The 57,671-nt window shown below is 39.6% G+C and carries 50 protein-coding genes (1 of these 50 only partly in view); 16 read left to right on the top strand and 34 right to left on the bottom strand.

Translation table 11 applies throughout. The features are described from left to right. Nucleotides 1–199 precede the first annotated feature (199 nt). The 9 genes from ACH30E_RS03690 to ACH30E_RS03650 form a co-directional block, all read right to left on the bottom strand. Complete coding sequence (locus ACH30E_RS03690) at nt 200–619, bottom strand: hypothetical protein (RefSeq protein WP_490823679.1); 420 nt, start codon at nt 617–619, stop codon at nt 200–202. Nucleotides 620–924: 305 nt separating this feature from the next. Continuing rightward, the gene (locus ACH30E_RS03685; RefSeq protein WP_490823678.1) at nt 925–1,416 is read right to left on the bottom strand and encodes a hypothetical protein; all 492 of its coding nucleotides are present in this window, start codon (nt 1,414–1,416) and stop codon (nt 925–927) included. A gap of 375 nt (nt 1,417–1,791) precedes the next feature. Then, nucleotides 1,792–2,208: a hypothetical protein gene (locus tag ACH30E_RS03680; RefSeq protein WP_490823677.1), complete on the bottom strand. Its 417-nt coding sequence runs from the start codon at nt 2,206–2,208 to the stop codon at nt 1,792–1,794. 445 nt (nt 2,209–2,653) lie between these two features. Continuing rightward, the gene (locus tag ACH30E_RS03675) at nt 2,654–3,340 is read right to left on the bottom strand and encodes a hypothetical protein (RefSeq protein WP_490823676.1); all 687 of its coding nucleotides are present in this window, start codon (nt 3,338–3,340) and stop codon (nt 2,654–2,656) included. 230 nt (nt 3,341–3,570) lie between these two features. Further along, on the bottom strand, nt 3,571–4,149 hold the full coding sequence (locus ACH30E_RS03670) for a transposase (RefSeq protein ID WP_490823675.1): 579 nt from the start codon (nt 4,147–4,149) through the stop codon (nt 3,571–3,573). Nucleotides 4,150–4,477: 328 nt separating this feature from the next. Further along, nucleotides 4,478–4,873, bottom strand: a complete 396-nt coding sequence (locus ACH30E_RS03665) for a hypothetical protein (protein ID WP_490823674.1) — start codon at nt 4,871–4,873, stop codon at nt 4,478–4,480. A gap of 6 nt (nt 4,874–4,879) precedes the next feature. Beyond that, the gene (locus tag ACH30E_RS03660; protein WP_490823673.1) at nt 4,880–9,145 is read right to left on the bottom strand and encodes a DUF6443 domain-containing protein; all 4,266 of its coding nucleotides are present in this window, start codon (nt 9,143–9,145) and stop codon (nt 4,880–4,882) included. 23 nt (nt 9,146–9,168) lie between these two features. Then, nucleotides 9,169–12,288 (bottom strand): RHS repeat domain-containing protein, encoded by a 3,120-nt coding sequence (locus ACH30E_RS03655; RefSeq protein ID WP_490823672.1) that lies wholly within the window; start codon nt 12,286–12,288, stop codon nt 9,169–9,171. A 30-nt stretch (nt 12,289–12,318) separates the two neighbouring features. Next, a complete protein-coding gene (locus ACH30E_RS03650; RefSeq protein ID WP_490823671.1) occupies nt 12,319–13,713 on the bottom strand; it encodes a hypothetical protein in 1,395 nt (464 codons plus the stop codon). Between the two features lie 195 nt (nt 13,714–13,908). Here ACH30E_RS03650 and ACH30E_RS03645 point away from each other — a divergent pair, with 195 nt between their 5' ends. Beyond that, the gene (locus tag ACH30E_RS03645; RefSeq protein WP_490823670.1) at nt 13,909–14,589 is read left to right on the top strand and encodes a response regulator; all 681 of its coding nucleotides are present in this window, start codon (nt 13,909–13,911) and stop codon (nt 14,587–14,589) included. Between the two features lie 84 nt (nt 14,590–14,673). Here ACH30E_RS03645 and ACH30E_RS03640 read toward each other — a convergent pair whose 3' ends face one another. The 4 genes from ACH30E_RS03640 to ACH30E_RS03625 form a co-directional block, all read right to left on the bottom strand. Next, a complete protein-coding gene (locus ACH30E_RS03640; RefSeq protein ID WP_294988350.1) occupies nt 14,674–17,526 on the bottom strand; it encodes an outer membrane beta-barrel protein in 2,853 nt (950 codons plus the stop codon). 471 nt (nt 17,527–17,997) lie between these two features. After that, nucleotides 17,998–21,762, bottom strand: coding sequence for a DEAD/DEAH box helicase (locus tag ACH30E_RS03635; RefSeq protein WP_490823669.1), 3,765 nt, complete (start codon nt 21,760–21,762; stop codon nt 17,998–18,000). Nucleotides 21,763–22,203: 441 nt separating this feature from the next. After that, complete coding sequence (locus ACH30E_RS03630; RefSeq protein ID WP_294988356.1) at nt 22,204–22,926, bottom strand: 2-phosphosulfolactate phosphatase; 723 nt, start codon at nt 22,924–22,926, stop codon at nt 22,204–22,206. Nucleotides 22,927–23,270: 344 nt separating this feature from the next. Further along, nucleotides 23,271–23,615, bottom strand: coding sequence for a single-stranded DNA-binding protein (locus tag ACH30E_RS03625; protein WP_294988358.1), 345 nt, complete (start codon nt 23,613–23,615; stop codon nt 23,271–23,273). Nucleotides 23,616–23,838: 223 nt separating this feature from the next. On the opposite strand from ACH30E_RS03625, the gene ACH30E_RS03620 reads away from it, so the two are divergent. Then, nucleotides 23,839–24,258 carry a hypothetical protein gene (locus ACH30E_RS03620; RefSeq protein WP_490838978.1) on the top strand — a complete coding sequence of 140 codons (420 nt, stop codon included), beginning with the start codon at nt 23,839–23,841 and terminating at the stop codon, nt 24,256–24,258. Here the strand turns inward: ACH30E_RS03620 and ACH30E_RS03615 are convergent. From ACH30E_RS03615 to ACH30E_RS03585, 7 genes are all read right to left on the bottom strand, one after another. Then, on the bottom strand, nt 24,227–24,574 hold the full coding sequence (locus ACH30E_RS03615; RefSeq protein ID WP_294988365.1) for a septal ring lytic transglycosylase RlpA family protein: 348 nt from the start codon (nt 24,572–24,574) through the stop codon (nt 24,227–24,229). The two genes, ACH30E_RS03620 and ACH30E_RS03615, sit on opposite strands and share 32 nt — an antisense overlap. Before the next feature lie 177 nt (nt 24,575–24,751). Continuing rightward, entirely contained in the window at nt 24,752–25,837 is a 1,086-nt protein-coding gene (gcvT, locus tag ACH30E_RS03610) for a glycine cleavage system aminomethyltransferase GcvT (RefSeq protein ID WP_294988367.1), read from the bottom strand. Between the two features lie 202 nt (nt 25,838–26,039). Continuing rightward, entirely contained in the window at nt 26,040–26,864 is an 825-nt protein-coding gene (locus ACH30E_RS03605) for a hypothetical protein (protein WP_294988369.1), read from the bottom strand. Nucleotides 26,865–26,956: 92 nt separating this feature from the next. Then, a complete protein-coding gene (locus tag ACH30E_RS03600; RefSeq protein WP_294988371.1) occupies nt 26,957–27,352 on the bottom strand; it encodes a hypothetical protein in 396 nt (131 codons plus the stop codon). A gap of 189 nt (nt 27,353–27,541) precedes the next feature. Continuing rightward, nucleotides 27,542–29,755 carry a PspC domain-containing protein gene (locus ACH30E_RS03595; RefSeq protein ID WP_294988373.1) on the bottom strand — a complete coding sequence of 738 codons (2,214 nt, stop codon included), beginning with the start codon at nt 29,753–29,755 and terminating at the stop codon, nt 27,542–27,544. 20 nt (nt 29,756–29,775) lie between these two features. Beyond that, the gene (locus ACH30E_RS03590; RefSeq protein ID WP_294988375.1) at nt 29,776–30,141 is read right to left on the bottom strand and encodes a PadR family transcriptional regulator; all 366 of its coding nucleotides are present in this window, start codon (nt 30,139–30,141) and stop codon (nt 29,776–29,778) included. 83 nt (nt 30,142–30,224) lie between these two features. After that, nucleotides 30,225–30,416, bottom strand: coding sequence for a hypothetical protein (locus ACH30E_RS03585; protein ID WP_294988377.1), 192 nt, complete (start codon nt 30,414–30,416; stop codon nt 30,225–30,227). A 352-nt stretch (nt 30,417–30,768) separates the two neighbouring features. Here ACH30E_RS03585 and ACH30E_RS03580 point away from each other — a divergent pair, with 352 nt between their 5' ends. The 3 genes from ACH30E_RS03580 (at nt 30,769) to ACH30E_RS03570 (ending at nt 32,436) form a co-directional block, all read left to right on the top strand. Next, nucleotides 30,769–31,104, top strand: coding sequence for an ArsR/SmtB family transcription factor (locus ACH30E_RS03580; protein WP_294988379.1), 336 nt, complete (start codon nt 30,769–30,771; stop codon nt 31,102–31,104). 79 nt (nt 31,105–31,183) lie between these two features. Beyond that, complete coding sequence (locus tag ACH30E_RS03575) at nt 31,184–32,032, top strand: arsenite methyltransferase (RefSeq protein WP_294988381.1); 849 nt, start codon at nt 31,184–31,186, stop codon at nt 32,030–32,032. An 11-nt stretch (nt 32,033–32,043) separates the two neighbouring features. After that, a complete protein-coding gene (locus ACH30E_RS03570) occupies nt 32,044–32,436 on the top strand; it encodes an arsenate reductase ArsC (protein WP_490823667.1) in 393 nt (130 codons plus the stop codon). Nucleotides 32,437–32,581: 145 nt separating this feature from the next. On the opposite strand, the gene ACH30E_RS03565 is transcribed toward ACH30E_RS03570, so the two are convergent. The 4 genes from ACH30E_RS03565 to ACH30E_RS03550 all read right to left on the bottom strand — a co-directional run bounded on the left by ACH30E_RS03565 (nt 32,582) and on the right by ACH30E_RS03550 (nt 36,912). Continuing rightward, nucleotides 32,582–32,944 carry a phage holin family protein gene (locus tag ACH30E_RS03565; protein WP_294988386.1) on the bottom strand — a complete coding sequence of 121 codons (363 nt, stop codon included), beginning with the start codon at nt 32,942–32,944 and terminating at the stop codon, nt 32,582–32,584. Between the two features lie 90 nt (nt 32,945–33,034). Continuing rightward, entirely contained in the window at nt 33,035–34,315 is a 1,281-nt protein-coding gene (locus ACH30E_RS03560; protein ID WP_490823666.1) for a M16 family metallopeptidase, read from the bottom strand. A 48-nt stretch (nt 34,316–34,363) separates the two neighbouring features. Beyond that, entirely contained in the window at nt 34,364–35,599 is a 1,236-nt protein-coding gene (locus ACH30E_RS03555; RefSeq protein WP_294988392.1) for a M16 family metallopeptidase, read from the bottom strand. Nucleotides 35,600–35,706: 107 nt separating this feature from the next. After that, nucleotides 35,707–36,912: an aspartyl protease family protein gene (locus tag ACH30E_RS03550; protein WP_294988395.1), complete on the bottom strand. Its 1,206-nt coding sequence runs from the start codon at nt 36,910–36,912 to the stop codon at nt 35,707–35,709. 328 nt (nt 36,913–37,240) lie between these two features. On the opposite strand from ACH30E_RS03550, the gene mqnC reads away from it, so the two are divergent. The 6 genes from mqnC to ACH30E_RS03520 all read left to right on the top strand — a co-directional run bounded on the left by mqnC (nt 37,241) and on the right by ACH30E_RS03520 (nt 43,702). Next, entirely contained in the window at nt 37,241–38,365 is a 1,125-nt protein-coding gene (mqnC, locus tag ACH30E_RS03545; RefSeq protein WP_490823665.1) for a cyclic dehypoxanthinyl futalosine synthase, read from the top strand. A 502-nt stretch (nt 38,366–38,867) separates the two neighbouring features. Next, complete coding sequence (locus ACH30E_RS03540; RefSeq protein WP_294988401.1) at nt 38,868–39,359, top strand: RNA polymerase sigma factor; 492 nt, start codon at nt 38,868–38,870, stop codon at nt 39,357–39,359. Nucleotides 39,360–39,376: 17 nt separating this feature from the next. Then, nucleotides 39,377–40,522, top strand: coding sequence for an anti-sigma factor family protein (locus ACH30E_RS03535; RefSeq protein WP_490823664.1), 1,146 nt, complete (start codon nt 39,377–39,379; stop codon nt 40,520–40,522). 19 nt (nt 40,523–40,541) lie between these two features. Next, nucleotides 40,542–41,426, top strand: coding sequence for an outer membrane beta-barrel protein (locus ACH30E_RS03530; RefSeq protein WP_294988407.1), 885 nt, complete (start codon nt 40,542–40,544; stop codon nt 41,424–41,426). Nucleotides 41,427–41,902: 476 nt separating this feature from the next. Next, nucleotides 41,903–42,445: a L,D-transpeptidase family protein gene (locus ACH30E_RS03525; protein WP_294988410.1), complete on the top strand. Its 543-nt coding sequence runs from the start codon at nt 41,903–41,905 to the stop codon at nt 42,443–42,445. Nucleotides 42,446–42,568: 123 nt separating this feature from the next. Next, on the top strand, nt 42,569–43,702 hold the full coding sequence (locus ACH30E_RS03520; RefSeq protein ID WP_490823663.1) for a hypothetical protein: 1,134 nt from the start codon (nt 42,569–42,571) through the stop codon (nt 43,700–43,702). A 10-nt stretch (nt 43,703–43,712) separates the two neighbouring features. On the opposite strand, the gene ACH30E_RS03515 is transcribed toward ACH30E_RS03520, so the two are convergent. Then, nucleotides 43,713–44,657 (bottom strand): alpha/beta hydrolase, encoded by a 945-nt coding sequence (locus ACH30E_RS03515; RefSeq protein WP_294988416.1) that lies wholly within the window; start codon nt 44,655–44,657, stop codon nt 43,713–43,715. 17 nt (nt 44,658–44,674) lie between these two features. Beyond that, on the bottom strand, nt 44,675–45,946 hold the full coding sequence (gene serS, locus ACH30E_RS03510) for a serine--tRNA ligase (protein WP_490823662.1): 1,272 nt from the start codon (nt 45,944–45,946) through the stop codon (nt 44,675–44,677). Between the two features lie 72 nt (nt 45,947–46,018). Between serS and ACH30E_RS03505 the strand changes: the two genes are divergently transcribed. From ACH30E_RS03505 to ACH30E_RS03485, 5 genes are all read left to right on the top strand, one after another. Then, on the top strand, nt 46,019–46,372 hold the full coding sequence (locus tag ACH30E_RS03505) for a hypothetical protein (protein WP_294988422.1): 354 nt from the start codon (nt 46,019–46,021) through the stop codon (nt 46,370–46,372). 196 nt (nt 46,373–46,568) lie between these two features. Further along, nucleotides 46,569–46,946 (top strand): glycine cleavage system protein GcvH, encoded by a 378-nt coding sequence (gcvH, locus tag ACH30E_RS03500; protein ID WP_294988425.1) that lies wholly within the window; start codon nt 46,569–46,571, stop codon nt 46,944–46,946. 74 nt (nt 46,947–47,020) lie between these two features. Then, a complete protein-coding gene (locus tag ACH30E_RS03495; protein WP_490823661.1) occupies nt 47,021–47,569 on the top strand; it encodes an RNA polymerase sigma factor in 549 nt (182 codons plus the stop codon). Further along, nucleotides 47,566–48,366: an anti-sigma factor gene (locus tag ACH30E_RS03490; RefSeq protein WP_490823660.1), complete on the top strand. Its 801-nt coding sequence runs from the start codon at nt 47,566–47,568 to the stop codon at nt 48,364–48,366. The genes ACH30E_RS03495 and ACH30E_RS03490 overlap by 4 nt, the downstream gene beginning before the upstream one ends. A 90-nt stretch (nt 48,367–48,456) precedes the next feature. Continuing rightward, nucleotides 48,457–48,849, top strand: coding sequence for a VanZ family protein (locus ACH30E_RS03485; protein WP_294988434.1), 393 nt, complete (start codon nt 48,457–48,459; stop codon nt 48,847–48,849). A gap of 283 nt (nt 48,850–49,132) precedes the next feature. Here ACH30E_RS03485 and ACH30E_RS03480 read toward each other — a convergent pair whose 3' ends face one another. The 8 genes from ACH30E_RS03480 to ACH30E_RS03445 all read right to left on the bottom strand — a co-directional run. Beyond that, nucleotides 49,133–49,831 carry a sulfite exporter TauE/SafE family protein gene (locus ACH30E_RS03480; protein WP_490823659.1) on the bottom strand — a complete coding sequence of 233 codons (699 nt, stop codon included), beginning with the start codon at nt 49,829–49,831 and terminating at the stop codon, nt 49,133–49,135. Beyond that, nucleotides 49,828–50,268 carry a FixH family protein gene (locus ACH30E_RS03475; protein ID WP_490823658.1) on the bottom strand — a complete coding sequence of 147 codons (441 nt, stop codon included), beginning with the start codon at nt 50,266–50,268 and terminating at the stop codon, nt 49,828–49,830. The genes ACH30E_RS03480 and ACH30E_RS03475 overlap by 4 nt, the downstream gene beginning before the upstream one ends. Nucleotides 50,269–50,293: 25 nt before the next feature. Continuing rightward, complete coding sequence (gene ccoG, locus ACH30E_RS03470) at nt 50,294–51,706, bottom strand: cytochrome c oxidase accessory protein CcoG (RefSeq protein WP_490823657.1); 1,413 nt, start codon at nt 51,704–51,706, stop codon at nt 50,294–50,296. 4 nt (nt 51,707–51,710) lie between these two features. Then, nucleotides 51,711–52,874: a cbb3-type cytochrome c oxidase N-terminal domain-containing protein gene (locus tag ACH30E_RS03465; RefSeq protein WP_490823656.1), complete on the bottom strand. Its 1,164-nt coding sequence runs from the start codon at nt 52,872–52,874 to the stop codon at nt 51,711–51,713. Nucleotides 52,875–52,899: 25 nt separating this feature from the next. Continuing rightward, a complete protein-coding gene (locus ACH30E_RS03460; protein ID WP_294988449.1) occupies nt 52,900–53,061 on the bottom strand; it encodes a CcoQ/FixQ family Cbb3-type cytochrome c oxidase assembly chaperone in 162 nt (53 codons plus the stop codon). 11 nt (nt 53,062–53,072) lie between these two features. After that, on the bottom strand, nt 53,073–55,202 hold the full coding sequence (ccoN, locus tag ACH30E_RS03455) for a cytochrome-c oxidase, cbb3-type subunit I (RefSeq protein WP_490823655.1): 2,130 nt from the start codon (nt 55,200–55,202) through the stop codon (nt 53,073–53,075). A 34-nt stretch (nt 55,203–55,236) separates the two neighbouring features. Then, entirely contained in the window at nt 55,237–55,389 is a 153-nt protein-coding gene (gene ccoS, locus ACH30E_RS03450; RefSeq protein WP_294988455.1) for a cbb3-type cytochrome oxidase assembly protein CcoS, read from the bottom strand. A 92-nt stretch (nt 55,390–55,481) separates the two neighbouring features. Next, a protein-coding gene (locus tag ACH30E_RS03445) for a heavy metal translocating P-type ATPase (protein WP_294988458.1) crosses the window boundary here: on the bottom strand, nt 55,482–57,671 show its 3' portion. Its footprint extends 207 nt past the window's final position; only the last 2,190 of its 2,397 coding nucleotides appear in the window; its start codon lies beyond the right edge, outside the window; the stop codon is at nt 55,482–55,484.

Genomic DNA, 57,671 nt, shown 5'->3' with positions numbered 1-57,671 from the left:
AGTAAGTTTAAAAGTAAATGGTACACGCTGGCTGTGTAACACGCAGCGTCCTTCGTGCCTCAGAGACACTGCGATGAACTTCGCTGGATTAAGTAGACGCTGAGGAGAAAAAAAAAGCCACTCTGTTTTGTGGAGCGGTTTCGGATTGTATTTGAACCATTTTATTAAGGAAAAATGTGAATGTTGCAAGTGTGCAATTTCATTCATGATAGCATAGCCCTCTGATATTTGAAGTCATATACAAGTCGTAGATGTTTTTTTTTGGCTCAACACAAATATTCGTTGCTTCGTCAAAAGCATAACACTGAATATCAAGAGAATTGGTCGGAGCAACTTTTACACCATTTATTACAGGGGCGTTTTCTTTTCTGGAGTATAATTTTAGGTTATAGTAATTATTAATAATTATTTTTTGGGTACACTTCAGACCTTCAGATGTTTTCGCAGTTACTATCTTGTACATACTGTCTTTTCTTGAAGCATATACTATATACCAATTATTAATAGAATCAATTGATTTTATCATATATCTGTTTTGTATCCCAGAAAGACTACTCTTAAAAGTTGTACAATAACAGAAAATAGAAACAGTTCCTAAAATAGTCATCAGAATTTTCATTATCATAATTTTTGGATTACAACTTTATTTCCAGATTTATCAAGTACATGCCACTCTACTCTAGTTATACCTGATGGATAAGCACCAAGAGGGGTCATATTTAAAACTCTACCAGCCGCATTATACAAAGTTTCAAAAACTGGACCAGACTGATTAGTTGCTTTTGAATGCGCCGTAGAATATACCGAACCTTTCTGATTTGAAACTGGCGATAAAATTCCACTTTGTTGAGAAATCAAGACAAACTTCGCTGGATTAAGTACACGCTGAGGGGAAAAAAAGATTTTTGTTAGATTAAATTAATGCTAAAAATCAGGATATGCAAAATCATAACTTCCAGTTCGCATTCTGTAGACAATACTATCGGGAGGAATTACGCTGCCTATTTCTGCCATTCGATTTTTTCCCTTAAGTTCCCCAACAAATTGCTGACTTTCATTAATTTTCCATACCCACCAATTATTAGAAGTTTTGAGTTCAGATGAGTCCCCACTGCTCCTAAAAAGGATGTTTGTGTAATCACCTATTTCAGAAACATTGTATTCCCTTTTCCAAAAATTCATTTTTAGACCTAGCTTTGTAACACAATGAGCGTAAAATTCAACATCCCCCTTTATGACTTCCAAAAAGTCTGGATTAGAATCTACAGAATAGACATGCTTAAATACTCTAATTACATCACTATTTAATTGAGTTAGATCAAATGCTATTAATTGAAAATACTTTTTTCCCTTCGGTCCAATTTCTACCGAAAAAATATCCCCAATTTTAGTAGAATATTTTGTTTTTGTTATCATTTTATTCCGAATTGCCCCCATTTTGATGGAGAGATTGAATTAATTCTATTTAATAGCTTTCCGCCGTATTTTTATTCCCCGCAAGGTCTACATTATGGCAGATTTCCCGCAGATGTCTCTCGAAGAGGACTCTGCGGCCACTTACACATAGGAAAGTTAATCATTAATTTTAAGGCTCAACTATTCTGTAACACATTAGTAAGTTTAAGAGTAAATGGTACACGCTGGCTGTGTAACGAGCGTTCTCCAAAGAGTCCCATGGACTTCGTACCTCAGAGACACTGCGATGAACTTCGTTGGATTAAGTACACGCTGAGGAGAAAAAAAACCACTCCGTTTTGTAGAGTGGTTTATAAATCTTACTGAGCAATGATTCTACTTTGGCTTGAACTTAACGTTGTAGTCATCAATGGGCACAATACTTAATGGACCGCAGGGCACATCAACATATGAATCAAATTGAGCTTCAGTTAATTGTCCTTTTTTTACCATATCATCATACTTATCAATTGATAATAAATCTAAATTAGTCCACTTGATATTGAAGTCAGAAATTGAGGGAAGTATGGGTTTGCTTCCATAAGTGTACAAGTTCAACGTATCGTTTGAGTATGCATAATAAATTGTCTGAAGCCCTCTCCCAAAACTTATATCTTTGGAAGAATCAAAACCGGCACAGACATTTTCATCTTTACTAATAAAAGTAAGTTCTGCATCCCTTGCCCATACAAGATTATAACAGTACACTTTTTGATCGCCCTTTTGCGCAATAAGTATCCGACTATATCGCATGCCTGATTCTGTATTTTCACAGCTAAAAAAAAGTAGAATTGAGTAAATTCTTATTATCTGTTTCATCATATTTATTTTGTATACTTATTGTTTATAATAACGAGATGGGTCAAAAATCGTTAATTCTCCTACTGCAAACCCTCGAATAATCATTCTCCCAGAGTAAGGTTTTTTTATTCCCCGCAAGGTCTACATTATGGCAGATTTCCCGCAGATGTCTCTCGAAGAGGACTCTGCGGCCACTTACACATAGGAAAGTTAATCATTAATTTTAAGGCTCAACTATTCTGTAACACATTAGTAAGTTTAAGAGTAAATGGTACACGCTGGCTGTGTAACACTCAGCGTCTTCCACAGGAGTCCCATGGACTTCGTACCTCAGAGACACTGCGATGAACTTCGCTGGATTAAATACACGCTGAGGAGAAAAAAAGAGACTTTTCTATTAATATAGTCTTCTAATAACACTAAATCCACTATCTGTATTCTGTTTATAAAAATCAATGCGCTTGTCTTTGATTTCAATAAAGCTATTTTTCTGTTTATCAAGAGAATTGAAAATAAGAGAAAAAGCATTAACAGAACTATCATTGGGAGCTCGCTCAATTTGTAGAAAATCAATCACCCCATTATTATCATAATCTCCAAAGCTACCTCCTGAAGCAAAATAAGAATGCAGGGGGTAGTATGTGTAATTTGAAGTATCTGTAATATCGAAAAGATTACAGTAATAATAACTTGAAGCGCTCCCACTTCCATGTCTAACTCCATTCAAGGCTAAATATTTCTTGTTTTTTAAAGAGTATTTATATATCTCAATAGATCCATAATCAATGTCACACGCTAGATTATTATCATTCTTCCCATTAAAAGACGCCACTTTCCCATATAACGTTAAATATGCACAATTAACATTATCCTGTTTTGGGTAAAAATGTATTGGAATACCATGAGATGAAAAGTCATAATAAGTTATTTTTTGTCCGTTAACTATTTCATTTTTTTCAACCCAATCAGAATTAAGTTTTTGACATCCTACCAAAGGATTTTTGTAAAAGTATTTAATGATGATATCACTTTGGCCAAAACCAGTATTAGCTATAAAACAACATAGCAAAAAAATATATTTCATAGATATTTATTTTAGTACTTTCTACCCCCTCCCTTAACAAAATCCGGATGAATTCGCATAAATACTGTATGCCCATGTGCTGCTGTCGTCTGCCTTCTATAATAACTGCCATTTTCTTTCTTCTCCGCAGCTTATTCATACTCGAGGGTTCTTCGCGGAGTCTCTGAGGCACGAAGGACTCCGCGTGCTACACTTTTGTGGGCCTACAAATACAAGGAATCTTCCTATGTTCATCTTAAATCTATGTCCTGCAACTCCATATAGGTAATTACTGGATATAACCCTTGTTTGCCTGTATAATAATATCTTGCTGAACTATGTTCATAATCTTCCGGTAATCTTATCCCTGGCATCCTTGCTTTACATGGATTGTTATGAATATAGTCAACTTTCTGTTTCATAAATGCAATTGAGTAACATTCTTTTCTGTCAAATGATGGCTCAAATACTTCATGTTGTTTATTCTTTAATCTATCTGTCTTATTTACCCAACCTGATAGTTGTTCCAGTATATCTTGTCTGCCTAACAGTGTAAGTCTTTTCACCAGCTCATACGCCATAAATCGTTTACCATTTCCTATAATTGTATTTATCAGTTGCGTAGTTCTTGAAAAAGCAATTACAGCGTGTACATGATTGGGCATAATCACATATCCAACTATATGATGATTGCAGGATTTTAAATAATTAAACCATTTATATACCGCATCATAACCATTCGTCATTTCAAATAACGGTAACCATCTCGCACAGGTAAATGTTATAAAGTACACACCATTTACTTCTCTGATTTGTTTACGTACTGCCATGAATCAAAAATACAATAACACAATACGAACACTAAGGAGTGCAGCAGGTTCAGTAATTAAGTACAATATGCATGATTACTTTGTTTTGATCTAACACCCAAGACGTGTAACACGCAGCGTCCTTCGTGCCTCAGAGACACTGCGACGAACCTCGCTTGATTAAGAACACCCTGAGGAGAAAAAACACCATATGGGTGTTTTGCCCTGTTTAGGTACTGTTGTTATTGTGCTGATGTATTGAGTATGACCTTGTTTATACTCGAGGGTTCTTCGCGGAGTCTCTGCGATGAACTTTGTTGGATTAAGTACACGCTGAGGAGAAAAAATTTTAATCAAATAATTTTTGCAATGAAATGGACTGCCATTTTAATGAATCAAAAGTATTTTTTTGAATTATCATTTGCCGTATATCTTGTTTCTCAAGATCACTTCGCCAGTTCATAAGGCCGGAAGTCGTATCAAGGTCTACTATTATGCCTTTGCGAATCTTAATTGTATCCCCCCAGTATATCGCTATTGGAAAATCTAATATAGGCCTAATTGATACAAATGTTTTCGGATCTTCCGCCAAGGATATTTTTATATAACTTCTATTTGATGGGGAATAGCTTTCTATCCAAGTAAAGAGCAACTCTTTCTTTCCATCGGGCGATTTTACCATTCGCTTTTTATTACACCCAAAAAATATCACAGCTATTATTATAATTATTATTGTTTTTTTCATACTCTATTATTGATATTGTCTATATCCTGCCCTTTGCAAGTCCTCGGATACTTTATCGTCCTTAAATATTGGGCTGAACCTGACTCCTGAAGCAGGTGTCCCTTTTGTAGCTGCACCCATAATTGCCAGATCTACCCAATTAATGGCTGACTTTATCCAAAATCCTATCCCTTTATTATTTGAATTACTTTGGTATGCTCCAAAGCCAGAGATCATAATACTTTCAGGTGCACCAACCATTTTCATAGCTCTTCCTGCGAAATAGTTACCTTGATCTCTTCTTGTCATAATGGTGTTATCATCCGCATACGAAGCCTGATAAACATAATCAAGTTGTTCTGCTTGTGTAGTAGCAGGGTCATTCCAGGCTTTTCCTGTTGCTTGTTGAAATCCATCAGACTTTAAATCATAGTCTCCCATATTACCAGCATTTGCCATATAATGTTCAAATGCTGCAGCCTTGCCATTATTATTAATATATTTTCCAAATTTTTTAGTACTTGCGGAAATAGCTTCACCAGCTTGCTTACTAAAATGAATTTGCCCTATCCACTCACCTGTTTCGGGAGCAACAAATGAATTAATAGATACAGTATTGCCAATGCGAACTCCCTCTGATTTATATTGTTTCATCTTTCTGCTATCGAAATTCTTTTTCGATACCCCTGTAACTTTATAAACTCCGAGATCCCCATCAGTAAGATCCCCTCCAACTACAGTTCCATTTTCATTAACAACTGTAGAAAACATTCCATCTGGGTCTATGAATCTAATAGGATTATCATTAGCATATGTATATGGACTCCACCGTCTAAGCATATCACTCATAGGATCAACGGCATGCCACCTCCCAATCTGCGGATCATACATCCTCGCCCCATAATCAAACCACTCTAACCCATTACCGTTGCTAAACTCTTTGTTCTGTAGTTCCTTGCCATTAAACCGATACTTATTCTCCAATCTGCCAGATGCCTGGCCACTAATTCCATCTATCGTTAAACCAAATGGATAAGTATGGTTCACTTCCAGTATTGGCCCCGACTGCGTAATCACTGTAAAGTTCTCAAAAAATACATCTTCTTCATCTAAATTATTGCTAAATATGTACACATAGCCGCTGCGGTCAATTTTCCAGTCTTTTTTAACATGTTTGGTCAGTTTGCTTTCTTCACCAACCTGCGAGTAACCGCTATATTCAGGTTTGCCTATAAGCGTTGTATCGTCTTTATAGGGTTGTAGCTTTTCATCCAGTAATACCCAGTTTAAAAAAGCTTTGGGTTTGCCGGTATTGGCAGTTTTATCCTGGTCCTTTAAAAATGAACTCAGGGCAGGCAACAGGCTTTCTGTTGAAAACGCAGAAAGCGCACTCGCTTTACCCCCTTCAAGGATATTACCCGTTGCAAGTTTCGCTATTTCTGATAAGGCAATCGTTTTATCCTTTCCTCCCTTGTTCTTACGCTCATACCAGCTTTCTATTGAAAAAGATAATTTATCGCCCTTTGTAACTTTTAACAGTATCGCCGGACCTGTCTTTTTCTCTCCTCCTTTTAATTTACTCGCATACAGGTCTTTTGCTTTTCTGGTGGGGTGTGAAGATGGCTTTTGCGCGCGGGTTTCTTTTACATTATAGAAATATTTTGTTTCCTGCTCCTCATTTTCCGGTTCGCTGGTAACCATACTATATACCGTTGCAGGCTGCTCTTCCGATAATGTTACACGAACACTTCCCAAATGGTCTTTAAGGTAATAATCGTAGATATAAGAACCATCTGGTTTACGGCGTATCCGACCTTCTTCATGTGGTATCTGTCTTAACTCCCCTGCATCACTGTATTCTAAACCATTGATATAATAAAAGTTGGTTACCGTGCTTCCTTCCGTCACAGTCTTCTTCTGTTTTACACCAAGTGCATCATAAGAATAATTTATGGTTCCATTTCCGGTTCCCGTCATCGTAACCTGCCGCGGCAGGTTCAGAAAATTGTAGTCAATAGCAGAAATAGATTTATTGGCATCTGAAATCATATTGCCATTATCATCATAAGCATAATCCGTATTATAATTCTGTGCCGGTTCCTTGAAATCACCCAGTGTAGATGAAGGAGTATAATTAGCATCTCGAACATAATTCAGGCGGTTACTATTGGTGATATAACCATATTCAAGGTCATCTATATTTGAGCCCGCTTTATGGATTAGTTTTTTGATATTACCATTTGCATCATAAGCCGTGGTAGGTGTTGAACCATCACCCATCTGCGAACTGTAATCGGTTGAACCTCCTGTAAAATCAGCTTTCATTAATCGATTGGCAGGATCGTAGGAATAGCCATAATTGTACTGTGTATAATTATAACCATCACGCCAACTGATGCCTCCTATATTTCCATTTACCTGGTTCTGGGTAAACCCATAATCATAGGAAATATTTATCCCAAAATAATTACTGCCACCCGAGTACACATAGGCTTTGTTGATGGCTTTCAACCAACCCCTTATGGAGTACTCATAAGTAAGCGTTTCCAGCGGAGAGGTATGTAAGGCTTTGGTATAAAGCTGCCCGGTTTCATTGTAGGTATTTGTGGCGATGGTAACTTCTGTGCCACTGTTTACCTGCTTTTTAATGGTGAGCAGTCTTCCCGCATGGTCATAAGTATTTCTTGTCCAGAATACAACACTGCCCGGGTAAAAGCCAGAGCCTGTATTGTGATTGAATTTGGATACCAGCAGCTTGCCATCAAAACTATACTGGTTGGTGGTGATATCGATACCACCGGTCTGGTTGAGTGAATGCAACTGAATTAAACGACCAAATTCATCGTAAAAGCTCGCGGTATACAAATAAGCGCCTGTTTCAAGCATACGCACTTTTGTGCCGGTTGCCATACCTGTTGCGGTAGCATTGGCACTGATGCTTCTTGGATAGGGAGCAGTATTGTCTGATGGCGTGAGAAAACCAGATGAAGTTTCACTTGAATTAAAAGACGATGGCATGCCTGTGCTACCCACCCAGCTATAATTGTCGTAATAAGTTTCGGTCAGTAAGATATATGTGCCACTGAGAGATGGGTATGTACTGCTCGAAGCTGCCTGCCCCTGGTGATAGGAAGCCGTGGAACTATTGGTCCACAAATAAGTGGCAGATGGTCGGTTAAGTGCGTCATAAGTTGTTACCAGCCATTGCCCAGTTGTATTGCGCATATTACCATCTCTGGTCATGATTAGCCTGTCGCGACCATCATACACCATTTCAACAGCTTCTGCATCCGGCACTTTTTTAAGTATCATGCGGTTACGGCCATCATACTCATAATAAAAACACTGCCCATTCACAATAGCACTATAGCTCGAAAGATCAATAGAACCCGCTGTAATGCCCACATCTTCTACACCCTGTGGCTGTAACACAAAACGCAGGTTATTGCGGTCATCATAAATATAATAAGTACAAAGCCAGTCGGTATGTGAGCCAATACTGGCGGCAGAACCCTGCTTAATTTCTACTTTCTTCAATACCACCTTGTTGTGCTTATCTTTATAAGTCACTACCCTTTTACCATTTTCATCGGTTGTAACCAGTCTGAATAAAGTACCCGAGGTATAATAAGCTGTACTAACCGGTTTGGATCCTGAGGAAAGTGCAATGGTCCAGAGTCTTACTTCACTTGAACCATTTGATTCATAAGCACTGCTTGTTCCAACATTACTGCCGGCCCAGCTATTTCCGGCCGGCATTTCTTTCAATGACCTATTCAGTGGAGAAGACTCAATATCTGATTTACCATAATAAACACTTTCCCCGCTATAGGTTCCCGACATAAAACTTGCCTGTTCTGAAAAAGCACTTAATTTAAAATATCCGTCCGTGGCAGAACCTGAAGTATAGGGTAAATAATGATATACCTGTCTGCCATACGCATCATACAGATAAGGCTGCACCATATCTTTTGCTCCCGGACTCATTTGCTTGTCCACTGACTGAAGCAGCCTGCCCAATCCATCGATATACTGAGTATTTTGCTTTGCTTCGGTATAACCAGCCGAACTTACACTACTGTATGAACTGTAAGGACGGGTTGCATCCCAGCTTCGAACAAGATTAGCCAGTCTGCCACTTGTATAAGCAGAAGGTGCACTTACAGGCGATACAGAAGGTTGTGTAGAACTATTCGGCTGCACCTGTGCTTGCACTGATGCAAGTATAACTGAGGTCATAAAAAAAGCAATTGCTGATTTTTGAACCTGTTTATGTATGATGGATAAAAGCATATAATATTCTTTATACTGATCAGTTAGTTAGTAGTTGGGTTTACTTTATACTTATAGTCGAATGCCTTCACTATGTTTTTATCCCAGTCACGTATACTCTGCAAACGACCAAGTGCGTCGTATTCATAATAGGTGATCTGGTTGTTGGCATTTGTTTTACTGGTAGCACCTGTAAGGGGGTTATAGGTTACCGTAGACATTTGTGCTGTGGAAGGATAGAGCCTGAGTTCGTCAATTGTGCCAGAGCCACTAATGGTAAGACTCGATGTGCCTGAAACCGTTGTTGCATATAATGTCCAACCATTTTTATTAGCCAATGCTGTTCCACCAAGACTAACCGAGCCACTTGAATTTTTTAGCCAGTAACTAATCGTATAGGTAATTCCTGCATTAAGTGCGGTATTTGTAATATTCCCCGTAGACAGGTAATAGCTATTATTCCCTGTTGCTCCTTCCGATGTATTTATCGTTCCGGAATATGTCCAATTACCTTTTCCACTCGATTCAAAGCTTGAATAGGCTATGGCAGATACAGGCGCATTCACCACTTCTGCTGAAGGATAATTGCCATTCTCATTCCACAGGTAGCTGGTGGTAATATTATTCCTGCCCTGTATCTCTGCAATATTTCCTTTGTTGTCGTAACTCAACACCTGCAATTCAGTATCCCAGGCTGTTGATTGAGGGTCATAACGTTCCTGTGTAGATAAATCGAGTGTAGTACTATTGAATAGTGCGTGTACATTTTTGAACCATCCGATTACCGTACTGTTGGTTGTATTGGTTTGCTTTATTTCCAATGGTACAGCCACCATATTTTTGGTGATCATCTGATCTGGGATAGACTGTCCCACAAAATCATGCGCAAATTTTCTTTCGGTAGTAATACTGTTCCCTTTGCTGTCTGTTTGCACACTTCTGGTTGATGTAAAAATGCTGGCATTATCATAGTAATGATTGGTTACTGTGGCAACAGACCCACTGGCATCATAATCGGTAACCGTGGTTTTTTTCAGGTCACTACGGCCATAAGTCATATAATAGGCCCTCGCCCCATACATTTTTTCGCTAAACGTATTTACATCATCCCAATAGTATAATCCGGCAATCAGGTTACGGCTGTTGCCATCGGAAATGGAGGGTGTGTAATAATAATTATCGTATTCATTTTCTACTTTCTTCAGCAACACATTGGATGCTGAATAGTAGGAAGTGGTGAGTGGTAAGCCCTGCGACCAGTCGAGGTCTTGTTTTTGCACATAAGGGAAATCGTTATCCGGCCCATTATAAGCAGGTGTATTGGTGAACTCATGAATAACATAGCCGTTTGAAACAGAACTGATGGTATTGTCGACTACCACCCTGCTGTAAATAATGGGACTACCATTAAAATAAGATAGCGACTGTGTGGGTTGTGAAGTTTGATTCAGGTAATCTTCATAAGTCCAGGACCATGCCAGGTAACACCTGTTCCAATAATAAACATGGCTTGGAATTACACGTACCACTCCTGAAGAAGCAGAAGAAGAAGTGGTATATGTATAATTGGAAACTTTAGCAACTGCTGCAACAGAATCGTAGTCGGTAATTGTTTTTATGCGCAAGCCCCCAACCGACATATAGGTGGAAGAATAGGATTCATAGCCATAATTCAGTTCGTAGTCGAAACTGGTATAACCACCTGTTGGATAGTTTAGCTTTTCCAGGGTCCATGCTTTTGCATAGGTAAGGGAGGGTGTTTTATTACCCCCATAGGTATTTTGAGAGATAGCCGGTACATAAATTGAGCCATTCAGGGTGCCGTTATAACCCTGCCCATTGTAGAAACCCCACCAATCCTGTGCTTTTGAATTGCGAACAGGTAGTTTGGTTGAATTGTATTCAAATGTATAGGGAGGAAGCGAAAGTGAACCTGAACTTTCCTGTACAGAAACCAGTTTAAGTCTTTTGTAAAAATCATTACTTGAATATCCTAAAGGGGGTGTACAACCATAGGCCCATCCGGCACAATAATCAGATTCAAAATAGCCGTAGCTCAGTGTGAAGGTTTTTTGCACCGTACCATTTGAAATGGTAACTGCGGTTAATGCATTGTCGCCGTAATAATCATCTCTTGAGAATCCATAGGTAAAATCTACTTCGGTTCCATCAGGAAAACTGATCTCAGATATCCTTACTACATAACCACCTATATCGTTATAACTCTGTGTGAGATTGGAAGCTACTATAGTGGTTCCACTAATAGTTAGCCTGTACGAATCTGAAAAGCCTCCCTGATAAGTGAGGTAACTGCCACTACCTGTATAAGTAAAATTAATTTCATTTACAGCGTCAGGGAAAACGATTTTTGTGATGTACCAGCTACTAACATAAGAAGGTAAGGTAGGAGGTACCCCACTTAAAGAACTGGATACATCAGACCATTCTTTCTGGTTGAATATATACTTAAACCCTTTTTCATCCTTGATAATAAATTCATCAATCGAGCCACTTACGATGGAATAAGTAATCTTTAAATTGCTTTGTGATACCAGTTGTACCGATCCATCTTTTTTGAAAAAGAATTTCCCTGAAATATTACCGACTGAAAACTGAAAAATATCACATTCCCCATCCAGTGAGTTTTCTGAAACTCCCTGTACAGCAAGAAAGTCTCCATAAGAAACATTCTGGTAACAGATACCCGCACTTGTTGAAGGATAGCCTGATGGTGTAGAAGTTTTATCGTATCCACCTGTATAATAATAAGGTAATGCAGATGTGTTCAGGTAACCATAACTATCTTCATCAGGTCTGCCCCGCATAGTTCGCGACACCATGCCACCTGCATTCAGCGACCACCCCAGACCAACATTGGATGCCATATCTTCTACTTTTAGACCTCCTGAATGGTAATTGAGCCCAACATTAAAACTTGCCCCTTTTTGAGGAGCGCTGTAAGTATAAAAGGGAATAGATATTGATGCAATGCCGGTACTTAATGAAACAGGCATATCGCCATACTTGCCGATGGCAGATGCATTAGGACCGGGGGCAATGGCCACTTTCCTTAGTTCCTGATTGGAAGATTCATCGTATTGCGCCATCACCGATGAAACGCAAAAACAAAAAACAAACAGTCCTTTCCATTTTTTGCTGATCATATATATAGGTATTATGCTTAAATAATTTATTTAAAACAGTTGTCCATAACGGAACTGCAACGGCTGCTGACCATTTGTTCGGTTTAAGAAATCGTATAGCAACTGTATTTTGGTTTCCTTTTTCTTATTAATCTTCAGTTTTTTCGTAATTCCTAAAAGAGCGGTATGCTGCCAGTCGTTGATCTGGGAAAAACGCGAAAATGCCTGCATATAATTTTTTTCAAATCCTCCGCTAAGCCAGAACCCTCCTTTAATTCTTATATCTGCATAAGTTCTTAATCCTACTCCCTGATGACTGAACCTGATATCTTTCCACCCATTTCCCATACCCAGTTTATAGGCTATGCCGGTACCGACAACACTATTATCGTTTAGTTTGTATCCGATACTTAATCCAAGATCTGCCAGGGAGGGAAGTATATTTGTGGCCCTTCTTGTTTGCAGGTTCCAGCCCAATTCTATTCGTTGGAAAAAGCTTTTTGTTTTCTGACGATTTGGTGAAAAATCTGGCATGGTTAAGGCTTCTCCATCGTTCATTCCGGGTAATCTTAGAGATGGCGCACTTGTTAATGGTTCAGTTTGCGCATTGGTGAGAGCATTGTTAACGGCCATATTATCCATTCCGGATCTTAACAATCTTGCCTGTATCTCTGCTATAGTTTGCAGGTTATCGGTTGTTCCGGCAGGTGAACCAATACCTCCTGAACCGCCCGGAAACAGAGCGCTAAACTGACTGTTCGTATTAAAGAAATCTTTGAACGCTTCAGATTCCCTGATTAATCCAAGTACTTTTTTCTCAAGTTTTGAACCATCCGAAAGCAAAGACTTTATTTCATTGAATTGTTGCTGGTAATAGAAAAACTCTTTATTCAATTTTTTCAGTTCTTTTACGAGTCCAAACTGTTGAAATTGCTGCATTAAAAGACGTTTACGCTCTTTCAGCTGTTGCTGAATCAGTGCAGCCGCCTGGATACTGTTTGCATATTCTTTGATATTTTCAGAAGCTGATATGAAGGATTTTGAAAGTTTGTCGTTTAATATATTACCCGTACTTAAAAAATCGATACTTGTTTGAACACTGTCTAAAACGGGTAAATATTCATTCCATTCGCTGTTTGAGGAAAATTTAAGTGAGTGTTGAAATTTACTATAGAGGTTCTTTGATTCAGCAAGCATAAGTTTTGCTTTTGCCGAATCTGTTTTAGCAATCTTTTTAATCAGCTTTGCTTCCTGCTTTTGCAGTTTGCTAATCCCTCCATTTATGCTCTTTTGAAGCCTGGACTGAAGCTTTTCGATGTTTGTTTCGACTTTGTTTACAAAGTCGAATTGTTGTTTTTCTGTTAAATCCAATTTGCGGTTTTCCATTTGCGCATTGGATGACAAAACAAAAACAATTAATAAACAGAGAGTTATGGTTAAACGCATCGGCTTTTTTATTAGAAGATCGTCTAAACCAAAAGTAGAAGGGGAAAATTTAATGGTCAATACGTAATTCTACGCAATTTGATATGTTGTATTTATATAATTTTAAACTGTCTTTAAACTCAACAGCAATAAAAGCGCCCCCCTCTTTGAATGCTGACATGCACTAGTATTATATCATTATAATCTTGTTAACTTATGTCAGTTGTAAATCCGGTATCCATCGTCATAGCAGATGATCATGACTTTTTTAGAGAAGGCGTTAGTAATTATCTTTTAAATTTTTCAAAGTACAAAGTAGAGGGACAGGCATCCAATGGTGAGGAATTGATATCATTGGTTTCAAGTATCAAGCCAGATATCATTATAACAGATATAAATATGCCCGGCATAAATGGTATCCAGGCAACTGGTATTTTATTAAAGAAGTTTCCTTCCATTAAGGTCTTAGCCTTTTCTTACCTCGAGAATACAGAATCCGTAATTAATATGTTCCTTGCGGGGGCCGCCGGGTATTTGAGTAAGGGTTTAAAAAGCAGCGAGTTGGTAAAAGCAATAGATGCCGTAATGGCAAACAATTTATATTTTTCAAGTAACACGAATAAATCAATCACGCATCTACTTGAAAATAGTAGCTATCTCTCTAACAAATTTAATCATGAAGTAGACCTATCTAACAGAGAGATTGAGATTATTAAGTTGGTTTGTGAAAATCAAACTAGTTATTCAATTGGCAAAACTTTAGGTATCAGCAGCAGAACAGTTGAGAGACATCTTTCAAATATTTATCGAAAAATATCTGTAAACAGTGCGGTAAGTTTGGTTATTTATGCCATTAAAAACAAGCTTTTTACCATTTCCGACGATTCTGTTAATTAAGTATCCGTTGAATGTCTTAAAACAAAAACCGCCTGTAAAATACAGGCGGTTATATTTATCGTTTTCAGCATTCTTGCTAAACTATTACATTCCTCCTCCCCTCATCATACGCATATTACCACCACCCGGCATCATCATATTCATCGGGCCACGCTGCTGTTGCTGATTACCACCAAAGCGACGCAGGTTATAAGTAAAGCTTACCATGAAGTAGCGCGTTAATACCCTTGTCTGAACGTCCTGAATGGTATTGCCGGTAATATTTCTGGTAATACTTACATTCTGGTTCAGTAAGTCGAACATGTAGAATTTCAATTCACCTGCTTTATTTTTCAGCATTTGTTTTGAAAGACTTGCATTCAACAATGGAATACTGGTATTGTAACCATTACTTCTTCCGCCATTATATATGTAGTCGAAATCAAGTGAAAACACCCAACCACTTTTCGAATAGGCTGTAGCTTCAGTAGACACAGTTTGTGTAAAGAAGTCGCCATTCTGTTGTGGCTGCAAAGTGTAACGGGCCATGCTGAAAGAGGAGTTAGAAGAGAAGTTCATATCAAAGCCTTCTTTCAGGTTGGTAGTCCAGGATACCGTTCCGCCCAATGTTGTGTTACGCGTAAAGTTGCTCGCATTATTGATTAATGTCTGCGACTGGTTGCGTGATACATTGGCAATCAGGTTCAGGTTACTCTTTGGTCTTTTTAATGGGAACCCATAATTAAACATACCATTGATGGTATATGTTCCACTAAGGTTTACCGGCATGGTTAGCTGTGCACCATTGGGCTGGAAAGTAGTGGCATTCTGAATATCGTTCTGAATAAAGTTTGCATTGATGGTGGCAAAAACAAGTCTTTGCGTAAATACATCAAAGGAATTATACAGGAAACGGAAACTATGGGTAAACTGTTGTTTCAGATTTGGGTTACCTGTTCTGATATTCAGCGGATTACTATTATCGGTTACAGGCTGTAACTGATCAGCGCTAGGCTGTGAAGTACGTCCGTTATAGAAGAACCGCAGGCTCTTGGTTTTTGTAAACTCATACCGGAAATTGGCCGCCGGGAACAGGTTTACAAAATGTTGTTTGATTACCGTGTTTTTTGAAATATTATTACTCGTAAGATCTCCCACCTGTACGCCGGAACCAACACTGAAATTAAACTTACCCTGTTGCATACGATAGTTCATGGTTACCCTGTTTGAACTAAATGTATTTTCAAAAGTATTGGTAAGTGTTGCAACAGGTACATCATATTTGCCTGTTCCTGAATTATACTCCATTGTTTCTCTGCCGGAATTATTCAGGTTAGTTGAATAGTTATAGTTGAATTCTAGTTGCTGATTCTTTGCAATAGGCTCAGTATAGGATAAGGTAGTACTGAAATTTCTTGTATCCCGGTTGGTTACATACACCTGATCTATTGTATCACTATACGAAGGTCTGTTGGTTGGGTTATACTGGTTCAATGAATAGTTTGTACCTGTACCATCATTGGTGCTTCCACCTGTATTGATATTGATTGAATATGTACGGCCTCTTTTAGGAAACCTATGACGGAAAGTTGCGTCAATCGATCCGTTGAACCCATTGTTTTTGCGAATCGCGTCAGCAGTTGAACTGTTGAGCGCCGTAATTTTTCCACGGGTAGAACTTGTTTGCTGTACCGATTGCGACCAGGTATCCTGAAAACTGATATTGGGTCTGATGATCAGTGAATTCGCTGAATCGAACTGGTGTTCGATATTAAAGTTGATGCGATGATTTTTATTGTAAGTCTTTGAAGATTGATTCTGGTCATTGAAAATGGATGAATCCGGTGCACCAGGAATCAGGTTTTGCACAAAGCTTTTCTGGTCGCGGTAAGTTTTCTGGTCATTATAAAAATAACTTCCTGAAAATTGTGTTTTCGGGCTCCATGTGTCGCGATAGTTAATACCACCGGCCCAGGTATTCACTAATCCACCACCACTTCCACTACCCAGAAGACCTGCAATGGCACCGCCACCGCCTCCACCGCCTCTTCCGCCTCCTCCTCCACCAAAATTACCGCCGCCAAGGGAGCCCAGCATATCCTGAACTGAGAAGTTTTGCTTGTTTACATTATTGGCTTGACCCGTAACAGTAATCTGGCGATCGCCATTAAAACGACTTATATTAAAGCTGTTATCATATAATCCTTCATCGGAATTGGCACCAAATCCAAGTGTCCCCCTTCCGAAATATCCTTTGCGTCTGTCTTTACGTGTGGTGATATTGATGGTTTTCACCCTGTTTCCATCATCAAAGCCGGTAAATGCACTCTGATCGCTGGCCTGATCAAACACCTGAATTTTGTCGATCACATCAGGAGGCAGGTTACGGGTAGCCATACGTGGGTCATCACCAAAAAAGCGTTTACCATCTACCAGAATCCTTTGCACCTGTTCACCCTGAGCGGTAATATTTCCGTTTTTGTCTACCTGTATTCCTGGTACTTTCTTCAGCAGGTCTTCTGCAACTGCATTAGGTTTTGTTTTAAAAGCAGATGCCGATACCTCCATAGTATCGTTTTTCATCCTGATAACAGACTGACTAACAGTTACATTTCCCAAATCATTTGCTGCAATCGTCAGATAGATAGTACCCAGGTCTACAGAACTATTGGTTTTTGAGAATATAATTTTTTTAGAGAAGGGCTCATATCCTTGAAATTTGATATCAACAATCATTTCCCCGAAACTGATATTGCTGATTAGAAAGCTTCCGTCTGCCTTTGTTAACCCAAAAACATCTAAAGTTGAATCTTTGGCATCTAAAATGGTAACAGAAGCGTCTTTTAATGATTGTTTACCGACTGTATCAACCAGTTTACCCCTTAGTGTAGCAGATGTTTGTGCAGAGGCTGCATAGGATAAAAAAAGAAATACAATAGCGGTTAGAAATTTGGTCATGCTCAGTTTATTATGAATTACGAATCTATATAAGTGTCTTGGACTACCCGCAACACAAAAAGATTAACGGAAAGCTATAATGATGATTGGAAAGCCTACTGTTAAAATCGGTGAAGCATAAAACTGTATAGGTCGTCAGTGAAATTTGGCTGCAAGTTGCAGGATTCAAGCTGCAAGCCGCAAGCTGCAAGCTTCAAGCTAAAAGCGTTGATTGATGCTTTTTCTAAGCTTTCTGCTTTTAATGGAATTAAAGGTGGTAGAAAATTTTAAGTCAGTTGCTAAAAGAAATATTTGGTTGCCGTAGATGCATTATCTGCTATTAATAGAACACGGATCTTCATGATTTTCAAGATCTATCATGATAAATCTTGAAAATCATGAAGATCTGTGTTCCATCATACGCGTTATTTGTCAAAGTGACTCCTCGGAGCGGCTTGTCCGAAGGACTCCTCTGGAGGGGCTTTCAGCTCTCTAGCTAAACAGGTATTCCACATCTTCCCTTGTGAGGTTTTTCACAAAGCCTTCATCGTCTGTTATTAATTCTCTTGCCAGACTTCTTTTTCGATCCTGTAGCTTCAGAATTTTATCTTCCACTGTATCTGTACAAATCATCCGGTAAGCAAAAATATTCTTGGTTTGACCGATACGGTGCGTACGATCTATTGCCTGTTGTTCCACTGCAGGGTTCCACCATGGATCAACGATGTAAACATAATCTGCCGCAGTAAGGTTAAGACCCACCCCACCCGCTTTCAGCGAGATAAGGAATACCCTGCAACTATCGTCGTTCTGAAAACGTTGTATCGCTCTCTCTCTTTCTGCAACCGTGCTACTTCCGTCGAAATACTCATATTCAACGCCCAACTCCTTCATTTTATCTTTAATCAACGCAAGCATGCCCAGAAACTGAGAAAAAACTAGTGCTTTATGGTTGCTGATGTTTTCGGTTATTTCCCGACCCAGCTCTTCCAGCTTTACAGAAACATTCGGAAATTTTTCTTCGTCTTTTATGATTGCCGGACTATCGCAAATTTGCCTCAACTTCATCAGGCCCTGTAAGATGGTAAGTTGCGATTTTTGAATTCCCTGGTTTTCAACCACTCCCAAAATTTTATCCCGGTAATCGTTTCGGTAAGCATCGTAAATTCTTCGCTGCTCATCGCCCATTTCACAGAATAACACCATCTCCTGTTTTTCTGGCAGGTCTTTGGCCACTTGTTCCTTGGTTCTGCGTAATATGAAGGGGAACAATAGTTTGCGCAGGTGATCTTTCTGCTCTTTTTCGCCAAATTTATCGATAGGGATAGAAAATTCCTGTTTAAAAAATTCAACACTTCCCAGCATTCCCGGGTTCAGGAAATTCATCTGCGCATATATATCGAAGGTGTTGTTTTGCAAAGGTGTACCACTTAAACATAACCTGTTCTTTGCCTTAATTAAACTGGCTGCCTTAGTTACTTTACTGGATGGATTTTTTATCGCCTGACTTTCATCAAGTACCACATAATCAAAAGCTACTTCTACAAATTGTTTGATATCACTTCTTAATGTACCATAAGTGGTAATGATTACATCTGCATTGGTAGCAGCCAGGTTCTCCCTGGTTCTTTGTCCGCCATGATGCACATAATAACTCACTTCAGGTGTAAACTTTTTGATTTCATTCTGCCAGTTAAACATCAATGTTGTTGGACAAACAACCAAGGCCTTTAACGAACCGTTTTCCTGCTTTAAATGATAGAGAAAGCTTAATGCCTGGATGGTTTTACCAAGACCCATATCATCTGCAAGAATGCCTCCCCATTGCACTTCTCTCAAATAGTTCAACCACTGAAAACCGCTTTCCTGGTAAGGTCTTAATACAGACTTGAGGTGTTCTGGTGCCGGTATTTCTTTGATGGAATGATTCTCCTTGAGGCGGTCGTATTTTTCTTCGAGTTGAAAAAATAATTCTTCTTCATCACGCTGCATGTACAATTCTTCCACTACACTAAAATGGTATTTGCTGAGTTTCATAGACCCAGACTTACCCTCACCTACGCGGAAGAGTAATGAATATTTCTTTATCCACTCTTCAGGAAGAATACCCAATGTGCCATCTCCAAGTTGTACAAATTGTTGTTTGTTGGTTAACGCTTTCTTTACTTCATCAACCGTTACTTTCTGGTCGCCAAACTGTATTTCAATTTTCGCGTCAAACCAATCCGTATTACTGCTGATATAAATTTTAGTGGATGGTTTCGCCGTATTAAACCTAAAATTCTTCAATGCTTCAAAACCAAAAACCGGAATATTCATTTCTTTCACCGCATCCACAAAAAGGAAAAACCAGTTGTTGCGTAATACTTCGGTTCCTTTCAGTGCAAGGATATCTCCTTCTGCAGGACGAATAAAATGAGAGTGAAGTGATTCGATTTTTTGAACAAATTCTTTTTCCGCTTCTACATTCCGCTGAATCACCAGTAACTTATCTTCAACAGGGATAACAATTTTTTCTTTATCGGAAGACCGCACATCATAACCCCGGTAATTGAAAATGGGTTGAAACAGCAGGTATTCACCTTTCTCTTTCAACATCACTTTTACTTCGGGCTTAACATCTTTTACTTCTTCTTTTTGTACATTCCCGAAATGCACATTAAACTCCTTCGAAAGTGGGAGGATGAATTGTTGTAATTGAACCGACCAGTCTTCTGCCGGAATTATTATTTTACCTGAAGGCAGGAATTTCTCCAGCACCAAAATGTCTTCTGTACGTTGCCAGGTAAAAAATTGGTGATGGTATTTAAAGAACAGCGAAGAGCTGCTTTCATTTTCTGTAATATTCAGGTCGGCAAGTGGTAGTTTAACACGACAATCTATCTCATACTGACCTTTCTGGTAACTAATTTCGAATTCCGGACTGATATAATTCGTTACCAGTTCTACTTTTTGAAGATTAGCAGTGGTAAAAGGTTTGCGCTCTGGTAAGCTGAATACAAAATTGCTCTCCGAAAGTTCTGAAAATAATTTTTTCACTTTCGGATGCAGGTATTCATTCATGAGATGCCTTGTTTCCTCCGGCAATTCATCGTTGTGTTGCTGAATAATATTTTCCCAGATACCACTGAAAGGAGAGTTACGATCTAAGTAGCGGCTAACTTCCGATGGCATTAATTTACGTAACTGCTGAAGGGTGGTTTTATCGTCCTCATCAAATACTTCTGTATTGATGAATCGGGAAAGGTCTAGTTTGGTTACTTTACTGATATAGGCTTTACCTTCTTCATCGGTTTCACCCTGCACTGCTTCTAACTGAACATAGGGATATTGCTGTTCATTAAACGTTATTACCACCCCCAGTTTAAGTGATTCTTTTACCCGCTCTTCAGTTTCTTCTACCAGGGTTACCGGTTTTAATTCTTCAATGGGTCGGGGCTTGGGTTCTACCGGTTGATTTAGGCTAACTCTTTTGATACTTGTATCGAGTACGCGCAGAAATGGTTTACCGTCTGTATAAGTAAATTCAAATTTACCGCTGAGGTCATCACTTAGTGAATAACCATACAATGCCAATAATTTATTTTTTTCTTTGTCCCAATTACGGATACTGTCAAAATATGCAGGTCCATAATTATGCAGCAACTGAAGTAATACTATATCCTTGTGAATACAAAGTGGGTGTTCAGTTTCAGCATTACAGTTGCAGCTTGTATCAAAGTTTCTTTCTTCATTCTTTTGAAGCAGTATTTTAAATTTCTCTCCTTCATAATCCAGTTCGGCTAATACACGTTCATCTTTTGCTTCAAGGATATTTGATCTGCTGCTTCTCAAAAAATCTTCTGCCTTTTCAACATTCTCCTGGGAAGAAAGCATTTTGATAAGTTTCAGATCCAGTTGTTTCATTTTAACGACCGTATGTTTCTGATCGTAACTGGTTTCTTTTTCGCCTAACTGATTTCTGTCGAGCAGATCTTGTAAATGAAAAAGTGCGCCGGCTTTGTGGCGGCAGATTTCGGAAAGGTTATAGGGACAAGAGCAGCGGAGTGATAATGTTTTAGGATCTTTAAACTGGTTAATATGTACTTTATAAAAGGTAGCATAGCCATCATCTTTAACCCTGAAAACCACATTGGCCATCAATTCATCATACTCCACAAGTTCAACATTACCCAGTGCATGAATTTTTTTCCCTCTGCGAATCACTTCTTCGGTGCCGCTATTATAAATATGTTTAACCAGATACGGAAGTGCCATAATTCAATCTGTTATGAGCAGCAAACAAACGAGATGGCAATAAACCAAGCTACACCCTGTTTACCTGTAAAAAAACAACCTGCCACTTCAAAAAAGGGCAATTTGCAAAAGTAAAGGAAAGCAGCCGAGTTTAGGAAGTAAAATGGAAAGAATGTGGATGAAATGTTTGTTAATTGAGGGATGGTCCATGGCCCATAGTCCATGGTCGATAGTCCATAGTAGAGCCAGATGTGTGCGTTCGTAGGAAATCGCTTGGTTAGTTTGCTAACATATTGATCCATACAATAGTCCATGGTCTATAGTCCATAGTAGAACCAGATGTGTGCGTTCGTAGGAAATCGCTTGGTTAGTGTACTGTGCTAACTTACTTGCTTCAGCTATGGTCTATGGTCCATGGACTATGGACTATGGACTATGGACCATGGTCCATCGACCATGCACTCAACCCCGCACCAGATCACCATCCTTATAAATCGGCAGTACGTCGGCTCCGTCTGGGGTTACACAGTACTCCAGGTCTGATTCGAGTCCGTAAGAAGCTAGTCTGTGCCAGTGGGTGGTTCTGCGGATAAAACTTTTCATATCATGTTGATGCAGGCCATACATATCGGCGGCCATCAGACTGCTATCGCAATGTATGGTGAAGTGATCTTTGATCTGGTGTATTACCGCACCGGCAAACATGGCATCTTCCAGGTTAAACCGGTCTTTCCAGGCTGAACAGCCGAGAATAACATTTTTCTGTTGTGCTAACAGGTGCCTGCAGACTGCAGAAATATTGGGAAATGAGCCGGTAATTACTTCTGAAGCACCTTTATTAAGTGCCATATGTAATAGTTTGGTGCCATTGGTGGTGGTAAGTACCAATGTTTTACCTTCTATAAATGATCTCGGGTATTCGGCAGGCGAATTGCCATGTTCCAGACCGGGAATTATTTTTCCATCTCTTTCACCGGCTGTTATACCTCCTGTTTTCTCTCCAATCGCAATGCACTTTTCAACAGTATCTACAGGAATAATTCGCTCTGCCCCATTATACAAGGCAGTAGCAATGGTTGATGTTGCCCTGAATACATCAATAATAACAACTACACTATCCGATACATCATAAATATCCAATAACCTTGGAGAGAGTATGGTATATAAACTAGGTTTTACTTTCATCGGGTGCAAATATAGTAATTGGTGAAGGGAAAAATAGCTTCAAGCTGCAAGCTACAAGCTACAAGCCTTGATGGGTGCTTATTATAGACTTTCTGCTTTTATTGGAATAATGAAGGGGGAGAAAATTTAAAGCCAGTTACTTAAAGAAATATTTGGTTGCAGTAAATGCACTATCTGTTATTAATAGAACACAGATTATCATGATTTTCAAGATCTATCATGAGAAAGTTTGAAAGTCATGATAAAGCTTTGATACCCTATGGACCATGGTCTATGGCCTATGAACCAAACACCATAAGCCAAAAATGGGCCAGCCTGGAAAAGCCGGCCGTACAGAAGAAAGGCTACATTTCTTTTTTAGGGGTTATGATTAATATCTCGTGGACATGGATTTCTGTAACCGACCTTTTTACACCAGTTTTGTCGATATAGGCCCTGTTCACCAGTTTGCCGTCTACTGCAACATGTATTCCTTTAGTGAGGAATTTCTCTGCGAACTCCGCCAACTTACCCCATGCTACTATTGAATGCCATTGGGTATCTGATACTTTCGCCCCATTGGCATCCTTATAATTTTCTTTTGTTGCCAAACTCATATTGGCCACTTTCCGTTCACCTTCCAGCACTTTTATATCGGGCGACTGACCAAGATGACCAATCAACTGAACTTTGTTTTTGATCATATTCATAATGCAGATTTTTTCGATTTAGTTACAACGAATATCAATCTGATCATTACTTTAAGCCGGAACATATCCGGTTATTTCCGATTGAAATCTTTTTTGCAGGGAGGGTAGTTTTAATTCAGGTAGAAATACAGGTTAAACAGTTGTATAACTACTGCATTTGCGAAAACAGTGGTCTGGTAAATGGGAAACTGTTTGTATTCCATTTATTTTCAATTGCAATAAAATGAAGACTATGTTAGCCGAAGAAAAGCAGTGTTTATCCTGCAAGCAGCGCATAATAGGCAGAACCGATAAAAAATTTTGTGACGACTATTGCAGAAGCGCATTCAATAATAAAAAACACCGTGCAGAAAAAGGACTGATTCGTCGTGTTAACCATTTATTGTTGAAAAACAGACGCATACTCAAATCCTGTCTGAATGATGCTAATGAACCAGTTACCATAATGCGTTACGATTTATCTTCCCGGGGATTTCAATTCAATTATTTCACCCATACACTAATCACTAAAGATGGGAAAAAACTCATCTGCTGTTATGACCATGCTTATCTGGCATCTGCTCAAGAGGCAATACTCGTAGTTAGTCTTTCTGAAAAAACCAAGTGGTTCTTTATTCCTTATACCGAATACGAACAGGTATAATTTGTGCACCAGTCGTATCAATTTTTTTGATGGCGGCCTTACTTAGGCCAATTATATGTCCTGTTGTTAAAGGGCCCCGATCTATGATTTTTACTGTTACAGACGCACCGGTTTCCGTATTGGTAACCACCACTTTACTTCCATACTTCAGCGTTCTGTGTGCTCCTGTATATTTTAAACTATCGTATTTATTGCCACTCGCTGTTGGCAGACCCTGTAGCTGATCTGAAACCATCACTGCCTGACCAATTTCAACACCAATACTACCAATATGTTCTATACCGGGAGCTGCATGCTGCCTTGGTTTACAAGCCATAAATAACAGAAAGCATGCGAACAAACTATATCGTAGAGGGGTTAGCACGATGTTTAAAAATACGGTTTATATTTATTTTCCTATTGAATACCCTTGAAACCAGATTGAATCTGGCTTTTATCCAATAAAAAAGCTGTGACAATAATGCCACAGCTTTTTAAAAAACATTGTATTTAACTATACAAAAGGAAATTTAACCAGTTTAGCTTTTACCAGTGTATTCCTGATATCAATATAAATCTCCGTATCAATTGCCGCAAAAGCAGTATTCACGTAACCTAGTCCAATTGCCTTATTCAGCGATGGAGCCTGTGTACCAGAAGTAACTTTTCCGATTGTATTACCCGCTGCGTCTTTTATCAGGTAATCGTGTCGGGGTATACCACGCTCAATCATTTCAAAACCTACCAGTTTGCGGGTAATTCCTTCCGCCTTTTGTTTTTCCAATATTGGTCTGGCAGTAAAATCTTTTGTGAATTTGGTGATCCAACCCAGTCCACCTTCCAGTGGGGATGTTGTATCATCGATATCATTACCATATAAACAATAACCCATTTCAAGACGAAGCGTATCTCTTGCGCCTAAACCAATTGGTTTCAATCCTTGTGGGGTACCGATTTCAAAAATGGCATTCCAGATTTTATCAGCGGCACCATTTATGTCTTCAAAATATATTTCAACGCCACCTGCACCAGTATAACCTGTTGCACTTACCAGTACATTTTCTACCCCTGCAAAAGTTCCTTTAGCAAAAGTGTAATACTTCAGGTTCATGATATCCATATCAGTGAGTGGCTGAAGCATTTTGGTTGCAGAAGGACCTTGTATGGCCAGCAGACAGGTTTTATCGCTGATATTATGCATTTCAACCTGCTCTGTATTAAAACGACTGATCCAGTTCCAGTCTTTCTCAATATTTGATGCATTAACCACCAGCATATAAACGCTGTTCTCTTCTATACAATACACAATCAGGTCATCTACTATACCTCCTTGTTCATTTGGCAAACAACTGTATTGGGCTTTGCCTTTGGTTAACTTGGAAGCATCATTGGAAGTAACACGTTGAATCAGGTCGAGGGCTTTATCGCCTTTAAGGATAAACTCACCCATATGACTCACATCAAATACACCGGCGTTTTTGCGAACGGCTGCATGTTCATCGTTGATTCCTGAGTAACTGATGGGCATGTTATAGCCTGCGAATTCGGCCATTTTTGCTCCTAAGGCAATGTGTTTTTCGGTGAAGGGTGTATTTTTCATCTGATTATTTTTAATTGATTTTCGTCAGATGGAATTTGCCAAAAACATTACAGTGGGTGTAACGATATTGCTATGGCTCATTTTATCTGCTTATTTTATCGTGGCGCAAAAATAAGCGAAAGGAGCATGAGCACATAAAATGTTTTAAATTCCTTCCTTGCTCCGGATTTAAATCCAGAGCAAGGAAGGAATGATTGGAGGACTATTTGAATGCGGGTGCTACACAATAGGCGTGACTGGATCCACAAAGCAGGAATACCCGCTCACCTTTCTGGGTGAGTTCTTTTACAATGGTAACCAGTTGCCGGTTTCGGATATCATTTGAAATTGCCATCATTTCCGCCAGGTAACCGGGCAATGTATATTCATCAGAAGTTTCGCGCCAATCGGGTGACGTAGGAAAATATTTTTTCCAGATACGGTCAATATCTGCAACCGATTTAATACTGTCTGATAACCCAAGGTAGGCAGCTCGTTTAAAGTATGGTTGAATAAATTTTTCGGGTGAGTCAGGTTTACCAAATCGTAGATTACCAAAATAGGGATTGAGGATCTGTTGCAACGCAATTTGTTCCCGGGTAAAATAATGTTGAAGTGAATCAGCAAGGGCTTGCTTCGACAGATCCCAGTTCATGATTTTGATACCGTCTTTATGTGCAAGCGCCTTCAACATTCCTCCCTCCCCTAATTCTTTTACAGGATCCATAAAGGGTGGTAATAAAAAACCAAGTCGGCCTTCAACTAATGCAATGGTTGGCTTAAAATCGTACCAAAGGTTTTCCATTTGCACGATCTGTACTGATTTAGGATCTTTTGTATGGGTGGCCCCGAATATGATATATGATTTCCCTTTCAACAGATAAGGCCGCTCATGCTCACCGGTATATTGTAAAAAAGGAACTATGGAATCTGCTGTATTATAAGTGGATTGCGGTATATAATACCTGGGTGATTTCCAGGACAGCAGGTACACGATAGAGAGTACCAGTACGATGATGAAAATCAGTCGTAATAATATTTTTTTCATACAGATGATTTATGGTGACATGGTTTCAACCATATTCACCGGTTTTAGATGCCGGTTGCAAGTGGGTCTATCATCCGAAAGCAATAAATATCTTAGTGTAGTTTCGCCTCGCTATTGTATAAGGTAGCTTTCAATTTATCTGTGAGGTCTTTCATCCGTTCAAATGCTGTTTCGCTGTTCTCATCTTTATTGAACCTGATTTTCAATCGGCCCGAACGTAGTTTAACATAAACGCGTGTATCGTCTTCCAATGAAATAGTGCCTTGCAGATCACGTGGCTCAAATTCATTATTTGTATCAAGCAAGTCATCGATGGCTCTCGCTACCTGAGATGTTTTAGAGCGGCTAAAACTTGCTTCTATTCTGTAAATATGTCTACTATCCTGCACCTTAAATGAAGTTCTGCCATTATTTGTATATTCTGCATTATAACGGATACATCCAGTTAGTAACATAATACAGATTGCGATGGCGACAGTGTATTTCATTTTCATCTGTTTTCTTTTATTGATTTTGGCCACAACAGGTGTCTATAAGGACACTTCTTTTATCAATAAGCAGTTGCGGCAATAATGTTTTAAGGGTCAGATTTAGTGCTGTTTGTTTTTTAAAATGAGAAGGGAAGAACCCCATCGTGAGAACAGGACGGGGTTCTTTTTTCCCAACTTCAACCTTCTTTAATAAACCATTTGCATCATCAGTAACCTGGAAGCTTCAATAGGCATCTGGTTGTCTGATTTGTGCTCATTATCCGCTTTTATTTCAGCATCATTCATTGCTGTTGCTTTTTTGTAGCGGTAACGGGTTGTATCAACTGGTTTTTCTAATTCTTTTTTCAGCTCATCAGCTTCACGCTTCTTGCGCTCATATTCTTTCTGTAATTCTTCTTTGCTTTTTTTATACTGCTCAATTGCATCATTATCTGTATCTGACTCAGTTTTACGCTCCTTCTCTCTTGCAATATCTTCTTTGCTTTTTATTCTTTCCAATCCGCCCAGTGTCATTACATATTCAACATTCGAGTTCCAGTCTTCATTATTGCTGTTCCATTCTTCATCCCATTCCCAGTCGTAACCATTTCCAACATGGAACCAGTTAAGGTTACGGGATACAGTTCTATCAACAAGGATTCTTTTGCCAACTGGTACCTGTATGGTTAACTGTACACCCTGGTTACGGAATTTGGTTCCCTTTTTCAGCGCAAAGCCACGGTCTAACAATATGGTACTATCAGATTGGTTGATGCTGTAAGATATTTCATGAATATTCCTCACAGCCGCTCCTTCATCTCTTCCACTGCTGTATTTATAAGAATAGATATGGTAGGCTGAATCAGGACTTTTCACGATACGCAGGCGTACATTATTCAGGAAAAGACTATCGTCGTTCATACTCACTATACCATCCATTTTAAACCAGCGACCATACACTTTTACTTTACTATCCGGCACTTTAACGGTGAGTTTACCAGTAGAAGGCTGTACGATTGTGTACTCGTGTTTTTCACGGGCGGTTGCATCAAAATTGCGAACAATAGAATAAGTAAGGATACCACCACATATCAAACCAATAACCCACAATCCGGCGAATGTAAATCCGAGGTAACGATTACCAGATTTAACACCCATGATGCGACGGATAAGCCAGGTAATAAATGCTACTACAGGAACACCAAGGAATAATAAGAGTGTTGTCCAGGCCAGGAAGTTCTGCGTAAACCCTTCGAGGAAAAAGTTTTTCAAAGGAAATACACCAACACCTGCAACCATAAAGGCAATCAATGTTACCAATAAAGCGAATGCCAGTATACCTGCGATAAAAAGGAAGAAAGCTTTAAACAGGATCGCGATTATGCCTCCCAGTCTTCTTCCACCTCTTCTGATAGCAGAACCTGCTTCAGCTCCGGCCTGTTTACCTTTTTGTCCAACAGTTTGACCAAACTCCTGTCCAAATTGCTGTGCTTTATCTTTGAATTCACCACCCCATTTTTCGGCACGGCTTTTAAATCCTTCGAGGTCTTCCTGTATGGTATTTTTAATAGTATGCAGGTCTACTTTTTCACCGCGCATTTCCAGTTTTTCTGAAGCACTTTTTGCTTCAGGAATTACTGCCCACAATACTGCATACACTACAAACAATGTACCTCCAAAAGATCCGAATATGATACCGGGGAATGGATCAACATCCATCCAGAAAGCGCCCCTGAAAATGGAAGTAATGATACCAAGTACCAACGGGAAAGCGAAAATGAGACGTGGTACCCATACTGCTATATTGAAGTATGAAGCAATACCACTGGCTACACCAGCCACCACTTTTTCTTCCGGGTTACGGTATAATCTTTTGGTAGAAGATACTCCTTCCAGTGGTCTGGAAGGAAGTATGATCCAAAATAGTATATACAGCAGGATACCGGAACCTCCCATAAAAGTTATGAGGGCGAATACCAATCGTACAATGGTAGGATCGATACGGAGATAGTTAGCCAGTCCTCCGCAAACACCACCTATAATTTTTTCATTATCATCACGGTATAATCTACCGCGAGGAGATGCTTCAGTTGATGCAGTATTGGTATAGGTATATGTTTTCTCTTCACCGCCTAATTGCGATTTCACATTTGTCTCTTCGCCTTCAAAGTCTTCCGGACGGCCCATGCTATTAATGATACCAGTCACCGCATCATCGGTAATACAGGTAGCACCTTTTTTCAGGATATCGCCAAAAAGTTCAGCAATACGACCTTCAATATCATTGATGATCTCGTCACGTCCCTCCTCATTAGCAAAGAACTTTCTCAAACTTTCCACATACTGCTTCAGCATGTCGTAGGCAGACTCCTCAATGGGAATTACCCTGCCCTGGAAGTTTATATTGATTACCTTTTTCATTTTCTGTTCAGTTTTGTTGGTTAAGGTTGGGTTGGATTTTCTTCGTGTTCCGTTCCGGCCGGTGGCTGGGTTAATGCATGTACCGCATCTGCCAGTTCCTGCCAGGTTCTTTCAAGTTCATTGTAGAACTCTAAGCCCTTATCGGTCATCACGAAATATTTACGGGGCGGTCCACTGTTACTTTCCACCCAACGATAGGTCAGTAAACCTGCATTTTTCAATCTTGTCAACAGCGGGTATAATGTACCTTCCAGGATGTGCAGGTTAGCAGCTTTCATTCGGTCCACGATATCACTGGGGTAAACTTCACCCTGCCTGATGATGGATAAAATGCAAAACTCCAATACACCCTTTCGCATCTGACTTTGTGTGTTCTGAATGTCCATAGCCGGAGTTTTTATTGTTCCCTTACTATTCGGGGGGTAAGCAGAACAATGATGATAAATATTATTTGCTTGATTATTTTTTATTAGGCAACCAGGTGTCTTCTTACGATCCTTGTTCTGCGGTTGCGTTGCATCTTCCAGTAATCAACGGCACCAAATACATTTTTGTTGTTGATGTTGATTCCCATTGCCACAGTTTCTTTTACTTCTTTGGTCAGGTTGTTCAGTTGCTCCTGTCCCAGTTGTTTGAAGAAGTTTGTGTTTTGCGTGTTCATGATTCTTTATTTAAAGTGTTTTCAATTTTGGTTTCCTGAAGGCTTTGGTTTTTTCCCCTTGCTTTCATAACACAAAGATGGGGACTTTTTTGGTACTATGCAACACATAGTACCAAGTTTTTTTAGGTAATGGGCAGAACTTAATAACTGGCAAAACTTATATTATTGATTATCAGTTATTTATAAAATTACTAGGAATTATAAATGGGATGAATGGCTCTATTTCATGAGAAACGGCGATTCCTTACATTTCCCTTCAAACGCTCAAAAAAAATCTAAAAAAATTTATCGTTTTTGTACGATAAGAGAAAAAATAGTATTTACTTTGTCTTATCGTACAAAAACGATAAAGATGGCAACTCCTAAAACAGCAGCATTCGCAAAAAAGGAACAGGACCTTGCGGCATTTGCCAAAGCACTTGCGCACCCTGCCCGCATAGCTATATTAAAAGTGCTTGCACAAAAGAATGCATGCATCTGCGGGGAAATCGTAGAAGTATTACCCCTTGCACAATCTACCGTATCGCAACACCTGAAAGAATTAAAAGAAGCAGGATTGATTGATGGTACCATAGATGGTCCAAGAAGCTGTTATTGCATAAACTGGAAAGCATTTGAAAAATTCAACACAGAATTTACCTCCCTATTTCATAAACTGAAAGATCAGCAAGCTAAATCATGCTGTTAGCGTTCATCACTGTATGCAGGGCACTGAACTCATACAGTAATGGCCGCGAACAGTTTTTATCATCATAAAAACAAAAACAATGCAAACAGAAACAGCCTTAAAGGCACTCGTAAAAGAAAAGTATGGCGAAATCGCCGATCAATCGCGCACCGATAATGCAGCTTCCTGCTGTGGTTCAGGTTGCTGCAGTACAGAAGTATATAATATTATGGCCGACGACTATACCCAGCTTGCAGGTTATAACCCCGACGCAGATTTGGGATTGGGTTGCGGACTACCAACAGAATTTGCAAAGATTCAAAAAGGCAATACGGTAATAGACCTGGGTAGCGGTGCAGGAAACGATTGTTTTATTGCAAGAGCCATTACCGGTGAATCAGGAAAAGTAATCGGCATCGACTTTACCGAAAGAATGATTGAAAAAGCAAGAGAAAATGCAGAGAAACTTGGCTTTAATAATGTAGAGTTCCGTTTGGGTGATATTGAGAACATGCCCGTGTCGGCAAATGTTGCAGACGTTGTAGTTAGTAATTGTGTGCTAAATCTGGTTCCAAACAAATTCAACGTACTGAAAGATGTATATCGTGTATTAAAGCCTGGTGGACATTTCAGCATATCAGATATTGTACTCGAGGGGGAACTTCCTGCCAAACTTAGAGAAGCTGCAGAAATGTATGCCGGTTGTGTATCTGGTGCTATTCAGAAAAATGTTTACCTGGAACTGATTGAAGCAACTGGTTTTAAAAATATTACGGTACAAAAAGAAAAAAGCATCCTGCTGCCAGATGATATTCTCCGTAATTATTTTTCTGAGGAAGAAATACATTCATTCAGAAACAGCACTGCTGGTATTTATAGTATAACCGTGTACGCAGAAAAACCTTTAACCGAAGAAGCTCCCTGTTGTGCGCCGGGCTGCTGCAACTAAAACCATTTCAGATGAAGAAAAAACTCCTGTTTGTTTGTGTGGAGAACAGTAACCGTAGCCAGATGAGTCAGGCTTTTGCCACCATTTATGGAGGAGAAAATATTGAATCCTTCAGTGCCGGCAGCAAGCCCAGTGGTGTTGTAAATCCGAAAGCTATTGCTGCAATGAAAGAACTGGGTTACGACCTTAGCACGCACGACAGTAAATCGCTGGAAGAGGTAAAAGCTTATGCTCCTTTTGATGCGGTGGTTACAATGGGTTGCGGAGATGCTTGTCCATGGATGCCCGCCAAACAATTCATCGACTGGCAGATACCAGATCCCAAACACATGGAACCAGAAGAGTTTAATAAGGTCAGGGACTTCATAGCTGAGAAAGTAAAAACACTTATCGACTCCCTTTAAACAAAGGCATAAGTGGAGTAGTATGGAACACAGATTATCATGATTTTCAAGATTTATCATGACAGATCATGAAAATCATGATAATCCGTGTTCTATTTATACGCTTACATCATTCTTCCTCAACTCGATGGCTTAATTGCTAAGACTAATTTTCTTTTTCCACCTTCCCTTTTCCGAGAATCGCTTCAATAATAGAAGTTACAAATGATACAAGGAGGCTGAAAAATAATGCAGCAACCCAGCCATCTACTGTGAATCCTGGCACCAGCGATGCGGCCCACTTTACAATAATAATGTTGATTACAAACAGAAACAGTCCCAGTGTAAAAATGGTAATCGGTATCGTAAGCAGAATAAGTACAGGCTTAATAAAACTATTTAGTAATCCCATCACGATTGCTACCAATACTGCCGTTAGTGGATCCTGCACATGAATACCCCTGAGGATATATGCTGCCAGCAATATGGCCAATGTGCTTGCTATGGTTTTTGATAAGAAACGTTCCATATAATTAAGATACGTTTCAAATTAGTATTTATTTTTTTTACCACCGCATTTCCAAACATTTTTAACAGCATTTATTACAATGCTGAAATACTATACCACTACCAGTTCATAAAACTGTTCCGGATTAAGATGTTGCTGTGCAAGATTTTGCAACTCTTCACTGCTTACATTTCGAATGGTATCTATGCTGTTATAGAAATATTTTTCATCCAGTCCGTTAAGGATATATGTTTTCCATCTGCTGATGATTTGAAATGGGCCATCCAGATCACCCAATAGTGAACCAATCATGTAGTTACGCACCAGGTTAAGCTCTTCCTGATCGATTGGTTCGTTTTTTAATTTTTCCATTTCATTGTACACTTCTGTAATAGTAGCTTCACACACATCTCTTCCAGCCTCTGTACTAATCATCCATGCACTATGGTGAATATGATTCTGGAAATAACTATGTATACCATAAGTATAGCCTTTGTCTTCCCGTATATTACTCATCAAACGCGATCCAAAAAAGCCGCCAAAAATATTGTTCAGCACCTGCACCTTCGGGAAATCGGGATGGTGTCTGTTAAAAAATGGCTGCGCAATTCTGATGGCCCCCTGAACGCCTTCCGCATCATTAATAATGCGGTATTTTTTTTCATCGGCTGGCTCCATCGCATGTGTTACTGCCGGTAGTTCTTTGCTATTTAATGGCAAACTACCAAATACTTTATTCAGTGTTTCATCGAGCTTATCCGGTAATTTACCTGCGGCGAATATTTTACAGGTACCATGTTTATAAAACTGGTTATAATAAGCTATTAGTTCTTCTCTTTGTAAAGCATCATAATCAACCGTAGATGTATATTTTCCATAAGGATGATGAAACCCAAAAACATATTCGTCGATAAGTCTGTTGGCAACAAAATCACATTTTTTCAGGTTTACCTGTAATCGTTGTTTTTGGTTTTGTTTACAGATTGCCAGTTCTTCTTCCGGAAAAATACTTTCGGTAATTATTTCTGCTACAACAGGGAGTAACTCGTGCAGGTGTTTAGTTAAACAATGAAGCGTAATTGTGGCGGTTTCATTGTAACAGCTACGGTTAAGGTAAGCCCCATAGAACTCAAAATACTCATTGATGGAAAAAGCATTACGGGAAGCTGTACCATTTTTCAATAAAAAATTGGTAGTGCCCGCAACAATATTCTTCGACTCATACCAGTTACCTGCATAAAACACCCATTCAACCATCACCACATCCTGTGCGCCTGCGTGCACTGTGTATACTGGTGTTTGGTTATCGAGTACATATCGATCACAGGGTTTTAGTGATAAGTTAAAAGATACTGCATCTGTTATAGGTGGAGCAATGGTTCTATTGATCATAGCTGAAATTCACGATTCATGGTTGCCGATAAGCAACCGGTTAATTGATTAATTCGCACGGTAGAACAAAGTATTACTGTTCTCTTCCTTAAAAATCTTTTTACTATACGCCAGAATATCATCTACCGTAATTGCCTGGTATTTCTGGAGTTCGGTATTCATCATTTCGGCATCACCTAATAATTCATATAATGCAAGGCTATTAGCCCTGCTCATAATACTCATATCTTCAAAGGCAATAACGCTTTCTGTTTTGTTTTTTACTTTTTGCAATTCCTGTTCACTGATAGCGGTCGATTGAATATTACTGATTTCAGTATCAACAGCAGCAGCAGCATCTTCAATTTTTACACCTTTCACCAGTTTGCCTTCAATCGCCAATAAACCTGCATCAATACTTCCGAAATGGTAGCAATCCAGATTAGAGAACAATTGTTTTTCTTTTACAAGCGATTGATACAAACGAGATGAACCACCCCCACCCAATATTTCTGATATTACATCGGCTGCATAATATCCTTTTTCGAGTCTTGCATCTATATGCCATGTTTTAACAAATGCATCCAATGGCACAGCAGCAGAAACATCCAGTTTACGTGCAGCAGTTTGTATAGGTTCTTGTGGCAGATTACGTTCGTATTTTTCACCCATTGGTATATCACCAAACCATTTTTCTGCAAGTCGTTTCACCAGTTCAGTGGTAACATGACCCGTAACTACCAATATGGCATTTATTGGTCGGTAATGTTTGAAAAAGAAATGTTTTACATCGTCAATATGTGCCTGTTCAACATGACTCAACTCCTTTCCTATTGTCATCCAGCGATAAGGATGCGTAGTGTAAGCCAGTTCGCGCATTTTGTGCCAAACATCTCCATAGGGTTTATTGAGGTAATGCTCTTTGAATTCTTCGCATACAACCTTCCTTTGTACATCCAGGCTTTTTTTACTGAAAGCCAGACTCAACATGCGGTCGCTTTCGAGCCAGAAAGCGGTTTCAATATTTTCAGCAGGTACCTGACAATAATAATTGGTAAGGTCGTTGGTAGTATAGGCATTGTTTTCACCACCTGCTCTTTGCAGTGGTTCGTCATAATCGGGAATATTGATACTTCCACCAAACATCAGGTGTTCAAAAAGGTGGGCGAATCCTGTTTTATTTGGGTTTTCATCCCTTGCGCCTACATCGTACAGTAAGTTAACCACCGCCATCGGGGTAGAATGGTCTTCATGTACCAAAACGCGTAATCCATTATCCAGCACAAACCGGTCATATGTTATCATAGTAGCAATTGAATCTGCGAATTTAGGTGAAAAGCAGGTTTTAGTAAGCTTTGAGACCTTTCCAATTCAGGCTGCAAAAGCACGTATTTCCCAAAAACGCAAATGATTCAGCGGTTTCGGCGGATATCCTTAATGACCATATTCAGGATCATGGGTTTCTGCTCCCGGAAAATGATCACCCGAACTTTACCGATTGAATTCTGGAACAGTGTTTTATAGGTCTGTATGTTTTTGGTATAATTATTTTCCACGGAGAAAATTATATCCCCTGGCTGGAAACCAGCTTTATCGCCCGGTGAGCCTTTGATGATATCGATAACCCTTATCTCTCCATTTATCAGGTAGATACCCAGTCCGGTATAAGAGTAGTCGAAGCTTTCGGGATAATGGTTATTGGGTTTTATATAAATGGACCGATCGGGATAATTCAATATTACATTGAAACGACGCATGATATCGTTACCAATTAATCCGCCCTGTTTCGGATAGGAAGTTACATTGTACTCATCATCGAAAATATGTACGGGAACATTCCTGAATTTATAGGGACCAAGTTTTATCTCTTTTGCTATGGTTATGTCCATCATTTTTTTTCCTCCCAAACCTTCTGCCTGTGTTGGGTAAAATTTTCGTTTTCGCTTAAACACCAAACTATCTTCCACGAACTCTTTAGACAACAAAAAGGTTAAACCTGCGCCTGTATCGAAAATAAACCGGGCATTTATTTCTCTTTCATCCCTTATTGTGGCGGCCTGAAAAGGAAGGGTAGAAAAATCAGGATGGAGCATATAGCCACCTTTAGGATAACGGAAACTGCCCGGGCTATATACTTCTACAACCTGCCGGTCGTAATCAAGATGAACAATAAATCTCCTTAAGAAACTAAATCCGATAATGCCATCTATTTTCAAACCATATACACTGGTTAATAGTTCATAATCATTGATATGAAAATCTAATTTCTCAACATCGAGTCCGGGCAATTTTAATGTGTGGTTGTAAGCAAATTCAACCCGTTTAATACCTGCTATACCCCTGATTGTTTTATCGCTTAGTTCTTTTTTTAATCCAAGGTATTCCAGTGTCAGTGAATCTAATGAAATACCACCGCTGCCTGTATCGAAAACAAAATTCAGCGTATCGGGGTGATTGTCTATTTGGGCCTTGATGATAACGATACCGCCGCTTAGCTGTACAAAAGGAAAACGGGTAAGTAGTTTTGCTTCTGGCAATACAAACTCCTCCTGAGCCAAACCCGGGGTGCATACACAGAAGAGCCCCATAAAAAGGATAGCAATCGGTAATCGTTTCATGCAGATTGAAAATAACCCCATTTGGTGATTAGTGCCCGCTTTTTTTAGATAAATCAAGGCTTAAAATGACCAACGGTTTTGTGAATGACAACCGAATCAGGTTTTTTGATGCAGCAGTTATTATTATCGGGGGAATTGGCTGCAGGCTTCAGGCCGCAAGCTGCAGGCCCCTATTTTATACTATAGTAGCAGATAGCCTATAACAAGCACCAACTAAAGCTTGTAGCTTGCCGCCTGCAGCCTGCAGCCCAAATCTCCGAACAACAATGATGCAACAATAATCAATCTGTTCATCCTACCTTTGCAGTTCAAACGAAATTTCTTCTCCATGCAGCTAGCAGATTTGTACCAACGGGCATTGAATTTTGAGTTTTTGAGTATTGAAGAAGGTATGTTTCTTTTTGAGCAGGCTCCGCTTACTGAATTGATGCATGTTGCCGATGAACTCAGAAAAAAACAGGTTCCGCACGGAAAAGTAACCTGGCAGATAGATCGAAATGTAAATACTACTAATGTTTGTATAGCGAATTGCAAATTTTGCAATTTCTACCGGATACCAGGCCATGCGGAAGCCTATATCACCGATATGCCTACTTACCGCAAAAAAATTGAGGAAACCCTTAAATATGGTGGCGATCAGTTATTGTTACAAGGAGGGCACCATCCTGAACTTGGACTTGATTTTTATACCAATACTTTCCGCCAGATCAAGCAGGAATACCCGCATTTAAAATTGCATGCACTTGGCCCACCCGAAGTAGCCCATATCTGTAAATTGGAGAAAATGAGTCACCATGAAGTGCTCAAAGCCTTACAGGAAGCCGGGCTCGACTCATTACCAGGTGCTGGTGCAGAAATACTGGTAGACAGGGTAAGAAGACTGATTTCAAAAGGAAAATGTGGGGCAGATGAGTGGTTGGATATAATGCATGAGGCCCATAAATTGAATATAACTACCAGTGCCACTATGATGTTTGGTCATGTGGAAACCCTGGAAGAGCGCTTTATTCACCTAACCCGGATCAGGGAGGTTCAAAGCCGCAAACCTGCTGAAGCAAATGGGTTTCTGGCTTTTATCCCCTGGACTTTCCAGGATGTAGATACCCTTTTAACACGAATCAGGGGGGTACATAACCTTACCACTACTGATGAATATATCCGGATGATTGCCATCAGCCGCATTATGTTACCCAATGTAAAAAACATACAGGCTAGCTGGCTTACAGTAGGTAAACAAACCGCCCAGATATGCCTGCATGCCGGAGCAAACGACTTTGGTTCTATTATGATTGAAGAAAACGTGGTTAGTGCCGCAGGCGCCCCCCACCGTTTTACCTATAAAACCATGCAGGATGCCATTCGCGAAGCCGGTTTCGAGCCCCAATTAAGAGGCCAGCAATACAACTGGCGCGAAATCCCGGAAAGCATTCAGGAGCAGGTGATAGATTATTGAGTGTGAATGGTCAATGGTGAATTGTCAATGGGGAATGGTCAATAGTGATATAATCTATTCACCATAAGCTATTGACAATTCACCATTGACCATTCACATTTTTAACTTCATTTAACGTAAAATCCTTTCTTTTTACCAAACCAGTATATACCTTTATATTTCCTAAACCTGTTTATGAAAAAAAGATACCTGTTTTTGCCTGTTACAGCTACTGTGATGCTGTTTGCGGCTGGGTATATTACCGAAAGCCACAATAACAAAAAGATCTGTGAAGCCAGCAAAAACTGCCCATTAAAGCAGAAAAAGCAGACTGTAAAGCCACAGGGAAGCAGTCCGGACGAGATTCACTTTGGGGGTTTAAACCGTTTAATCGTCTCAACTTTCCGATAATCATTGATCCTGCGCCAGAAACGCAGGATTTTTTTTCTTTGCACTGTAACAAAAATCTTCCCGGCCCGTATAACTACATACAAGGCAATCATTTGAATTATCGCTGCTGTTTATGACCGAGCAAGAGTATAATAACTGTGTAAACCAATACGCCGATAACGTATACCGCTTCATAGTGAAGAATCTTCGCCATGAAGAAGATGCCCGGGATATTGTACAAACTGCCTTTGAAAAACTCTGGCGCAACCGGGAAATGGTAGAGAACAGCAAATCGAAATCCTACCTGTTTACGGTGGCCTATAACCAGATGATCGACCATATCCGGAAAGTAAAAAGGATACAGTTAAAAGATGAGTTCCAGGAAGACGGCAGATCGGAACAAGCTGGCAGCAATAAGCAAAATGTAAAGAAAATATTGATGGAGGCATTAAACAGACTGAATGAAACACAAAGAAGTCTGGTTATGCTGAAAGACTATGAAGGTTACAGCTACGAAGAAATTGGTAAGATCATGGATTTGAATGAGAGTCAGGTAAAAGTTTATCTTCACCGTGCGCGACTCACCCTTCGTAACTACCTGGTTAGTCCGGAAAATGTTTTATAAATTTTATTGAATAAAAAATGATTCAAATCAACAGACATAACTACGAGGAATTTTTCCTGCTCTATGTAGACAGGGAACTCTCTCCTGCTGCAGTAACGGCTGTTGAACAGTTTATAAAAGACAATCCCGATCTGGCAGATGAGTTAACAGCGTTACAACAGACAACACTTCCATCAGATGATGCACTGGTATTTGATAAAACCAGTTTATTCAGGAACGCCGAAAATGAAATAAGCTTAGAAAACAGTAAAGAGCAGTTTTTGCTTTATGTGGATGATGAACTGACACCTGCCGAACGTCAATCAGTTGAAACATTTGTATTACAGCACCCTTCTTTGCAAGAAAGTTTTGTACAGTTAAAACAAACTAAACTTCCGGCTGAACATATTCCTTTTCCGGATAAACAGCTTTTATATAAAACCGAATCCGACAGAAAGCCAGTTATTTATATGCGCTGGATGAGAATGGTGGCCGCGGCCGCTGTAATTGCTTTCGGATTCTTCCTCTGGGATTTTAGTGGCAGTACTAATATTCAGGCTAATGGTGAAGAAGCTTTGGCCGCAATTCCGAAAAACAACAGTAATACCATTACAACCAATCCATCTGGTGAAGCATCTGGTGAATTAATGAAAAGCCAAATAACTTCAACTGAAATAGCCAGTAAGCAAAATAATGATGTTATTGTGTCAGCGGCTACTTTACCAGTTAACAATGGCATCCAAATTGCACCAAAAGACTTACAGGCAAATAATACAAAATTTGTAGGCACTATTCAACCTGATGTAGACTTGAGAACCAAACCTGAACTGATCATTGAAAAACAAAATACCATTTCATCAGATGATATAGTGAAACCAAGCATCAACACAAAAAACCTGCAGGAAATGGTTGCCAATGCTGCAATTACAGAACGCGAAATGATGAAAATTGCTGCACCAGAATTAGAAGAACCCATGGATAAAGAAGTATTAGCACAGCAGGTGGTTTACAGAGAACTCGATACTGAAACAGATAGTAATAACAAAAGTTTGCTCATTGGTTCAGTTGAAATAAATAAGGATAAACTAAGAGGCTTTTTCCGCAAAGCAGCCAGTATTTTTAAAAGTAAAAAATCGGAAGAGGCCCAAACTTCAGGCTCAAATCCTACCCGATCGTTAAAATAAAAGAGTAAAGCACAATCATATGAAACGTTTAGCAATTGTAACAGCAGCGTTCCTGTTATCAGCACCGCTGTTTGCCCAAACCGACAGTACCGGTAGTAATGAAGACACCGTGAAAGTGGGCAATTTTATTATCATCAAGAAGAACAAAGACGGCAACACCAATTCCAGCACAGATAAAAAAGGAATCTGGAAAGATTGGGACAGAAATTTTGATATCCGTATCGAACGCAGAAGCAGAACCAACAGAAATGTAAGCACCAATTGGTGGATCATGGACCTTGGCTTTACAAATTTCCGTGATCAAACAGACTACAGCTATGCGCAGGCAGGCAGTTATTTCAGAACTTTCCGTCCGGCAGATGGTGCCGTTAACCAGAATAGTTTTAAACTAAATACGGGCAAATCAACCAACGTGAATATCTGGTTCTTCATGCAAAAAGTAAATGTTTTGAAGCATGTTGTAAACCTGAAATATGGACTGGGTTTAGAGATGTACAATTTCCGGTACGATTCACGCCTCAGTTACCGTAAAGATGCCAATCCGTATGTTTACAATGACTCCATTTCATTCTCCAAGAATAAATTATACGCTGGTTACTTAACCGTACCCTTCATGATCAATATCAATACTTCACCGAATAACAGAAGAGGATTTAGTTTCAGCGCTGGTATGAGTGCCGGTTACCTCATCAGTAGCAGAAACAAACAAAAAAGCAGCGAGCGCGGAAAACAAAAATCACCGGGCGACTTTAACCTCGAACCATTTCGTGTAGCAGCTATTGGTGAAGTAGGATTAGGCCCAGTACGCCTCTATGGAAGTTATAGTATCAACAAATTACACAAAGACATCACCAGACTTGAGCAGTTCCCTTATGCGGTTGGTATCAGGTTTAGTAGATGGTGAGTTTGAGTCGATAGCTTCTGGCTTCAAGCTTCAAGCTGCAAGCTACAAGCCTTGATGGGTGCTTATTATAGACTTTCTGCTATTAATGGAATAATAGAGGGGAGAAAATTTAAAGGCAGTTCCTTAAAGATATATTTGGTTACCGCAAATGCACTAGCTGTTATTAATAGAACACGGATCTTCATGATATATCATGAAGATCCGTGTTCCGTCATACGCGACACCTACAGCTAGCCGTTAAAAAATGATAAGGCATAGAATTAGAGGATATAATCTCCTCCAATTCTATGCCTTATTTCTTTAGAATGATTTCTATACCTCCAACTCAAGCAGCCAGAAGCTAGCAGCTAGTAGCTCAAAGCAACATCTCGTTAACATAAAATACATTAACCAAAACTTTTGTCAATTAACCAGGATACAACACTTCCTGATGCAGCGGAATTCTAGTTTCGGGTTCAAACCAAAAACCTATTTGTATGAAACCCCTTATCTATGCGCCCTGCCTCCTCGCTATTTTAATTGGTGGTACATCTTTCAGAAGCACACATCGACTCGTAACATCAAACGCTACTAAAAACACGTATTACATCCTGGTAGTAAAAACAAAGTACCAGATGAAAGTGTACGATTCAACCGGAGAATGTCTTGCAACCTACCCTGTTGTTTTTGGCAACAAAGACATGGGAGATAAAATGATGCAGGGCGACCGTCGTACACCCGAGGGAACATTTAAAATCTGTTATAAAAGAAAGCACGAAAAATGGAGCCGATTTTTATTGATCGATTATCCCAATGCGGAAAGTGTGGCAAAATTTAACCAGCGCAAGGCAGCCGGCATCATTCCCGCCAACGCTCAAATTGGCGGAAGCATTGGCATACATGGAACTTGGCCCAATGAAGATTTCGCAGTAGATGGCTTACAGAATTGGACAGAAGGTTGCATCAGCACCAAAAACATATACGTAGAAGAAATTTTCGATGTACTGCCTGTCGGTACGAGAATAGAAATCAGAAGGTGAGTCCATAGACCATAGACCATGGACTATGGTCTATGGACTATATTCTACCAGCCAACCTTCCCCAGAAAGCAACTAATACAATAAGCAATCATTTGCTTAACTTAAGCAACCAAAACAACGCTTATGCATCCAAACAGATTGGCTATTGTAGCCTGCTTATGCTTTTGTTTATTCAATAATATCAAGGCGCAGACAGGAAAATTCTCTGATGATTTTTCATCAAACAAAGGATGGAAATTCAGCAATGAACAAGATGCCGATTCTGCAGAAATGATTTTTACAGATGGTAGTCTGATCGTAAAAAATAAATACAAGCAAAACAGACGGGTAATTATTGAATACACCCCAACAGGATCATCAGTAGATTTTCGCAATGATGATGAATGGGACTGCACCGTAAAACTCAGGCATATTGCTGGTCCGAATAATATGGAATATGGTGTTTGTCTTGGAGGAGTGCAAGGAAAAAAAATGGAAGATGGGCTCAATATTGGCGTAAGCGGAAATGGTTATTATAAATTGAGTTCATGGAGCAATAAAAGGATGCTGGAAATAAAACCCTGGACCAGGTACTCCCTTATGAAAACCAATGAAGGCGAGGTAAACGAATTGAATATTATTTGCAGGCCTTACAGTAATTTATACCTGCGTATTAACAACGGATGGGCATTCCTTGGTAAAAAAGGGTACCAGGGACAAAATTCCTTTTTTATTTATGTAGACGGCGGACAAACCATTGCAATTGATGAGCTTACGGTATTCAGTTTTAAAAGCCTCTCAAATAAACTACAAAAGCATAATATTGAAGATTTCATAAACGTTTGCCAGCAGGCAGTAAATAATTTCGCCTTCGCAAAAGGGTTTGAATCGCAGGGAAACTTTAAAACCTGGTTGGCCCCTATTACCATCAGTAACCGGGAATACCTGATTCAGTCGAAAAAAGGAGGCATTTTTCCTGAGAACGTAAAAGACACCAGCAGCCAGAGATATATCTATACCATACCACAGTATTATTCAGATAACCAGTTAAACTTTCTGGAAGATGAAAAAAAGAAGCTGACGGGAATTATTGAAAATGGTATGGATAAATTTGAAAAAAAGGAGCTGTCGGCTCAGGGTAAAAAAACCACCTGGTATTTTTATAAGGGTGAAAAACTACCCGATCATACCATTGCATGGATTGAAGAATACAAAGAAGGCGAGAAAAACTACCTGGTGGTAAATGTTATAAATGCACCAGATATTGCTTTTTTTTGAGAAAATTAGGTTATTTATTTAGAAAATAACTCATTACAGAGGTCCATTTTCCCCTTTCTCGCTTAAAAAGGCTTTCGTGTCCGCTTTGCAGGTATTTGATCATAACCTTATCATGACTGGCAATATTGCCGAAAATGGTGTTGGTTTCATCTTCGGTTACCCGCTTATCTCCTGCCCCCCATTGTAACAACACCGGACAATTTACTTTAAGGGCATAATTAGCAGGTTTATGGTTAAAGGCCCAGGAGCCGAGTTCTATTCCACCCCAAAAAGTTAAAAGGGTACTTAATGGCTCAGCAGGCAAACCCATGGTTTTCATACGGCCCTGTACCGCACTATGTAAAGAGCCAAAAGGCATTTCAAGGATAAGCTTATCTGGTTTAATCCCAAATTCATCAATTGCTTTTAAAGCAGTTGCTGCTCCCATGGAAATACCCCATATAATGATATTTTTTTCTCCTTTAGATTTTATATAATCGTAGACCGCTTTAACATCTTTCGATTCATAAATACCGATTGAAGTAGTATTACCCTCACTATTTCCATGCGCCCTGAAATCGGTTAGCATTACCTGGTAACCCATTTCATATAATTTTCTGGCTTCCGCTATGATACCGCTTTTACTGCCTGCATGCCCATGAAACATCAGAATGGTGCCTTTTGCTGAATCTTTCGGAGCAAACCAGCTTTCGAGCCGAACACTATCAATTGTTTTAAGTAATACAGTATCATGTGGAATGCCTAGCGTGTCAACCACTTTACTTTTAGGATAACGTATACCAAATACGATGGCCTTAAGTTTTTCGCCCCCACTCATCTGTTCCGGTTTTTTTACCGGCGATGCATCAGTATAAAAATGGGTAAACTTATATGCATGAAATGCGGCAATCAGATTAATGAGTAATAATAATACCAATAAGGTATAACCAACTCTTTTGAGCCATTTAGTTAGCATAACCACTATTTATATTATCAGTTGATCATAGCTGATCCGAAATAAGATACTAAGGCCTTGGGAACACGGATACCTTCAACTGACTGATGATTTTCCAATAAACAAGCCACTATTCTTGGTAAAGCCAGTGAGCTTCCATTAAGGGAATGGGCCAGTTGCATTTTTCCACTGGCATCTTTATACCGGCATTTTAAACGGTTAGTCTGATAGTTTTCGAAATTACTTACGCTACTTACTTCTAACCAACGTTCCTGTGCAGCACTAAAAACTTCGAAATCATAAGTAATTGCACTTGCAAAACCCATATCTCCACCGCATAATCTTAAAATACGATAAGGCAATTCTAATGTTTGTAATAACTTTTCAACATGTAGTACCATTTCTTCAAGTGCAGCATGACTCTTTTCTGGTTCTACAAGCTGGATTATTTCAACTTTCTCAAATTGATGTAAACGATTCAACCCTCTCACATCTTTTCCATAACTACCCGCTTCTCTTCTAAAGCAGGGAGAATAGGCAGTCATTTTCACGGGAAAATCTTCTTCCTTTAAAATAACATCGCGGTAAACATTGGTAACTGGAACTTCTGCGGTAGGAATCATATAAAAATCGTCTTCCGGCATATAATACATCTGTCCTTCTTTATCAGGCAATTGACCCGTACCCATTGCTGAGGCCGCATTTACCATAAATGGAGGCAGGTATTCTGTATAACCTGCTGCAGTATTATAATCGAGGAAATACTGTATTAAGGCACGTTGCAATTTTGCACCCTTACCTATATATACGGGGAAGCCACTGCCAGTAATTTTATTACCCAGTTCAAAGTCGATCAGGTTATATTTTTTGGTAAGGTCCCAGTGAGGTTGTGCCCCTTCAAACAAAGCAGGTTTTTCACCACCTTCCCTTACAACGATATTTTCTTCCGGACTGCGTCCTTCAGGAACTTCAGCCGTAGGCAAGTTGGGTAATTGAAGGAGTGTATCGAGCAGGGTTTGCTCAATAGTAGCCATTTGAGATTTTATGGGTTCCAGATTGGTTTTCAACCCGGCCACTTCTGCTTTGAGCGCTTCGGCTGCATCTTTATTTCCCTGGGCCATCAGTTTCCCGATTTCTTTGGAAGCAGCATTAATCTTAGCCTGTGTATTATCGAAATCGAGTTGTAATTTCTTGCGCTCATCATCTAACCCAATAATGGTATCTACCAATTCAGGTTGCTTAAAATGCTTTACTGCCAGTCTTTTTTTAACTTCTTCCGGGTTCGCCTTCAGAACACTCACTTGTAACATAGAGATCTATTTGCAGCAAAGATAAAGGCTAAAGGCTGATGAAGAAAGGCTTTGAGCCTATACCTTTGCAGCATGCAATATATAAGTGATGATCTCCAACAACGTTGGTGGGCTTTAGAGGCAGAACTGGTAGATCGTTTTGGTAAAAAACCTGATCTGGAAGCAGTTTTATTTTTAATTGGCATGCAGGAAACCGGTTTTATCCGTGAAAAAATCACTAAGGAGCAGAAACAGGATCTTATGCATGTAGCAGTATGCACTGTTTTGGCACAAAGTGGTTATTATATATTAGAAGGAAACGATGCCGATGGATGGCCCCATTTTAAACAGGTAAAGGAATTACCTCCGATGCCATTACCGGAACAGGAGAATTTTATTAAGGACCATGTTTTGTTGTATTTCCAGTCTATGGATCATAAACCATAGACCATAGTCCATGGACAATAGACCATTGACAATAGAACATGGAACATAGGCAATAAACCATGGACCATGGACTATGGACCATGGACTATATCAGGAATAAATTTTCCATGTTCGGGAATTAATCAATATTTGCATCAGCAAAATCCATGGTTCATACATTCAGCATCATGGACTCAACACTTTAAAAAAAACGTATATGAACTTTCCAGCCGAATTACGCTACACCAAAGACCACGAATGGATTAAACTTGATGGCAATACTGCTACTATTGGTATCACCGATTTTGCTCAGCATGAGCTGGGAGATATCGTTTATGTAGATATCAGTACAACCGGCAAAAGTTTGGCCGCAGAAGAGGTTTTTGGAACAGTAGAAGCCGTAAAAACAGTAAGTGACCTGTTTTTACCTGTAGCAGGTACCATTCTTGAGGTAAATAGTCTGCTCGAAAAACAGCCCGAACTGGTAAATACCGATCCGTATGGAGATGGCTGGATGGTAAAAATGACTGTAAACAACGTGGCTGATGTAGAAGCACTGATGAACAGTGAAGCTTATGCTTCCCTCGTAGGATAAGTTTTTTTAAAACCATCCGAACTATTTCCCCGTATATGGGTTTACCAACCTTATACAAAACACATTAACCGCTTTTGGAAGTATCCAAAAAATACAGTGAATCTGAACTTATATACCTGCTGCAACAACGTGGGCAGCAGGTATATAATTATCTGTATGATAATTATTCGGGGGCTCTTTTATCCATTATCTATAATATTGTTAAGGATCAGGAACTGTCGAACGATGTTTTACAGGATGTATTTGTAAAAATCTGGCGACAAATTGATACTTATGATAGTACCAAAGGCAGGTTATTTACCTGGATGCTGAATATTGCACGGAATACGGCCATTGATACTGTACGAAGTAAGGGCTTTCAAAATAGCCAGAAAAACCGTGAATTAACTGAAAGCGTATATGTTTCAGTAGGTACATCTGAAATACAAACCGACCAGATTGGATTGAAAAAACTGGTTTACCAGTTAAAGGAAGATCATCGTGTGCTGATAGACCTGTCTTACTTTCAGGGATTCACCCAGGATGAAATTTCAAAAATGATGAATATTCCGCTGGGCACTGTAAAAACCAGGCTTAGAACGGCATTAATTCAGCTTAGAACTATTATGCAACCCAATAAATGAATATACAGGCTTACATAGAAAGTGGCATAATCGAAAGTTATGTGTTGGGCATGGCCGATGATCAGGAGCGTGCAGAACTGGAGCTGTTGAAACAACAGTATCCGGAAATTGCTGCTGCCATTGAAGCATTTGAGCTATCGCTTGAACAACAGGCCCTTTCTAATGCTATACAGCCTGATCCTGCAGTTAAACAAGCCCTGTTCGCCAAACTTGAAAATGAATTCGAGAGTAACGATGAGGCAAAAATTGTTACGATGCAGGTTGCTAATAATGGCTTGTTGCGTTATACTGCCGTAGCTGCAATTATTCTGTTGGTTATAAGTGCCGCCAGCAATGTATATTTCTATAAACAGTTCCGCCAGGCATCCACACAATACCAGGCACTACTAATTGAACAATCGAGCCTGATTGCAAAAAATGACGCTTTACAAGCCAAAGGCCTTGACTTATACAATGGCATACAAATTATGAGCGACCCTGCTTTTACCAAGGTTTCTATGCCAGGCATTAAATCGGAAGAAAACAAACTGGCTACAGTTTTCTGGGATAAGAAAAATAATGATGTATATCTATTGGCCAACCGTTTACCTCAGGTAACTGAAACCACACAATACCAGCTTTGGGCAATTGTAGATGGCAAACCTGTTGATGCAGGACTAATAGACGCCTGCACCGGCTTGTGTAAAATGAAAAACATCAGCAATGCCTCCGCCTTTGCCATTACTTTAGAAAAAAGAGGCGGCAGTCCTACCCCAAATCTCCAGCAATTACAGGTTATTGGAAATGTTAATGGTTAAATCTGGCAACAGATTAACCTTCTCACAACAAATAAGATCATACAGAAAGGTATTTTTGTAACTGCACTTATTCACCTAATACTTTTCATTTTGAAATTATTGCATTTTATTCCGGCTTTTATTTTCCTGATCATAACCATTATTTTATTATGTCTACCCGGAAGCAATGGACTTATGGGAAGTTGGTGGTTCAGAAATATACCTCAGTTCGATAAGCTGGTTCATATTGGCATGTTTGGTATACTCTGTTTTTTATTTCACCTTCCCGCGTGGAAAAGTACACTTCAAAATAGCGGCAGACAAAAATGGTTCTGGACCGTAAGTGTACTATCTGTAGCTTATGGAACCGGGATGGAATTTGTACAACGCGAATTAATTGTAAATCGCTCTTTTGAAGAAGCAGATATTTTAGCGGATACCGTTGGGGCACTAGGTGCACTGGCACTTTCTCAAACTATTTTCCTACGTAAAAAATTAGATTAAAAGTTCTCATCCGATCAGGCAGGTACTAAAAAAGATTGTCCCCCGTAGAAACGGGGGACGCAACCAAAACTAACTGCTTATGAGAAAATTGACTACTTGCTTATATTTATTACTTACGCAAATTCAGTGCCAAAAGATGAAGCCGATTTGTTAATGATTTCAAAACAAATACTGCGCTTATTTATTTACAGATACCTGTTCTTTAGCTACTGTTGCCTAATGCAAAGTTCTATATTAAAGACAGAAATAAATGTCAATGGTTTAACAATGATTTGTTAAAGGATTAATGACAGGATACCGTATTTGCACTACGGTCGGAGGTATAGGGGCTGAGATAGGGGATATTCAAATTCAAGCCTCTGATTATCAATAAAATGGCTGTAAATCCAATTACATAGGGTACCAATTTGCGCATTGTTTTGCGACTTTGCCAGCTTAATTGTACACCCCAGAATGCCAGAGAGAAGAGCGCTGGCAGTGTTCCCAAACCAAAAACCAGCATAAATAAAGATGCATTTAAAATTGATCCTGTTGCAATAGCACCTCCTATGGCTATATAAACCATTCCGCATGGTAATAACCCATTCGCCGCTCCCATTAGCCACATACCACTAAAGCCATGCTGGTGCATAGACCAGCCAATAAGTTTGCGGATTTTTTGCTGAAAGGGTGCCCAGGCTTTTGTTTGTTTGATGAAAACCCTACTCAACAGAAATAAGAGTATAGCACCTCCGGCAATAATAGAAAATGTCTGCTGCCATCCGGCTACACCAATCCGGTACCCAATGATACCCGCCAATCCACCCAAAATGGTATAGGTGCTGATTCTTCCCAACTGATAAATTAATATACCGGCTATTTTTTTGAGTGCGGGTAAGTGTTGAACAGGTACACTTAAAACGAGCGGCCCGCACATACCAATACAATGCAGGCTACTGGCCAATCCTAATAATAATGCTGATATCAGTATGGCTATTGTCATTTGCCAGACAATTCAATTTCTTTTTCGAGATAGTATTTTTTGCCTGCTGCTTCCCAGCTTAATTTGAGCAGGTATTTATTAGCTGTAAGTTTTTTACGCTCCAGTAGCTGTCTTCCATCTTCATCAATGGTTAAAGGAAACCGAAGGTCTTTTACTGCGTCTGTTTTACAGTATAACCATGCTTCTCCTTTTATTTGTTGCGCTTTCATTTCTGGGGGGAACTGAAGAACAAGCCACTGTTCATCTTCATGAATAGTAAATGCACCAATGGTTGCCGCATTTGTACGTCCGTCAATTTTATCCTGGTAACGCAATTCATCCTGGTAATACTCTTTACTCACTAATTCAAATCTTGTATTCATGGCTTTGTAAACCATCGTACCCATCAATGCTGCAAACCCTACAAAAACCAGTATTAATTTATTTCCCCAATTCATATAAACTCATTTAAAGATTATTCATTTATAAGGCTGGCCCAAGAAAATTCGTGGTAGTGCTTGCCAGCTTTTCTTCACCCTGATACAAGGCAAGTTTCAATATGGTTTTACGTTGCTTAACGGCCGATTTTGGTAAAACAATAAAGAATGTACCTGCTGCCTGACCTTCATTTTTAATAGTGATCAATGGCTTTCCTGCCATTTGAATTTTACCTTCCTGATCTACCAATTCAATTTTCAGGTCTATATCTTTGGTTGTTTTATTAATCAGTTTAATGTTATAAAGGTTTGATAAGCTATCTGTACCTCTTTCCTGGTATAACATTCCTGCTGTTCGTATAACGGTTACATCCACATCTTTTCGGGTAATCAATATCACAGAAAGAATCGATAACAGCAGGAAACATAAGCCTGTGTACAGTTTCATTCGAACCGTATACCTGAGTGGTTCTCCTTTCGCAATACTGTTCTCAGATGCATACCTGATTAGCCCTTTAGGTTTATGGATGCTTTCCATCACATGATCACAGGCATCAATACAGGCAGTACATCCTACACATTCCATTTGAACGCCGTTTCTGATATCTATACCTGTTGGACAAACCTTTACGCAGAGGTGGCAATCGATACAATCTCCAAAATCACTGGTAGCTTGTTTTTTAAAATTCCCCCTTGGCTCTCCTCTTTTATAATCGTAGGCAACAATCATAGAGTTTTTGTCGAGCAAAACGCTTTGTAAGCGTCCATAGGGACAAACAACCGTACAGGCCTGTTCCCTGAAAAAAGCATACACGCCATAAAACACCCCACTGAATACAAGGATAGATGCAAACCCAACTACGTGTTCTGTTACGGGTTCTGTAATAATTTTCTCCAGTTCTTTAATGCCAATGATATAAGCTAGAAAGAAATTAGCTATGATGAAAGATAGCAAGTAAAAAAGCAGGTGTTTTAATGCAACTTTTCCGATTTTCTTGCCTGTCCAGGGTGCAGCTTTTAATTGTTTTTGAGCAGGAGCATCACCCAAAACCAGGTACTCTACTTTCCTGAACATCATTTCCATGAAATTGGTTTGTGGACAGGCCCAGCCACAAAATAACCTTCCAAATGCTGCTGTAAAAAGTATGATGAAGAAAACAAAAGTGACCATGGTTAGGCCAAAGATGAAAAAATCCTGTGGCCAGAAGATCTTACCAAAGAGGATAAACTTTGCTTCGGGAATATTAAACTGGAATAAAGGACGCCCATTGATTTCTACAAAGGGTAATCCAAAAAAAATGAGGAAGTAAAACACACTAAGTACCGTACGTAAATTATAAAATCTGCCTTTAGGTTTGTAGGCATAGATCCATTTACGTTTTCCTGATTCATCCACTGTTGCTATCCTGTCACGGAAAGCATCTGTTTCTATTACATTACTGTGTTTTACTTCACTCATGGCGTTAATTCAATCCTGCTTTTAGAACAGGAGTTGCGGGTTGTGCGGAATCGGCTACTGCTGCTTCCTGGTATAACTCACCCTGCGGTTCTTTAGGCGTTGCGGGTTTGGTACCTTTAATTGATTTAATATAACTGGCTATCTGTGCTATCTGTGCGGGGGAATAATCATCTTTCCAACTTTTCATTCCCTTCTCCGGCCATCCGTATTTGATTGATTTGAAAACATCAGAAATACTTCCTCCATGTAACCAATAATCATCTACCAGGTTTGGACCAACAGTACCTCCACCATCTGCTGAATGACAAGCAGCGCAGGCAGTTACAAATATTTTTTTACCGGCTTCCAGCGCGGAGGCATCGCTCAGGTAAGTAACTGTATTCTCATTTACATTATTCGCCGCATTTTTGAGGTAGGCTTCTTTTTCAATTTCAGCCTTTTGCATAACGGCTGCCAGTTCTTCCAGGCTTGATGGTGCTGTATGGGTTACATGATAACGCCATAGGTAAACACAGGCAAAAAGAATACAGATATAGAAACCATATAACCACCATGGTGGTAAACGGTTATCAAGTTCACGGATACCATCGTAATCGTGACCAAGGTCTATATTAGCTTCTTCATGTACCGGTCTGAAACGATTGGCTTTGTTCCACCACGCGGCAAAAGCAGATTCTTTTCTTTCTTCTGCAATAGCCGCTGTTTTTTCCACTTCCTTGGCCAATAAGCTCTTCAGGTGATACAGGAGCCATAACAGCACCAGTAATTCTACGCCTACCACTGATACTAATGCATAAAAAGCAGTAGGTGATAATCCGCTGATAGATTGGCTTGCAGCCGCCGCTACAGGTTCATCAGCGGCAAAAGCTACAAAACTGAATAATAATAGACCGATGAGTGAAAGCACTTTTGTCTGCGCTCCTGCTTTGCGCTTTTCCCTGTATGCTTTCATGCGCATCTCTGCAGCACCTAGCACCACATGCGCCAATAAGGCAATAGCGAGCAGCAGCACTGCGATGATTACTACCAATACTTGTGCCAGCGGATTAGCCATAGCAGATGGTTTTGGCGGACCTTCGGCCCACACGCTTGCAGGAACCAGGGTGCAGAAAAGTACCATTGTTCCTAAGCCAAAGAATTTGATCCGTTGAAAATTACGCTTTTGCATTGCGGTTTATTTATAGGTCAGTAGGTTAGTTGTCTAAGGGTAATTGACTGATCTCTTCTATCATTTTTTTATCTGCCTTCCATGCCCATAAAGTCATGAGCAGAAAAAAAGTAAAGAAGATGGAGAATGAACTCAGCGCATAGATATCTACACCGATGATTTTTTCCAGATAGTTAATGAATTTCATGATAGTAGGTTTTACTTTTTAGCTGCAAGTGTTTGTTCGCCTTTAATATCAACTCCGATTCTTTGCAGATATGCAATCAGTGCAACTATCTCTTTATTGGCTCCTGTTTCAATTTTATCTGCTTTCAGGTTTTTACTGATTTTTTCTGCTTGTGCCATCAGTTCTTTATTCGCAATCTGATCGTATCCTTTTTCATAAGGAACACCCAATGTTTGCATTGCCCTTATTCGGGCTCCTGTTGTTGCAGTGTCAATTGCATCATCAAGCAACCATGGATAAGATGGCATAATAGAACCCGGACTCATACTTTGCGGTTCCAGCATGTGGTTATAATGCCAGCTATCCGGATATTTTCCACCGATACGCGCTAAATCGGGTCCGGTGCGTTTACTTCCCCACTGGAATGGGTGATCGTATACAAATTCTCCTGCTTTACTATATTCACCGTAACGGGCAACTTCATCGCGGAATGGGCGAATCATTTGTGAATGACAGGTATAACATCCTTCGCGAACATATATATCACGTCCGTGTAATTCAAGTGGTGTATATGGTTTAACAGCAGCAATGGTTGGAACATTGCTCTTGATAAGGAATGTTGGTACGATTTCCAGTATACCACCGATAGCCACAGCAACTAAACTGAATACCAGCATTTGAATAGGTCTTGCTTCAATCCAGCGGTGCCAGTATTGTTTGCCATGCGGAACAATTTTTGCCGGTAATGGTGGTGCTTCTGCTGCTTCATTTGCAACCAGTTTACCCGCTTTCACAGTTTTAACGAGGTTATATACCATGATGAATACACCTATGAGGTATAATAATCCTCCGATACTTCTGGCTACATACAACGGAATGATATGTGTTACTGTTTCCAGGAACTGAAACTTAAGTGTTCCATCCTCAGTAAACTGTTTCCACATCATGGCTTGTGTAAATCCGGCCCAGTACATTGGTATTGCATACAATACTATACCAATGGTACCTATCCAGAAATGCGTACTGGCCAGTTTTGTTGAATGCAAGGGGGTATTGAAAATTTTGGGTATAATCCAATACAGTATACCGAATGTGAGGAAGCCATTCCAACCAAGTGCACCAACGTGTACGTGAGCAATGGTCCAGTCTGTAAAGTGTGAGATAGCATTTACATTTTTCAGACTCAGCATTGGTCCTTCAAATGTGGCCATACCATAACAGGTAATGGCTACCACCATAAATTTAAGAATTGGATCCTCTCTTACTTTGTCCCATGCACCCCTCAGTGTAAATAAACCATTTAACATACCACCCCATGATGGTGCAATCAGCATCACACTAAATACCACTCCCAAACTCTGGGCCCAATCGGGCAAAGCTGTATATAAGAGGTGGTGCGGGCCTGCCCAGATATAAATAAAAATCAATGCCCAGAAGTGAATAATGGAAAGACGATAACTGTATACAGGTCTGTTTGCTGCTTTAGGCAGAAAATAATACATAATACCCAGGTAAGGAGTGGTAAGGAAGAACGCAACAGCATTGTGTCCATACCACCATTGTACCAATGCATCCTGCACACCTGCATACCAGCTATAACTCTTTAAAAAAGTAACAGGTATCTCAAACGAGTTTACTATATGCAGCATAGCCACAGTAACCCAGGTAGCTATATAAAACCAGATGGCTACATACAAATGACTTTCCCGACGTTTTAAAATGGTACCGAACATATTGATACCAAACACAACCCAGATTAAGGTAATGGCAATATCGATCGGCCATTCAAGTTCTGCATATTCTTTACCGGTAGTATACCCTGCCAGTAATGTCAAAGCCGCAGCTACAATAATCAGTTGCCAGCCCCAGAAATGTATTTTGCTGAGTGTATCACTAAACATGCGGGCCTTACACAGACGCTGTAATGAATAATACACACCCATAAAAATACCGTTACCGACAAAAGCAAAAATCACTGCATTGGTATGCAATGGCCTTACCCTTCCAAAAGTGGTGATGGGCAGATTAAAATTTGCGGCAGGCAAATAAATTTGTACCGCTGCAAGCAACCCAACCAACATACCTACCACACCCCATAGTATGGTAGCGTATGCAAAATGCTTTACCGTTTTGTTGTCGTAAAAAAATTGTTCTGATTGCATGAATGGTTGTTTTTTATAGTAGATGGGTTAGTAACTATTTTTTATCGGGATGTTGATCGAATAGCATTCTTACAGATGGAGATTCTTCATCATCATACTGGCCCGATTTTACGCTCCATATAAATGCACCAAGGAATAACCCTGCTACACTGATACTTGCAATTAATAGGAGTATGATAACACTCATAGCTGCTGAAATATTTCTGTAAAATTATTTTTCCCCCTCCCGGCAGCCTATGATATTACTCAAGAGCGGATATGATTTTAGTCATGTTTTTGTCACGCCAGTTTCAAACGCTTTGAAGCCAGGTTACTCAAGCCAAATGTGATCAAGAGGATACTGATACTGCTACAAGGCATTAAAATAGCAGCAATCATGGGAGACAAAGTACCCTGTACGGCAAAAAACAATCCCACTATATTGTATAATATAGATATTACAAATGCAGACATAACAATCACCCTGTTAAACCTGCACATGTTGATTAATTGAAACAGTTTCGGTAAACTGCCAGCTTCAATAATCGCATCACTGGCGGGGGTAAAGTTGTTGCTGTTATCAGTAATAGCCACACCTACATCGGCTTGTTTCAAAGCACCTGAATCATTCAGACCATCTCCTATCATCAACACATGTTTACCATCCTGCTGCATGCTCTTCAATACTTCAAGCTTGTCTTCCGGCTGCTGGTTAAAATACAGTTCAGACCGTTGCCCTAATAACTTACGCAGATAAGGCAATTCACCATCATTATCTCCACTCACCACTGCTATATGAAATTTTGATTGAAGTTGTCTCAACAACATGGGCACAGACTGTCGATAGTGGTTCCTGAACCTGAAACGCCCCAGTAACTTACCTTCTACAGATAAATACACAACAGAGCTTTCATCATTTTGTGTTTTACCAGTAATAAAAAGTGCTGAGCCAAGCGCTACCAGATCGCCATCAACCATTCCTTCAATGCCCTTTCCAGGAAACTCTTCAAATGCGAGGAATGGTTCTTTAAGTGGTTTGCCTGCCCAGGCGGCAATGCCTTTACTTAGCGGGTGGGTAGACTGCGCAGCCAGGGTGGCTACTTTTTTGCGTATTGTTGCATCGATTGGCTTACCGTCATACACAACTTCCATTTCTGTACCGGCAGTAAGGGTGCCGGTTTTATCAAATACAATAGTATCGATTGATGCCAGTTTTTCGATTACAGTAGCATGTCTTAAATAAAAATGATTACGTGAAAGTATCCGCAGGATATTTCCATTAGTAAAAGTATTGCTTAACAAAAGGGCACATGGACAAGCAATAATTAAAACTGCTGTTACAGCATTCCAGCTTCTGCTGGCATCTTGCCAGAACCAATATATACCTGCCGCTAATGCTACGCCAAATACTACCCAGGTAAACCAACGGCTCAGTTCATGAACAAATGAATTTTCATTATTCGCTTCTGTTTTGAACACATCTTTGTTCCATAAACGGGTCAGGTAACTTTGCGCCACTTCTTTTATCACCAGCACTTCTATATTACCACCCACCTGTTTACCTCCTGCATATACAATTTCTCCCATTTCTTTGGATACAGGCAGTGTTTCACCCGTTACAAAACTATAATCAATCAAGGCCCTTCCCCGGGTAATAATGCCATCTGCGGGTATCAATTCCTGGTGGTGAATGAGTAAAGTATCATTCAATTTAATATCCGGAAGTGTAACTGTTACTGATTCTTCGTCTTTAATCCTGGTAACTGCCACCGGAAAATAAGAAGTGTAGTCGCGATCGAAATTGAGTTGACGATGTGTTCTGTCTTGCAATACCCTGCCGGCAAGCATGAAGAAAACGATACCGGTCATTGAATCAAAATAACCACTTCCGGTGCCTGTAATTACTTCGTATAAACTGCGGGCAAATGTTACCCAGATAGCCAAAACAATTGGGGCATCTATATTAAGAAATTTCTGTTTGAGTGCATTCCAGGCACTGGTATAAAATTCACCTGCACTATAAAAGAAAACCGGCAAGCTTAGTATAAGATTAAGGTAACGGAAGAAAATCAGTAACTGCCCTTCTTTTTCATCAATACCAAGGTATTCAGGAAAACTCATAAGCATGATGTTGGCAAAACAAAATCCGGCCACGCCTAACCGGAATATTTTTTTTCTGTCGGTTACCGGTTTCTTTTTTCCAAGATCGTTATAGCTGATATAGGGCTCATAGCCGATGCCCGTAAGCAGTTCGGCTAATTGTCTTAAACTGATGAGGTTATGGTTGAAAACAATATCAGCTTCTTTTCTTTCAAAATTCACTTTGCAACTAACCACTCCCTTATTCAATCTGTATAATTGCTCAAGCAGCCATAAGCAACTGCTGCAATGCATTTGGGGCAGATAGAAATTTACATGTGTTTGATTAGTATCTCTGTAACTAATCAGCGACTGTTGAATCGCTACATCTTCCAGGAATGCAAATTTGTC

It is taken from the genome of Sediminibacterium sp. FW305-C-61 (assembly GCF_058231065.1).
Note: the sequence above shows the minus strand (reverse complement) of the source record. Positions and strands in the feature narration are given on the sequence as shown.

Coding starts and splice junctions, on each gene's coding strand:
- ACH30E_RS03580 (WP_294988379.1), top strand. CDS start 30,769: ATGGCAACTCCTAAAACAGCAGCATTCGCAAAAAAGGAACAGGACCTT.
- ACH30E_RS03655 (WP_490823672.1), bottom strand. CDS start 12,288: ATGATCAGCAAAAAATGGAAAGGACTGTTTGTTTTTTGTTTTTGCGTT.
- gcvH (WP_294988425.1), top strand. CDS start 46,569: ATGAACTTTCCAGCCGAATTACGCTACACCAAAGACCACGAATGGATT.
- ACH30E_RS03625 (WP_294988358.1), bottom strand. CDS start 23,615: ATGAATATGATCAAAAACAAAGTTCAGTTGATTGGTCATCTTGGTCAG.
- ACH30E_RS03555 (WP_294988392.1), bottom strand. CDS start 35,599: ATGATAACATATGACCGGTTTGTGCTGGATAATGGATTACGCGTTTTG.
- ACH30E_RS03530 (WP_294988407.1), top strand. CDS start 40,542: ATGAAACGTTTAGCAATTGTAACAGCAGCGTTCCTGTTATCAGCACCG.
- ACH30E_RS03665 (WP_490823674.1), bottom strand. CDS start 4,873: ATGAAAAAAACAATAATAATTATAATAATAGCTGTGATATTTTTTGGG.
- ACH30E_RS03645 (WP_490823670.1), top strand. CDS start 13,909: ATGTCAGTTGTAAATCCGGTATCCATCGTCATAGCAGATGATCATGAC.
- ACH30E_RS03650 (WP_490823671.1), bottom strand. CDS start 13,713: ATGCGTTTAACCATAACTCTCTGTTTATTAATTGTTTTTGTTTTGTCA.
- ACH30E_RS03575 (WP_294988381.1), top strand. CDS start 31,184: ATGCAAACAGAAACAGCCTTAAAGGCACTCGTAAAAGAAAAGTATGGC.
- ACH30E_RS03590 (WP_294988375.1), bottom strand. CDS start 30,141: ATGGACATTCAGAACACACAAAGTCAGATGCGAAAGGGTGTATTGGAG.
- ACH30E_RS03600 (WP_294988371.1), bottom strand. CDS start 27,352: ATGAAATACACTGTCGCCATCGCAATCTGTATTATGTTACTAACTGGA.
- ACH30E_RS03570 (WP_490823667.1), top strand. CDS start 32,044: ATGAAGAAAAAACTCCTGTTTGTTTGTGTGGAGAACAGTAACCGTAGC.
- ACH30E_RS03505 (WP_294988422.1), top strand. CDS start 46,019: ATGCAATATATAAGTGATGATCTCCAACAACGTTGGTGGGCTTTAGAG.
- ccoS (WP_294988455.1), bottom strand. CDS start 55,389: ATGAGTGTTATCATACTCCTATTAATTGCAAGTATCAGTGTAGCAGGG.
- ACH30E_RS03480 (WP_490823659.1), bottom strand. CDS start 49,831: ATGACAATAGCCATACTGATATCAGCATTATTATTAGGATTGGCCAGT.
- ACH30E_RS03585 (WP_294988377.1), bottom strand. CDS start 30,416: ATGAACACGCAAAACACAAACTTCTTCAAACAACTGGGACAGGAGCAA.
- ACH30E_RS03615 (WP_294988365.1), bottom strand. CDS start 24,574: ATGGCTTGTAAACCAAGGCAGCATGCAGCTCCCGGTATAGAACATATT.
- ACH30E_RS03460 (WP_294988449.1), bottom strand. CDS start 53,061: ATGAAATTCATTAACTATCTGGAAAAAATCATCGGTGTAGATATCTAT.
- ACH30E_RS03490 (WP_490823660.1), top strand. CDS start 47,566: ATGAATATACAGGCTTACATAGAAAGTGGCATAATCGAAAGTTATGTG.
- gcvT (WP_294988367.1), bottom strand. CDS start 25,837: ATGAAAAATACACCCTTCACCGAAAAACACATTGCCTTAGGAGCAAAA.
- ACH30E_RS03520 (WP_490823663.1), top strand. CDS start 42,569: ATGCATCCAAACAGATTGGCTATTGTAGCCTGCTTATGCTTTTGTTTA.
- ACH30E_RS03595 (WP_294988373.1), bottom strand. CDS start 29,755: ATGAAAAAGGTAATCAATATAAACTTCCAGGGCAGGGTAATTCCCATT.
- ACH30E_RS03685 (WP_490823678.1), bottom strand. CDS start 1,416: ATGATAACAAAAACAAAATATTCTACTAAAATTGGGGATATTTTTTCG.
- ccoN (WP_490823655.1), bottom strand. CDS start 55,202: ATGCAATCAGAACAATTTTTTTACGACAACAAAACGGTAAAGCATTTT.
- mqnC (WP_490823665.1), top strand. CDS start 37,241: ATGCAGCTAGCAGATTTGTACCAACGGGCATTGAATTTTGAGTTTTTG.
- ACH30E_RS03630 (WP_294988356.1), bottom strand. CDS start 22,926: ATGAAAGTAAAACCTAGTTTATATACCATACTCTCTCCAAGGTTATTG.
- ACH30E_RS03465 (WP_490823656.1), bottom strand. CDS start 52,874: ATGCAAAAGCGTAATTTTCAACGGATCAAATTCTTTGGCTTAGGAACA.
- ACH30E_RS03635 (WP_490823669.1), bottom strand. CDS start 21,762: ATGGCACTTCCGTATCTGGTTAAACATATTTATAATAGCGGCACCGAA.
- ACH30E_RS03620 (WP_490838978.1), top strand. CDS start 23,839: ATGAAGACTATGTTAGCCGAAGAAAAGCAGTGTTTATCCTGCAAGCAG.
- ACH30E_RS03690 (WP_490823679.1), bottom strand. CDS start 619: ATGAAAATTCTGATGACTATTTTAGGAACTGTTTCTATTTTCTGTTAT.
- ACH30E_RS03535 (WP_490823664.1), top strand. CDS start 39,377: ATGATTCAAATCAACAGACATAACTACGAGGAATTTTTCCTGCTCTAT.
- ACH30E_RS03475 (WP_490823658.1), bottom strand. CDS start 50,268: ATGAATTGGGGAAATAAATTAATACTGGTTTTTGTAGGGTTTGCAGCA.
- ACH30E_RS03565 (WP_294988386.1), bottom strand. CDS start 32,944: ATGGAACGTTTCTTATCAAAAACCATAGCAAGCACATTGGCCATATTG.
- ACH30E_RS03680 (WP_490823677.1), bottom strand. CDS start 2,208: ATGCGATATAGTCGGATACTTATTGCGCAAAAGGGCGATCAAAAAGTG.
- ACH30E_RS03640 (WP_294988350.1), bottom strand. CDS start 17,526: ATGACCAAATTTCTAACCGCTATTGTATTTCTTTTTTTATCCTATGCA.
- ACH30E_RS03550 (WP_294988395.1), bottom strand. CDS start 36,912: ATGAAACGATTACCGATTGCTATCCTTTTTATGGGGCTCTTCTGTGTA.
- ACH30E_RS03675 (WP_490823676.1), bottom strand. CDS start 3,340: ATGAAATATATTTTTTTGCTATGTTGTTTTATAGCTAATACTGGTTTT.
- ACH30E_RS03605 (WP_294988369.1), bottom strand. CDS start 26,864: ATGAAAAAAATATTATTACGACTGATTTTCATCATCGTACTGGTACTC.
- ACH30E_RS03515 (WP_294988416.1), bottom strand. CDS start 44,657: ATGCTAACTAAATGGCTCAAAAGAGTTGGTTATACCTTATTGGTATTA.
- serS (WP_490823662.1), bottom strand. CDS start 45,946: ATGTTACAAGTGAGTGTTCTGAAGGCGAACCCGGAAGAAGTTAAAAAA.
- ACH30E_RS03540 (WP_294988401.1), top strand. CDS start 38,868: ATGACCGAGCAAGAGTATAATAACTGTGTAAACCAATACGCCGATAAC.
- ACH30E_RS03670 (WP_490823675.1), bottom strand. CDS start 4,149: ATGGCAGTACGTAAACAAATCAGAGAAGTAAATGGTGTGTACTTTATA.
- ccoG (WP_490823657.1), bottom strand. CDS start 51,706: ATGAGTGAAGTAAAACACAGTAATGTAATAGAAACAGATGCTTTCCGT.
- ACH30E_RS03560 (WP_490823666.1), bottom strand. CDS start 34,315: ATGATCAATAGAACCATTGCTCCACCTATAACAGATGCAGTATCTTTT.
- ACH30E_RS03525 (WP_294988410.1), top strand. CDS start 41,903: ATGAAACCCCTTATCTATGCGCCCTGCCTCCTCGCTATTTTAATTGGT.
- ACH30E_RS03660 (WP_490823673.1), bottom strand. CDS start 9,145: ATGCTTTTATCCATCATACATAAACAGGTTCAAAAATCAGCAATTGCT.